Here is a 57,149-nt window from a genome sequence, read left to right on the forward strand (position 1 = left end):
ATCAGGGACTCGAACCCCGGACACGCGGATTAAGAGTCCGCTGCTCTAACCAACTGAGCTAATGGCGCCGGTTGACGTCGTAGACATTAGCACCAGGATCGGGGGCAGGAAAAATCGAAATGCGTACCGCGGCCTGCGCACTCGCGCGGGCCGCCCGGACGCATGCCCAGCGCATCACCTCGGGCCCCGGCAGCCATGGGTGGCGGGTGTCGGGGGCGACCACCCAGCGGGATTCCTGGCGCTGGTCGGGCCGGAGCGCGGCGCGGGTCGTGGGGGCCGGGCCCGTGACCGCGTCGCCGGCGCCGTGGTAGAGCAGCGGCGGCACCGCGGGGCCCCACTCCTCCCAGTGGAGGAGGGACGGCAGACGCTGGGCCGTGCCCGGCGCGGTGAACAGGAGCATGCGGCCCCGGTGCGTGGCGACGGGCCCCGAGCCGGGCCCCTCGGACCAGAGGCGGTCTAACATCCGCCGGCCGAAGATCGCGGGCACGTTCACCACGTCGAAGACGGATCCGCAGGGGAGGACGACGGGGGCCGTGGGCCGCGACTCCCAGTGGGCGAGCGTGGAGCGGGGGTACGCCCCGGCCGAGGCGAGCCAGGCGGCGCCCTCGGGGGTGACGTCGCAGATGTCGAAGTGGTCATGCGCGCCAGGGGCCGTAGCCGACGGGGCGTGGGGGGAGTACGGAGGCGTCGCGGTGCTCATGCCTCATACATCTACAGGGGGTGAGGGGGTGATCGCCAAGGGTTGCGGAAAATCGGGACAGGAGTGGGCGGGGTGGAGTATCTTGCCCACTGGCATATGCCAAACGATCATTACGGCCCCGCGGCCCGGCCCCGGCACGGCCCTCGCTACGTCGTCTGCTCCTGGGTCCCGCGCAGCAGATCGCGGCCGAACTCGACCATCTTCTTCGCGTAGTCCTCGGTCCAGTCCGCGCGCTCCGCGATGTCCGCCGTGGTGAGCCGGTCGAAGCGGCGCGGGTCGGCGAGCTGGGCCGCGGCGACGGCCTGGAACTCCATGGACCGGTCCGCCGCCGAGCGGAACGCGTGCGTCAGCTCCGTGGCCCGGGTGAGCAGCTCGCGGGGGTCCTCGATGGACTCCAGGTCGAAGAAGTGCTCCGGGTCGGCGGACGCGTCCGCGGGTTCGAAGATCAGCGGGGCGGGTCGCAGCCGGGGCTGGTGGGTTCGGTCGGGCTCCGCCATGGTGCGGCCTCCTGTTGCCGGGGTGGCCCGCGGTTCGGTGCCGGGCCACCTTCCATTGTCCGTCGGCCCGCAAGAGGGCGGGGGGCTCCGCCCGGGGCCGGGTGCAAACGATCGGGGCTCTGCCCCGGACCCCGCTCCTCAAACTCCGGAGGGGCTTGAAGGGCGGACCGGCTGCTCAAGGTGGACCCGGTGATCCGCCAGGCGGGCCAGCACCGAGTGGTTCGCTTCCCAGCCGTCCGGGAATTTCACCGTCACGCCGAGTTGTACGGGATCCGCCGACGGGTGTTCGTCCAGGAGGTCCGCGACCCCGGCCCGGCACACCACCACGCACGCGTGCCGATGCCGCGACGCGAGGACGCAGAGCCGGCCCGTCTCCAAGTGGAACGCCGTCGCGTCCGGGCGTCCGGACAGCGGGTGCAGGACGACGGTGACGTCGAACTCCCGGCCCTGAAGCCGGTTCGCCGTGTCCACGGTGACGTCGTGCACATCCAGCTCGGCCAGCGCCGCCCGTACCGCCGCCGCCTGGTCGCGGTGCGCGGTGCCGACGCAGATCCGCTCGGCCGTCAGCGAGCCCTCGCCGGACTCGGAGCGCGTGACGCCCTCCCGGTCGAGCAGCCGCCGTACGACCAGGGCCACGGCCCGTACCGCCTCCGGGTCCGTACGTGGCGTGTGCGCGGCGGGCAGTTCGAGCAGGCCCCAGCCGGAGGCCGCGGCCTCGTCGATGACGCGGTCGGGGCCCGAACCGTCCGACGCCACCTTGAAGTCCAGCTCACGGTCGCCCTCGTCCGTGCCGCTGCGGAACGGCGTGTACGGGTAGAAGGCGTCGGAGACCAGGGGCGCCGCCGAGGCCGGGAGCCGCCAGGAGACCGGGAGCCGGTGCTGCGGCAGCTCCGGGTTGTGGGCCAGCAGCGTCGACACCGCCGAGGCCGACGGGTCGTAGGACAGGCCCGCCCACTGCTCCGCCCCGACGATCGAGAACGGGTCCAACTGCCCCGGGTCGCCCACGAACAGCGCCCGCTCGAACAGCCCCGCGACGGCCAGCAGGGAGTCGGAGCGCATCTGGTACGCCTCGTCGACGATCGCGTGCGGCCACGGCCCTCCCGCGTCGGAGGCCTTCACGTGCGCCCACTTCGCGGCCGTCGAGACGACGATCGGCAGTGGGGCCAGATCGCCGGCCTTCGTCGACAGGCGGACGTTCGGCAGGTCGTCGAGCGCCTTCTCGTACGCCTCCGGGTCGCTGCTGTGCAGCCGGCCGACGGCCAGCTCCGGGTTCTTCGCGTGGAGGCGCAGGACGAGGTCGTCCACCTGCGCGTTCGTCTGCGCCACGATCATCAACGAGCGTCCGGCGTCCGCGAGTTCGAGCGCTGCTCGCACCACGAGGGTCGACTTCCCGGCGCCCGGCGGCGAGTCGACGACGATGCCGCGCGCCGTGCCGTGCAAGGTGTCGCGGAGGATGGCGGCGGTGGCCTGCCCCGCCGCATCGGACGGGCTGAGGGCGGTGGTCGTCGTCGTGGTCACAGCACGTCCTCCGAAGTCACGGTGTCGGGCGACTCCGCGCCCGTCCCCGGCGGGCCGCCGTGCGTCCACGGTGTCTCCTCCGGATCGGGCAGCTTGGGGCCGCCGCGCTGCTCGTGCTCGAACAGCGTCCAGCACACCCGCTCGCCCTTCTCCGGCAGCGAACCCTCGGCGGGCTCCTTGCCGCGGCCCATCTTGTCCAGGATCCGCAGCACGACCGGGGCGTCCGCGCCCCCGGCGCCCTCGGCACCCCCGGTCTCGTATCCCACGAACTCGGCCGTCTGCGGCTTGCCTTCGAGGGAGCGGTACACCTTCACGCCCACGCCGAGGCGCGGCCCGTCCTCCGTGCGGAGCGTGACCAGCGGGCGGGGCCGCTTCTTCTCGTTGTACGCCGCCACCACCTCGGTCACCTCACCGGCGAACGCCTCGCCCGCGAGGCGGCGGCCCGCCATCACCAGCGGATCGTCCAGCGCCTCCTGCGCGTCCAGGCGGGCCTGCTCGCGCTCGCGCGTGGCCAGCTTGTTCGCCGCCGTCACCGCGTCGTCGCGGCGCGGCTGCGGGGGCTCGCCCGCGAGGACCCGGTCGCGGTGCCCGGTGAACGACCAGCGGTCGCGGGTCCAGCGCTCCGCCGCGTAACCGCCCTCGGGCAGCGTGCACAGCTGGTCGAGGCCGCGCCACACCGCGTCCCACGTGGGCCGCGTGCGGGACTCGACCAGGGCGTGGATCTCCCGCTCGGCGGCGGTCAGTTCGGCGAGCCGGCCCTCGGCCTCGATCGCGTCCTCGGCGGCCGCGTGGCGCGTACGGGCCTTGTCGTAGCGCTCGATCGCGGGCGCCAGCAGCTTGTTGTCGAAGGCGGGGTCCGTGGCGGGGCCCGCAGGCGGGCAGAGCAGCTGGCCGTGCCTGTCGCGGTCCAGCTCGGCGCCGAGCGCGGCCGCGGCTCCCGAGGTGCCCTCCGGTGCCTCGATCCAGGTGAGCAGCGCGCCCAGGTGCTGGTCCTCCAGGCTCGACTGGCCCGTCGCCCAGTGCCGCGACAGCAGGTCCGTCATCGCGAGCAGCAGGGCGGAGCCGGGGACCCGCGCGCGCTCCCCGAAGTGCGTGAGCCAGCGGCCGAGGAGCGGGACGTGCGGCGGCGCCGGATAGGGCGTCTCCGGGTCCTGCTCCGCGGTGCGGCGAAAGCGCATGGAGCGGCCGAGGAGGCGGATGAACTCGATGCCCGCGCGGCCCGGCACGATCAACTGCGGGGCGTCCGCGCACAGTTCGACCTCGACCTTGACCTTCTTGCCGGTCTCCGCGTCGACCTCGCTGCGCTCGGCGGCCTCGACTTCGGCGGCGTACGTGTCGATGTACGGCAGGACCTCGTCGGCCAGTTGTGTCAGGAACGCGAAGCGGAGGTCGCGGTCGCGGGGCTGCGGGACGACCAGCAGGCGCGGTGACGTGCGCTCGGTGCCGACGAGCGCGCCGAGCGGGGCGCCGGTCTCGCCGGCCGTCGTGAGCGGCACGAGCACCAATGGGCGCTGGGACAGGTGGCGATGGCGCACGGTGGCGCTGCGCTGGGCTCGGCCGGTCGCGGTGGCTTCCAGCCGGGCCAGATGGTTGATCAGGCTCACCGGTGCGCCTCCCATTCAAGCCCCTGCGGCGATTGAGCAGCGGGGTCCGGGGCGGAGCCCCGAGGCGTAAGGATCAGCACCGCGCACCGCCGAGTGCCTCGTCCCGCAGCTGCGCCGCGCGGCGCAGCGCCGCCACCGTCGGGTCCGCCGGGTCGCCCGTCTCGCCGTGGGCCGCGGCCAGGACCTCGTCGACCGTGGTCAGCGAGCCGAGTTCGGCGCGCAGGGGGCGGCCGAGCGCGGTCACCGCGCCCTCCTCGCGCGCGTGGTCGCGACAGTGGAAGGCCAGCTCGCACGCGGCCAGGCACTCCGGCGCGTACGTCGCCGGAACCGACTCGACCGCCGCCGTCAGCTCGGCCGGGGGCAGCTCCGGGTCGAAGACCGTGCCCGGCGGGAGCGCCGCCGCGATGTCCTCCACGCGGGTCAGGCGCTCCAACTGGCGGCGCGTCACCGAGCGTTGCTTGCGCACGTCGACCGCCGACGCCGCCGGCAGGTTCGAGAAGTTCTTGGGGCACACGAGCACGATCCGGTCGCGGACCCGTACCCCCGCGTCCGGCATCCGGGCCGCGACCTCCTCCAGGGCCAGCACGTACACCGCCGACTGGCGGGCCGCCGCGCCCACCTTCGACGCGTCCGCCGCGCCGTCGATCATCGGGAACGACTTGATCTCGACGACCGTCCAGCTGCCGTCCGGATGCACCACCACGGCGTCCGGTTCGAGGAACGCCGGGCTGCCCGCCACGTCGAGCGCCAGCATCGGGTGGTCGAGGAACGTCCAGGTCCCCGGCGACTCGACGGCCTCCCGGAGGGCGAGCGCGGTGCGCGCCGTGCGGCCCTCGGGGCCGATCGCGGAGAGGTCCGGGGCCCGTACGAGATCGGGGGTCGGCTCGGGCGCGACGCCGTCCACGCGCGCGTGGACGAGCCCCAGCAGCTCCGAGCCGCCGTCCGACTTCACCCGCGCCTCGAACACATTGCCGCGGGCCAGGGCGAACTGGGACTGGCCGAACGAGGACGGTGAGCCCAACGCATCCGCTATGCGCGCCTTGTCGACCCCCGCGCCGTCCAGGAGCGCCCGCCTTCGGCAGCCCGGGTTGGCCGCGAGTGCGGCCAGGGCCCGGGCGTCCAGCGGGCGCGGCGGATGGTCCGGGCCGCGCAGTTCAGCGAGCCGGTGCCGCAGCCCCGTCGCCGCTGTCCTGCGACGTGGCTGCCTTGCGCTGTCGGGGAATTCGCTCACCCGGGGAAGTCTGGCACTCTCCACTGACAATCGGGGCTTGCGTGGCGGAAGGGGCGGCCGACGCCCCCGCGAGCAGGCCGTACGCCCGGTCCTTCAGGCGTGCCGCGACGAGCCGCACCGGCTTCGTCAGGAGCAGGCCCGCGGCCATCACCGCGACCCCGGCGAGCGCGTCGAAGAAGTAGTGGTTGGCCGTGCCCATCACGATGACCGTGGTCATCAGCGGGTACCCGACGCCCACCGCCTTCACGTACGGGGACTTGGCGTGCCGCCACAGCAGGACGCCGCACCACAGCGCCCAGCCGACGTGCAGGCTGGGCATCGCCGCGTACTGGTTGGTCAGGTCGCCCATGCCCTTGGGGGCGCTGGCCGCGCCGCCCCACCAGCCGTACGAGCTGTAGTGGGCCATCGTGTCGATGAAGCCGTGGTGCGCGGCGAGCAGCCGGGGCGGGCTGGTCGGCAGCAGGACGAAGCCGATGAGGCCGATCATCGTCGAGGTCATCAGCCAGGTGCGGGCCGTCCGGTAGATCTCGGAGCGGCGGCGGAACAGCCAGACGAGGACGATCGGGGTGATCAGATAGTGGAGCGAGGCGTACCAGAAGTCGGCGGGGATGCCGATCCACGGTTCGCGGGTGAAGAGACGGTTCAGCGGGTGCTCGAGGTTGAGGTGGACGGCCTGCTCGGCCCGGAGGATCGCGAGACCGTGGTCGACGGCCTGCCGCACGTCACCGCCGGCGAGCAAGCGGCCTGCCGAGTACGCGCCGTACACCAGAAGGATCAGCGGCAGCTCCGTCCACCAGCGGAGCCCGGCGCCGGGTATCGCTTCCGTGCGCGGTGCCTCGTCGGTCTGCGACATGCGGGCCGCTCCCCCTCTTCGTTCGTGCGGCGGCCTCTGGCCACGGCCTCACTTTACGGCGTATATGGGGCTCGGCATGGGTGACCCCTGACCCTCCTAGACGCAGCGATCACGCTGCGGGTTGCCCGCCGGGCGGCCTCCCTGTGGGTTGCGCGATGATGGACGGGGCGATCCTTCCCGCTCGCTCTATGTTCACCCTTGAACCCTTGTAGTTGCTTGTAGTTTCGAAAGAGGCCCCGCTCATGGCACCGCGCATCCTGTTGGCCCGGCACGGACAGACCGAATGGTCGCTGTCCGGACGGCACACCGGGAGGACGGACATCCCACTCCTGGAAGAGGGCAGGCGCGGCGCGAAACTGCTCGGCGAGCGGCTCGGGCGTGCGCCTTTCGACGAGCAGCTCGGGCTCGACGGGGTCGAGGTGCGTACGTCTCCGCTGGTGCGCGCGAGCGAGACGTGCGAGCTCGCCGGATTCGGGGAGCGGGCGACCACCTGGGACGCGCTCATGGAGTGGGACTACGGGGCGTACGAGGGGCTGACACCCGCGCAGATCCAGGAGCTCAGGCCCGGCTGGTTCATCTGGCGGGACGGGGTGCCGGAGGGGGAGTCGCTCGCCGAGGTGACGGCGCGGGCCGACGAGGTCGTGGAGTGGGCGCGCTCCGCCGACCGGGACGTCCTGGTCTTCGCCCACGGCCACATCCTGCGGTCGATCGGGGCGCGTTGGCTCGGACTCCCGCTGGACTTCGCCGCGCGGATCCGCTTGAACCCGACGTCGCTGTCCGTACTGGGATGGGCGTACGGCGAGCCGGCACTGGAGTCGTGGAACGACACGGGCCACCTGACGGCGGGCTGAACCGGCCCGGGCCGGCAGCGGCCGGGGAGGGTTACGCCGAGCGGCGCGACAGCGCGTGGGTGTCCAGGAACGCGGAGACGCCTGACGCGCGGCGGTGGGGGAGAAGCACCCGCGCCGTCGTGGCCAGCATGCCCTCGATGCGTGAAGAGCGGACGTCCTGGAGGAGGTTGAGCGCGCGCAGGCCGGCGGAGGCCGATTCGTCGGGGTGGCCCGCGCGCGCCAGGTCGTCCGCCAACTCGGCCGTGTACAAGGCCATGTTGCGGGTGAAGTGCGGGTCCTGGAGGGCCACCGCGCGCCGCGCGTGCAGGGAGGCGCGGTCCCAGCCGCCCAGCGCCGACCAGCACTGCGCCTCAAGGCCCTCCAGCTCGGCCTCGCCGTAGAACGACATCCACTCCGGATCCGTGTCCGACGCCCCCCGCGCGAACAGTGCCTGCGCGCGGGCGAGCGAGCGTTCGCAGGACGGCTGGTCGCCCAACCCGGCCCAGCCGCCCGCCTCTCGCAGGGCGAGGAGGGAGAGCAGGCGGGGGGAGCCGAGGCGGGAGGCCACGCGGGTGGCCGCCTGCGCGGCGCGAACCGCCTCGCGGGGGCGGCCCGCGTCGCGCGCCAGGAACGCCGTGTTGCAGAACGCGTGCGCCTCCAACGCCTCGTCGCCCGCCATCCGTGCCGTCGCGAGCGCTTCCGCGTAGTGCGAGCGCGCGTCGTCGAAGCGGCCCGAGTCATGGGCCAACCAGCCGACGGAGATGGCCAGTTCGCCCGCTCCGGTCTGCAGGCGCTCGGTGACCTCGCGCTGGCCCGTGCCCGCGTCGAGCAGTTCGAAGGCCGTACGCAGGGGAGCCGAGGCCCGCCGGTACAGGCCGTCGGCGCCGTGCCGGTCGTCGAGCAGCCGGATCCGCCGGATCGCCTCCTCGACGGCACCGATCCCGGCCCTCGCCGGATGCCGGTCGAGGTCCGCGGGAAGCGTGGGGACGCCGAAGGGCGCCAGGGTGGCGACGGCCACGGTGGCCGTCGAGCCGGTCATGCCGGTCATGAATGCGCGACGTCGCACGTCGCTCTCCTTGTTTGCTGCGTGTTCTGCGTGGCACGTGTACTGCGCGTCGGCGGTGGCGGCGGGGCGCGCACCCCGGCCACGTACCGCAGAGCGGGGCGCGAACCCCAGGTCCGCGAGGGTCCGGCCCGGGAACATGTGCAGGAACACCCGCTCGTACGCGTAGTTGGGGCAGCGGATCTCGCCGGCCTCCACGCGTCCGATGTAGCGCGCGTCGCAGCTGACCCGCTCACCGATCTCCCGGGCCGCGCGCCGCACCGCGGCCGCGAACTCGCCCGGCGAGCGCTGACCACGCAGCTCCCGGAAGGCGAGATTCGGTCGTGGAGACTGCGGCGTCGAGATGTCCGAGGCGATCGGCGACGACGTCATGAGCGGGTCCTCCCGTGCGAACCGTGCCGGACGGCAGGGAAGTTGGGAGTGCCCGGGATCCCGAGAGGGAGGGGCGCCGCGACTTCCTTGTTCCGGCGAGGCTCGAAGGTACCGGCTGTGACGACCGCGACACGCTGGGTTTGGCTACAAACCGGATATCTCACCCACGATCCGCCATGAACTGCCATCCTTTGCGGCGGCGTGCCGCCGTAGCTGTTGACGGCACGTGCGCGTTGAACCATGCGGCGAAACCCCACGAGCGAGGAGGGGCCGACGTGTTGGACGCGGTCAAGACCACGGTGTCATTTCCCACGACCCCCACGACCCCCACGACGGTGCGGCATCGGCCGAGCGAGGAGTGCAGCGCACCGCCGCCCGGCGACTGCGACCTGGTCACGGTGCCGTCCCGGCAGGGCCTGGAGGCGGTCGACATCCTGCGCCGCGGCTGTACGGAAACGGTTGGCCCCGTGCTGCACGACGGGGGCGGCGACACCCTCGGCTTCCTCGTGCCGCCCGGCACCGCCGACGGCTGGGACCTGCCCGGCAGCGACTGCACGCACACGCAGGGCCGCGGCCTCGCGATCGGCGTGCGCCCCGACCCGCCGGTCGAGGGCACGGGCTGGCTGCTCCCGCCGGACCCCGTGGAACGCCCCACGGACCTGATCACCGACCCCGCGGTGCTGCGAGCCGCGCTCGGCGAGGCGGCCCGCATGATCGAGGCGGCGGACAACTGCCGTTGAGCCGTTTCGTGCGGGGCCGTCGATAATGGCCGAATGGCAAGGTCGCGAGGGCTGTGTCTGCCCGGGGGCCACCCCCGGACCCCCGGCCGGGCGGGCCGGTCGACCGTGGGTGCCGGAGGGTGCTTGTGGCGGGGCGGTGGTGTGATCGAGGCGGCGGGCGGCTGCCGTTGAGCTCGTACGTGCGGGGGCTTGGAGCCCGGAGTGGCTCGGGTGTGATGGGGCTGTCGATAATGGCTGAATGGCAAGGTCGCGAGGGAAGCAGGCGCAGGGGCGTGCGGGGCGGGAGGCCGTGGTCGAGGAGGTTGACGGCGGGCTCGCCGAGCTGGTGCCCGACCGGGACCGGCCGGCCGGCTGGACGTTGCTCGTGGACGGCGCGCCGCAGTCCCACGTGGACCTCGACGACCCGGGCCACCTCTCCTTCGAGTACCAGCGCCGCATCGGCCACGTCATCGATCTGGCCGCAGAGCCGGGCCGCCCCGTGCAGGCCGTGCACCTCGGTGGCGGGGCGTTCACGCTGGCCCGCTACGTCGCCGCGACCCGGCCCCGCTCCACGCAGCAGGTCGTGGAGCGGGACGGGGCGCTGGTCCAACTCGTGCGCGGCACGTTGCCGTTGGATCCGGGGCAGCGGATCCGGGTGCGGACCGCCGACGCGCGTGAGGCGCTCGCCAAGCTGCCCGACGACTGGGCCGACGTCCTCGTGGCCGACGTGTTCAGCGGGGCGCGTACGCCCGCCCATCTCACCAGTACGGAGTTCCTGACCGAGGTGCGGCGCGTGCTGCGGCCCACCGGGACGTACGTCGCCAATATCGCGGACGGGCCGCCGCTCGCGTATCTGCGCGGTCAGATCGCCACCGCCGCGGCCGTCTTCCCCGAGCTCGCGCTCGTCGCCGATCCGACGGTGCTGCGTGGCAAGAGGTTCGGGAACGCGGTGCTGGTCGCCTCCGCGGGGGTGTTGCCCGTGGCTGAGCTGACGCGGCGGGCGGCGGGGGATTCGCATCCGGGGCGGGTCGAGCACGGGAAGGAGCTCGCGCTCTTCACGGGTGGGGTGGGGGCGGTCACCGATGCGTCGGCGAAGGCGTCTCCGGCGCCGCCGCCCTCGGTGTTCCGCTAGTCGTTGCCCACGTCGCGGGGCTCTGCCCCGGACCCCGCGCCTCAAGCGCCGGCGGGGCTGGAAGGGGTCAGTATTTCGCGGTCTCGACCGTTGGTTCGTGGTCGTGCCATGTGCAGAACACTGAGACTTTTTTCTCGCCCGAGGTGAACTCGACGCGGATCCACGTCGGCTGTTTCCACACCTGGACCGACCAGCCCGCGGCGGGCGTCGCGGAGACGAGGGTCGCCGAGGTCTTCTGGAGGTCGAAGACCGCGCGGCCGCCGGTCGTCGCGTAACTCTTGACGGAGCCGGAGGACGGCGGCGCGGGGGACGTCGTACGAGGGCGGGGCGAGGGGGATGCCGACCTCGACGCGGGCGGCGACGTACGGCTCGGTGACGCCGACGGTTCGCGGGTCGACGTCGACGGTTCGGGCCTGTGCGTCGACGAGGCCACCGGCGGCTCCGCGTCCGGCTCGTCCTGCGTGGCCGCGACGGGCAGCGCCTGCGGCGGGTCGTACACCGTGCCCGACATCACCGTGTGCACGCCCCACCACGACAGCGTCACCGCGGCCCCGGTGGCGAGCAGCCACGCGACGCCGTGGGTGAGCCGGCGACGGCCGGGGTGGTCCTGGTTCCGGGAGGGCGGGGGCGGGCTCTCGTGCATCGCGGGCCATACTGCACCACACCGGCCCCGGCTGTCCCGCGAGGACCACAGTCACCCGGGAGAGGCCCAGGGTCTGGGTGGAGTGATGGCCCGGGCTCGCGGGGCGTGGCACGCACGCTCGCTGCGTTGCCGAAAAATCCTAGTAGCTCCGCTACGAGGACTTCCCGGCGCCTTGCGATCGCACGCCCCACGCCCCGCTCCCTTTCCGGACCATCACTCCACCCAGACCCTGAACGGCCGGATGGCGTACGGTGCCGTCCCATGGCAAGTGTGCTCGTGGTCGAGGACGACCAGTTCGTACGCTCAGCCCTCATCCGGCACCTGACCGACGCCGCGCACGCCGTGCGCAGCGTCGGCACGGCTCTGGAGGCGCTGCGCGAGGTCGCCCATCTCCGGTTCGACGTGGTGATCCTGGATCTTGGCCTGCCCGATCTCGACGGGGCCGAGGCGCTGAAGATGCTGCGCGGGATCACCGACGTGCCCGTGATCATCGCCACTGCGCGGGACGACGAGGCCGAGATAGTGCGGCTGCTGAACGACGGCGCCGACGACTATCTGACCAAGCCGTTCTCGCCCGAGCACCTGTCCGCCCGGATGGCCGCCGTGCTGCGCCGCTCGCGGGGGACCACGGGCGCGGAGCCGCCCTCGCGGGTGATCCGGGTCGGCGGGCTGTCGATCGATCCGTTGCGGCGGCAGGCGGAGCTCGATGGTGCGCCGCTGGATCTGACGCGGCGCGAGTTCGACCTGCTGACGTTCCTCGCCGGGCGGCCCGGCGTCGTCGTCGCCCGCAAGGAGCTGCTCGCCGAGGTGTGGCAGCAGTCCTACGGGGATGACCAGACCATTGATGTGCACTTGTCCTGGTTGCGGAGGAAGTTGGGGGAGACTGCCGCCCGGCCGCGGTATCTGCACACCCTGCGCGGCGTCGGCGTGAAGCTGGAGCCGCCGGCATGAGGTGGGCGCTGGTGAAGGTGTGCCTCGCCGTCACGACGATGGTGGTGGTCGCCTTCGCCGTACCGCTCGGCCTCGTGATCAAGGAGATGGCGCGGGACCGGGCCTTCTCGAACGCCGAGCGGACCGCCGCCGCCATCGGCCCCACCCTCTCCATCACTACCGACCGCGACCAGCTCGACCGCGCCCTCGCCACCGCGCAGACCGGCGGCGAGGACCGGATGTCGGTGTACGTCCCGGCCGGCGGCGGGCACGAGGCGATCCGGCTCGGCGAGCAGCGGGTCGGGCGGGACCGGCTCGACATCCGGCAGGCCACCGTCGTGGACGTGCCGGGCGGCTCGGTGTGGCTGCAGCCCATCGCGGTGAGCACCGGCAAGATCGCCGTCGTCGAGGTGTACGTGCCCGAGGCCGAGGTCACCAATGGTGTGACGACCGCGTGGGTCGTGCTCGGGGGTGTCGGCATCGCGTTGATCATCGGGTCGGTGGCGGTCGCGGACCGGCTCGGTGGCCGGATGGTGCAGCCGGCGCAGCGGCTCGTGGGTGCCGCGCACGACCTGGGGGACGGGAAGCTCGGGGCGCGGGTGCCCGAGGACGGTCCGACCGAGCTGCGGCTCGCCGCCGTGGCGTTCAATTCCATGGCTGATCAGGTTGTTCAACTGCTGGCGAACGAGCGGGAGTTGGCGGCCGACCTGTCGCACCGGCTGCGTACTCCGCTGACCGTGCTCCGGCTCAACGCGGCTTCGCTCGGGGACGGGCCCGCCGCCGAGCAGACCCGGGCCGCCGTGGAGCAGCTGGAGCACGAGGTCGACACCATCATCCGCACCGCGCGCGAAGCGAAACCGCAGACGGCGGCGGCAGGACCCGGCGCGGGCTGTGACGCCGCCGAGGTGATCCGCGAGCGCATGGACTTCTGGTCGGCGCTCGCCGAGGACGAGGGGCGCAAGGTGCGGGTCGCCGGGGTCGACCGCCCCGTACGCCTGCCGGTCGCCCGCGGTGAGCTGGCGGCCGCGCTCGACGCGCTGCTCGGCAACGTGTTCCGGCACACCCCGGAGGGCACGGCGTTCGCGGTCGACGTGCACCGGGCGGAGGGGGCCGTGATCGTGCTCGTCTCCGACGGGGGCCCCGGCATCGCCGACCCGGAGGCCGCGCTGGCCCGCGGCACGGAGGGTGTCGAGGTCGGCTCGACCGGGCTCGGCCTGGACATCGCGCGCCGGGTCGCCGAGTCCACGGGCGGCGACGTGCGCATCGGCTCGTCCATGCTCGGCGGCACCGAGGTGCGGATCTGGCTTCAGCTGGAGGGGTACCGGCCCGTCGAGGGGCGTCGCGGGCACGGGCGGCGCGGCCGGGAACGCAAAGGATTGGTCTCGACCTTTAACCGGTCCCGATCCCTCACTTAAGCCAACCCTAAGATCCTCAACGCCCTTCCCTGTTGCCCGAATTGCCGGGTTGCGGATCGCTAGCGTCTGCCGGAGCCAACCCCCCACGTAGACCTAAGGCAGGCACGCGATGAGCAGCAGCATGCACCGGCGCAGGATCAGCGGCAGGAAGAAGGCGGTGGGCGGTGTCGTGGCCGCCGCTCTCGTGGGCGGCGGCGCGTTCCTCTTCTCCTCCGGCGCGTCCGCCGAGGTGACGAGCTCGGGCGCCGCCTTCGCTCCGTACGTCGACACCTCGCTGCAGCCGAAGTTCGACCTGGTCGGCTCCTCCAAGGCCACCGGCGTCAAGGAGTTCAACCTCGCCTTCATCACCTCCGGCGGCGACTGCTCCCCGAAGTGGGGCGGGGTCACCGACGTCGGCAGCGACGAAGTCGCCGCGCAGATCGGCGACTTGAGGTCGGCGGGCGGCGACGTACGCGTCTCCTTCGGCGGCGCGAGCGGCACCGAGCTGGCGCAGGCCTGTTCCTCGGCGGGCGACCTTGCGGCGGCGTACCAGAAGGTCATCGACAAGTTCGACCTCACCAAGGTCGACTTCGACATCGAGGGCGGCGCGCTGCCCGACACGGCGAGCAACACCAAGCGCGCCGAGGCGATCGCGACGCTGCAGAAGGACAATCCCGACCTGAACGTCTCGGTGACGCTGCCGGTGATGCCCGAGGGGCTCACCCAGGACGGCGTGAACTTCCTCAAGAACGCCAAGGACAACGGCGCCTCGCCCGACCTCGTCAACGTCATGGCGATGGACTACGGGGCGTCCTACAGCGGAGACATGGGCGACTACGCCGAGCAGGCGGCGACCGCCACGCAGGCGCAGGTGAAGTCGGCCCTCGGCCTGTCGGACGCGGACGCCTGGAAGGCCGTCGCGATCACCCCCATGATCGGCGTCAACGACGTCTCGTCCGAGGTCTTCAAGGTCGAGGACGCCACGCAGCTCGTCTCCTTCGCGAAGGAGAAGGGCCTCGGCGGACTGTCCATGTGGTCGGCGACCCGCGACAAGGCGTGCGAGGGCGGGGCCTCCGACTCGGCGCAGCCGACGTGCAGTTCGATCGAGCAGGAGGCGGACGCGTTCCAGAAGGCGTTCGCGAAGTTCAACTAGCCACCACGTAGCCACCACGTAGCCATCAGAGGCAGCCATCACGCCCCACACAGGCGGGAGCCCCGACCGGCTCACCCCCCATCCGGCCGGGGCTCCCGTGGTGCGCAGGGGCCTACGCCTGCGAGGTCCGCCACTCCTCCGCGTAGTCGTTGAAGATGCCGCGCAGATGGTGGCCGATCTTCAGATAGTCCAGGTTGTCGAGGTTGGCGAGCGAGACGCGGACCGACCACTCGGGGCCCTCGAAGCCGCCGCCGTTGAGCAGGACCACGCCCGTCTGCTGGGCGAGCCGGAACAGGGCGTCGACCGGCTCGTAGTTCTTCTCCAGGAACCGGGCGAACGACGTGCCGTGGACGCGCTCGGCCTCGGCGAGGAGGTCCAGCTCGATGTAGTAGGCGGCCCGGTGGGGGTCTTCGTGGATCTTCATCTGGGCGCCTTCGAGGAGCAGGTCGAGGCGCTGCTGGACGATGGAGCGGATCTTCTCCTTGTACGCCTGGCCCTCCTCCAACATGTCGAACAGGGAGAAGAGCGCCATCATCACCTGCTGCGGCAGCGAAAGGCCCGCCGTGTGGTTGAGCGCCACCTGCCGGGAGTCCGCGACGAGCCGGTCGATGAACCTGATCTTCTCCGGCTCCAGGGTCAGCGAGCCGTACCGCTTGTTCAGCCGGTCCTTCTCCTCCTGCGGGAGCTGCGCGAGCCGCTCGTCGATGATGTTGTCGTCGTGCAGCCCGATCACGCCGAGCCGCCAGCCCGTGCACCCGTAGTGCTTCGAGTACGAGTAGACGAGCAGGGTGTTGCGCGGCAGGTCCGCGGCGATCGAGCGGAAGCCCTCCACGAACGTGCCGTACACGTCGTCGGTGACGAGCAGCAGGTTCGGGTTCTTCGCCGCGACGATCTCCTTGATCTGGTTCGCGACCCGGGTGCTCAGCGCCAGGGAGGGCGGGTTGGAGGGGTTCACCAGGCAGACCAGCTTGATCTCCGGGTCCTCCAGCTTGGCGACCTCCTCCTCCGGGTACCGCCACTCGCGCACGCCCGTCTCGGCGAACTTGCTGGCCGAGATGTACGTGACGTCGAACTCGTAGGTGTCGAGCTCGGGGATCTCGATGTACGGGGTGAAGACCGGGACCATCAGCGCGATCTTGTCGCCCTTCTTCAAGAGCCCGTTCTTCATGAGCGAGTCGAAGATGTAGCACATGGCCGCCGTGCCGCCCTCGGTGGCGAACAGCGACAGGTTGTCCGCGGGCGCCTTCTTGTCGAACATCTCGTCCGCGAGGTAGCCGCGCACCACCTGCTCGCCGTGGGTCAACATGCGGTCGGGTACCGGGTAGTTGTCGCCCGTGATGCCGTCCGTCAGCTCGTGCACCCACTCGTCCTTGTCGAACCCGAAGCGCTGGATTGCGTGCTGGACGCACTGCGCGAGGAGCTCGATGCCCGGCAGGTCCGGGTGGCGGCGTACGAACGTGTCGAAGCGCTCGTACGCGCCCTGCTTCTCCGGCATCCCGCCGAGGTTGTCGGCGGTCCACACGCGCCGCGACTCCTCCAGGGCGAAGTAGCCGAGCGCGTAGAACGCCTCGCGGGGTCCGGTGGCGATCCAGTTCGGGTTGCCGCGGCCCGCGTTGAGCATCTGGCGGCTGGACTTCTCCTTCTGGCCGGGCTGGTCGGCCTGCGCCTGCTCGGCGAGGTCGATGAAGATGTTCTTCAGCTCGAAGGGGGAGAGCTGGGCGTACTGCTGGATCTCTTCGCGCGTGAACGTCGTCTTGGTCATGAGAGGTCCTTAAGTGCGGTGCGGGGACTCAGTGTTGGAGGAGGACGATCACGGCGCCCCAGATGGTGAGGAGCACGTTGCCGACCGCGTACGGGATCGTGTAGCCGAGGGTCGGCACCTGGGAGCGGGCGGACTCGTTGATCGCGCCGATCGCCGCGGTGGTCGTCTGGCCGCCCGCGAGGACGCCCATCAGGATCGGGAAGCGGATCTTCTGCACGTAGTGGCCGAAGACGAAGCCGATGAGCAGCGGGATGACGGTGGCGACGGCGCCGAACACCAGCAGGCCCCAGCCGGCGTCGGAGAGCCCCGAGGTGAAGCTCGGGCCCGCGTTGATGCCGACGATGGCGACGAACATGCACAGGCCGAGCGTGTCCATGAACCACTGGGCGCCGGGCGGCACATTGCCGTACGTCGGGTACTTGCCGCGGATGTAGCCGAAGACCAGGCCCATGATGAGCGCGCCGCCCGACGTGGACAGCGAGATCGGGACGCCGGAGACGGTCAGCGCGGGGATGCCGATGCAGCCGCCGAGGAAGATGCCGAGCCCCACCCAGATCATGTCGGTGGCGAACGACGTCGGCACCGGCTTGCCGAGGGCCGCGCCCGCCGGGTCCACCAGGCGCTTGGGCCCGGTGAGAACGAAGGTGTCGCCGCGCTCGACCTTCGAGGAGAGGCGGTACGGGAACTCGGCGCCCGAGCGGTAGATCTTGTCGATATAGACGCCGACCATGAACGGTTCGCGCCGCAACTCCGAGACGGTCCTGCCCAGTTGGGCCTTCTCGGACGCCACCACGTGCAGCGTCTCCGTCTCGTAGCCGAGCAGTTCGACGTCGTCGGTCTCCCTGCCGATGTGGGTGCGGGCGTCGTAGTCGACGAGCGAGCCGCGCAGCGCGCTCACCGCCACGACGTCGCCCTCGCGGAGCACCGTCTGCTGGGTGTGGTCGAGGACCTTCCCTTCGCGGCGTACCCGTGTGAGGTAGATGCGGTGGCCGAGCTCCTTCTGCTGGCTCTCGAAGTCCTCGATGGTGCGGCCGACGATGTCGGGGCGTTCGATGGTGTACGCCCGCAGCACCACCTCGTAGTAGCCCTCGGCGAGGTCCGGGTCGTTGTCGGGGGCGTCCAACTCCTTCGCCATCAAGGCCGATTCGGCGGCGAGGTCCTTCTTGTAGAGCCTCGGCAGAATGTTGGCGAGCAGCATCGCGCAGAGGATGGTGCCGAGCGGATACGTCACCGCGTAGCCGATCGCGACGAGGTTCTCCTCGTGCTTGGCGGCGCCGGAGGACAGGCCCGGCAGGGTGCCGATGGCGTCCTGCGCGACGCCGATCACGGCGGACTGGGTGAGCGCGCCACCGAGCAGCCCGGCCGAGAGCCCGGGGCCGTAGCCGAGCATCGCGGCGAAGACCCAGCAGATCAGCAGGCCGGATACGCAGACCACGACGGCGTTGAGCACCTGCGGCAGGCCGTCGGTCTTGAGGCCGCGGAAGAACTGCGGGCCGACCTTGTAGCCGAGGGCGAACAGGAACATGATGAAGAACAGGCTCTTCACCGTGCCGTTGATCTCGACCTCGGTCCAGGCGCCGAGGAGCAGGCCCGCGATGAGGCAGCCGGTGACGGCGCCCAGCGCGATGGCCTTGTAGCGGACCTTCCCGAGCAGGAAGCCGAAGGCGACCGTGAGGAAGATCAGGAGTTCCGGATAGGGCTGGAAGATGTTCCGGTTGAGGAAGTCGATCACGTCGTGGGCCGTCCTCTCAGTTGCCGAGGATGCCGACGAGCACGGGGCCCGTCAGCGGGAGCAGGAAGTTGGAGAGGGCGTACGTGATCGTGTAGCCGAGCATCGGCACCGATGACTGCGCCACCTGGGTGACCGCGGTGATCGCGGGGGTCGAGCACTGCTGTCCCGCGATGGCACCGATCAGGAGCGGTTTCTCGATCTTCAGCAGCTTGCGGCCGACGAACAGCGAGACCGTCGCGGGGATCAGCACCATCGCGATCCCGGCGAACGGCAGCAGCGCCCCGTACTCCTTGATCAGCGGCCAGGCCTGCGGCCCGGAGACGAGCCCGGTGCAGGCGATGAAGACCGCGAGCCCCATGTCCTTGATGGTCGATGCGGCCTGCGGGGGGAACGCGCCGAACGTCTGCGAGCGCGAGCGGAACCAGCCGAAGAGCAGCCCGGAGATCAGGCAGCCGCCGCCGGTGCCGAGCGACATCGGGATGTCGCCGAACTTGACCACGACCTGCCCGAGCAGCGAACCGGCCGCGATGCCGAGCCCCAGATAGATGAAGTCGGTGGCGTCGTTCTTGACCACCGAGCCGATCCGCGCGACCAGCTTGTTCAGGCCCGAGCGGGCGCCCACCAGGGTCAGCACGTCGCCGCGGTGCAGCACCGTGTCCCCGTTGGCGGGCATGTCCTGGTCGCCGCGGGTGATGTCGGTGACGTAGACGCCGTCCCGGTAGAACTCGGGGAAGGCCTGCTGCGCCTCGTCGACGGTCTTCCCGTCCAGCGCCTTGTCGGTGACCGACACCTCGCGGGAGGCGAGCGGCGAGTCGAGGCCCGGCACGCCCGGCGTCTCCGGTCCGATGAGCCGGCCCGCCTCGATCACGTTCGCCCGGCGGCCGACCAGGAGCACCAGGTCGGAGAGGGTGAGCTCAAGGCCGGGCGCGACGTCGACGACCTTGCTGCCGCGCTTGACCGCCTCGACCGTGACCCGCTCGCCGAGCGAGGACTGCAGGTCGTCGACCGTACGTCCGTCAGCGCTCGTCACCAGGTACGTGCGGCCCACCATGCCCGGCAGGGCGGGGCGCTCGTCGGCCTCCAGGCTGCCGCGGCTGCGCGTGCGCTCCCACAGCTCGCGGGCGGCGTCGCGCAGGTTGATGCGCATCATCATCGGCATGATCTGGCTCGTGTAGAGCACGATCGTGATCAGGCCGAAGAGGTAGCAGACCGTGTAAGCGGTGGCGACATTGCCCTGGTACTCGGTGATCTGAGCGGCGGTGAGATTGCTGAGCTTGCCGATGGACTCGGTGGCGGTGCCGACCACGGCGGACTCGGTGGCGGCGCCCGCCAGGATGCCGGAGGCCGTGCCGACGTCCAGGTCGAACCAGCTCGCCAGGCCGAGCGCGATGCCGATGACACAGACCAGCTCGATGGCGCACAGCACGAAGAAGCGCAGGCTCTTCTTGTTGAGGTTGCGGAAGAACTGCGGCCCGGCCATATAGCCGAGCGCGAAGATGAACAGCGCGAAGAACACGGTCTTCACGTCGTCGGAGACCTGGGCCTTGGTCCAGGCACCGAGCAGCAGCGAGACGATCAGCGTCCCGCAGATGCCGCCCAGCGTCAGCGGCCCCACGCGCAGCTTCCCCACGAGGTAGCCGAGCGCGAGGCTCACGAACAGGACGAGTTCCGGATGGTCCTTGAGCACACCCATGGCGCTTCAGGACCGCTCGTATAGGCAGTTATCGGGCATATGCGAAAAATAAGGGCCGGTGCGCGCCGCTGCCACACGGCGCGCACCGGCCTGCTGCCCGCCGGGTCAGGATTCGGCGGGCAACCCCCCGCTGCGCGCCACCCGGGAGTACCAGGTGGCGCTGGACTTAGGGATGCGCTCCTGCGTCTCGTAGTCGACGTACACGGCGCCGAACCGCTTGCCGTATCCGTAGGCCCACTCGAAGTTGTCGAGCAGCGACCAGAGGAAGTAGCCCCGGACGTCGGCGCCCTGCTCGATCGCGTCGTGGACGGCGGCGAGGTGGGCGTGCAGATAGCGGATGCGGTCCGGGTCGTGCACACGGCCCTCGGCGTCGACCACGTCCTCGTACGCGGCCCCGTTCTCGGTCACGTAGAGCGGGATGCCCGGCGCCTGCGCGGTGTGGTCGAGGAGCAGGTCGGTGAGGCCGGTCGGGTCCACGGGCCAGTTCATGGCGGTGAGTTCGCCGGGCGCGTGGTGGAAGTCGACGTCGTCGGCGCCCGGCCACGGGGTGTGCTGACTGGCGCCGTGGCCGTCGAGGCGGGGGCCCTCCCGGTCGGGGCGGGCGGCCGAGACGACGGCCGGTGTGTAGTAGTTCAGGCCGATGAAGTCGAGCGGCTGGTGGATGGCCGCGGTGTCCCCGTCCCGCACGAACGACCAGTCGGTGATGGCCGCGGTGTCGGTGATCAGGTCGCGCGGGTAGGCGCCCTTGAGCAGCGGCCCGGTGAAGACGCGGTTGGCGAGGGCGTCGATGCGGCGGCGGGCGTCCAGGTCGGCGGGGGCCTCGGTGAGGGCCCTGACCACGCTCGGGTTCAGGCTGATGCCGACCTGGGCGCGGGCCGGCAGCACATCACGCAGGACCGAACTGGCGAGCCCGTGGCCCAGATTGAGGTGGTGCGCCGCGCGCAGCGCCGCCGCCGGATCCGTCCGGCCGGGGGCGTGCACCCCGGAGCCGTAGCCCAAAAAGGCGCTGCACCAGGGCTCGTTGAGGGTCACCCAGCTCTCGACGCGGTCGCCGAGCGCCTCGCCGACGAGCCCCGCGTACTCCGCGAACCGGTAGGCGGTGTCCCGCTCGGGCCAGCCGCCCGCGTTCTCCAGCTCCTGGGGCAGATCCCAGTGGTAGAGCGTCACCACGGGCTTGATCCCCTGCGCCAGCAGTTCGTCCACGAGCCCCCGGTAGAAGTCGAGCCCGCGCTGCACGGCGGGCCCGCGCCCGGTGGGCTGCACCCGCGGCCACGCCACGGAGAAGCGGTACGCGGTGAGCCCCAGGTCGGCCATCAGCCGCACGTCGTCCCGCCACCGGTGGTAGTGGTCCACGGCGACGTCCCCGGTGTCGCCGTTCAGCACCTTCCCCGGCGTATGACTGAACGTGTCCCAGATCGACGGCGTCCGCCCGTCCTCCCGCACGGCCCCCTCGACCTGATACGAGGCAGTGGCCGCCCCCCAAAGAAACCCAGCAGGAAACCGGGTCGCGACGGGGGCATTGGTGAGGGCGGTGCCGGTGTTGTCAGTGGTGGTCATATAGGAGCGCTCCCATGATGAAGTCGAAAGGCCGAGCCAAATCAAGCCCCTGCGGCGATTGAGCAGCGGGGTCCGGGGCAGAGCCCCGAGACGTAGGACCGGACGGGGCAGAACCAGACCGCCCCGCCCCGCCCCGTGTCACCCCTTAACGGCCCCTTGCATGATCCCGCCCACAATCTGCTTCCCGAACAGCAGAAACGCGATGAGCAACGGCAACGTCCCCAGAAGCGCCCCCGCCATGATCACCGAGTCATCGGGGATGTACCCCGTGCCCAATGCGTTCAGGGCCACCTGAACCGTGGGGTTCTCCTGGGTGAGGGCGATGATCGGCCACAGGAAGTCGTTCCAGGCCATGACGAAGGTCAGCAGCCCGAGCACGGCCATCGCGGGCCGCGCCGCGGGAAAGACGACGTGCCACACGACCCGGAGGCTGCTCGCCCCGTCGACCCGCGCCGCCTCGATGAGCTCGCCCGGCAGCGCCTGCACCAGGTACTGCCGCATGAAGAACGTGCCGAAGGCGGACACGAGCGTCGGCAGGATGACGGTCTGCAGATGGTTCGCCCAGCCCAGATCGGTCATCCACAAGTACAGCGGCACCACCGCGAGTTGCGGCGGGATCATCATCGTGCCGATGGTCATCAGGAGCAGCGTCGTCGAGAACCGGAACTTCAGCTTGGCGAAGGCGAACCCGGCCAGCGTGGAGAACAGCACCGTGCCGACGGTGATGGCCGACGCGACGAGGATGCTGTTCCACATCGCCGTGCCGAGGCCGGCCTGGTTCCAGGCGGTCTCCAGGTTCTTGAACAGATTCCCGCCGATCCAGAACGGCGGCGGCGTCTGCGCGAGCCGCGCGTTGGTGCGGGAGGCCGCGACCACCGTCCACAGCAGTGGGGCGAGGGAGATCACGGCGAACAGGGCCAGCACGACATACGTGACGGGTCCGGCGTGCAACTGTTTGCCCGCGCCCAGGATTCGCCGGCGCTTCGGCTGCGTCGCATCTTCGATGGTGGTCATTGGGACTTCCTCAGCCGACGGGAGATCAGCATGTTGATCGCGGCGACGATCAGCAGAATCAGGAACATCGACCAGGCGATCGCGGACGCCTTGCCGAGGTTGCCGACGATCCAGCCCTGGTCGTACATGTAGAGGCCGATCGTCTGGTACTGGTGCTCGGACCCGCCCTTGGTGCCGCTGACCCCGCCGAACAGCAGGGGCTCACCGAAGAGTTGCATCGCGCCGATGGTGGAGACGACGACCGTGAACAGGATCGTCGGACGCAGCATCGGAACGGTCACGTGCCGGAACTGCTGCCAGCGGTTGGCCCCGTCCAGCGCCGCCGACTCGTAGAGGTCGGCGGGGATGGCCTGCATGGCCGCCAGATAGATCAGCGCGTTGTACCCGGTCCACCGCCAGATCACGATCGACGACACCGCGAGCTGCGAACCCCAGTCGGACTCCTGCCAGTTGACCTTGTCGAGGCCGATGGAGTCGAGCGCCCAGTTGATCATTCCGCTGTCCGGGGCGAACAGCAGCACGAAGACGAGCGTCGCCGCGGCCACCGACGTGGCGTACGGGGTGAGCACGACGACCCGCCACACGATCGAGCCGCGCAGCCGGTAGTTGAGCATGTGCGCGAGCCAGATCGCCGCGACCAGCTGCGGCACCGTGGAGATCACACCGATGGTCAGGGTGTTCTTCAACGCGTTCCAGAAGAACTCCGACTGGAACAGGTTGGTGTAGTTCTCCAGGCCGGCCCAGGTCTGGCCGTCCAGGTTCGACAGCTGCACGTTGTGCAGCGAGTACCAGGCCGTATAGAGCAGCGGTACGAGCGAGAAGGCGCCGAAGATGATGAAGAAGGGGGAGATGAACGCGTACGGGGACGCCTTCATGTCCCAGCGGTACAGCCGGCTGCGCCAGGAGTCGGCGCTCTTCGGCGTACCGCGACCTTGAGCGCCCCGGGCCGCGCCCGACCCCTCGGTGGAGTCGGACGCGGCGTCGGCGCTCGACGCGGACTGCGCGAGAGCCTCGTTGGAGCTGGTCACTGGCCGAGCACGTCCTTGACCTCCGCGGTGGCGGCGTCCCAGCCCTGCGCGGGCGACTTGCCCTTCTGCTCGACCTGGAGGATGCCGGTGTCGGTGATCGCCGTGTTGATCGGCTGGTCCTTGACGCCGAAGATCTGCACCGGAATGGTCTTCGCCGAGTCGGAGAAGATCTGCGTGATCGGCGCGTTCGAGAAGTACGCCAGGGTGTCCGCCTTCGGCTTCAGGGTCGAGTACGCCGACGGGGTCGACGGGAAGCTGGCCTGCTTGCCGAAGACCTTCGCCTGCTGCTCGGGGGCGGTCAGCCACTTCGCCAGGGCGATGGCCTCCTTCTGGTGCTTGCCCGCCGTCGGCACGCCGATGAACGAGCCGCCCCAGTTGGCCGCGGTCGGCGCGGCCGCGATGTCCCACTTGCCCTTGCCGGCGTCACCGGACTTCTCCTGGATGTAGCCGACCATCCACGCCGGGCAGGCGACGGTGGCGAACTTGCCGTTCGCGTAGCCCTGGTCCCACGGCTTGTCGAACTGCTTCAGCTTCGCCGACATGTTGGAGGTCGCCACCTCCATCGCGGCGTCCCACGAGTCCTTGACGCCCTGGGACTTGTCCCAGATGACGTTGCCGCTCTTGTCGTAGTAGCGGTCCTTCGCGCCGCCCAGCGCCGCGTTGTAGACCGACGAGGCGGAGTCCACGAACTTGGTGCCGCCCGGCGCCTTCTTCATGTAGTCCTTGCCGACGTCGACGTACTTCGCCCAGTCGCCCTTCCACAGCTCGGCGAGCTTGGTGCGGTCGGTGGGCAGGCCGGCCTTCTTGAAGAGGTCCTTGCGGTAACAGATCGCCATCGGGCCGACATCGGTGCCGAGCCCGATCAGCTTGCCGTCCTTGGTGGTGGCCTGCTTGTTCTTCCAGTCCAGCCACTGCGACTTGTCGACCTCCTTGCCGAGGTCGACGAACTTGTTCGCCTGTGTCTGGACGGCCTCGGTGATGTTGCCGATCTCGATGGCCTGGACGTCGTCGGTGCCGGACCCGGCCTGCAGACGCGTGAGGGTCTTGGGCCAGTAGACGTCCGTCCTGGTGGTGACGTTCTCCTTGATGGTGATGTTCTTGTGCAGCTTCATGTACTCGTCGTAGAGCCCGGCCTGCTTGTATCCGAAGGTGCCGAAGGTGCCGACCGTCAGCGTGGTCGAGCCCTTCTTGTCACCGGAACCTCCGGCGCCCCCGGAGCCGCCGTCGTCGTCATCGCTCGCACAACCGGCAAGCAGCCCTGTGGCCAGGGCGGCGACGACCGCGAAGGTCATCGCGCGTCGGGACGTACGGGCAGTGCGCATTGCGTCCTCCAAGTGCTCATGTGCTCTTGATGCTGAGACGTGCAGATCCCGGCCTGCTGCCAACTGCTGTACTGGGCCCGTTCGTTCACGTGCGGCTCGGGCGGGGAACGTGCGGCTTCTGTATGCGTCCAGTAGGGTGGGAGCGCTCCCATCCGTGATGAGTTGAAGGTTCGTCGCTCGAACCCGGGGTGTCAAGACACTCGGCGGCGACAAGTTCGTGCGGTTATCGGGCTGTTAGATTCCGCTCAAGATCTGGGGAGGTAGGAGTCATGGTGGCTCACGGCACGCACAGCAGGCGCCCGACTCTTGAGGAGGTCGCGGCCAGGGCGGGCGTCGGCCGGGGCACGGTCTCCCGCGTCATCAACGGATCGCCGCGGGTCAGCGACCGCACCCGCGCCGCGGTCGAGGAGGCGGTCGCCGAGCTCGGCTACGTACCGAACACGGCGGCCCGCGCCCTCGCGGCCAACCGTTCGGACTCCATAGCCGTGGTGGTCCCGGAGGCCGAGTCCCGGTTCTTCTCCGAGCCGTACTTCTCCGGCATGGTCGGCGGTGTCGGCCTCGCCCTCGCCGAGACCAACCTCCAGCTCCTGCTCACCTTCGCCCGCGGCGAGCGCGAGCAGTCCCGCCTCGCCGCCTACCTCGCCGCCCACCGCGTGGACGGCGTCCTCCTGGTCTCGGTCCACTCCGACGACCCGCTCGCGGACCGCCTCATCCAGATGGACATCCCGACCGTGATCAGCGGCCCCCGCTCAGCGGACGAGCCGCTGCCCTCGGTCGACACCGACAACTACGCGGGCGCCCGCTCCGCCGTCGGGCACCTGGTCGCCCGCGGCCGCCGCGCCGTCGCGATCATCACGGGCCCGCTCGACGTGTACGGGGCCCAGCGCCGCCTCGCCGGCTACCAGGACGAGCTGGCCGCGAGCGGGATCAGTTACGACGAGAAGCTGGTGGTCTACGGCGACTTCACGGAGGAGGGCGGCCGCCGCTGCATGGAGGAGCTCCTGGAGCGCGGCACCGGCCTCGACGCGGTCTTCGCCTGCTCCGACCTGATGGCCTCGGGCGCCCGACAGGTGCTGCGGGAGGCGGGCCGCCGCATCCCCGACGACGTCTCCCTGGTCGGCTTCGACGACTCGGTGATCGCCCGCCACATGGAGCCGGGCCTCACCAGCGTGCGCCAGCCCACCCGGGACATGGGCCGCGCGATGACGGAGCTGCTGCTCGACGAGATAGCCCTGGCCGCGGAGGGGAAGCGCTCGTCGGTCCGCCGGGGCACGCAGCGGCATCTGGTGCTTCCGACGGAGCTGGTGGTCCGCGCCTCGTCGTAGATACGGCCCCGGGGGCCCGGATCTCCCCCGGGAACGCCGAAGGCCCCGGTTCTCTCGAACCGGGGCCTTCGGATCATTCAGGGTGAGTGACGGGACTTGAACCCGCGGCCACCTGGACCACAACCAGGTGCTCTACCAACTGAGCTACACCCACCATGTCCGGTCTTTTGTCTTTCTTCCGACCGGCCGAGAAAAAGTGTACAGGGTCCGAAGGGGTGCTCGCGCACACCTTTTCCCGAGGGGCTCCGGACCCCGTACACAGGGGCTTACGAGGGGTTATTCCGCGGGCAGGACGTACTTCGCCGCGATCGACTTCGCGGTGTCCGAGTCGGGCCCGGGCTGCGGGACGAAGACCGCCTCGCGGTAGTAGCGCAGCTCGGCGATGGACTCGCGGATGTCCGCGAGCGCCCGGTGGTTGCCGTTCTTGTCCGGACTGTTGAAGTACGCCCTCGGGTACCAGCGCCTGGCGAGCTCCTTGACCGAGGACACATCGACGATCCGGTAGTGGAGGTACTCCTCCAGCGTCGGCATGTCACGCAGCAGGAATCCGCGGTCGGTACCGACCGAGTTCCCGCACAGCGGGGCCTTGCCCGCGTCCTTGACGTGCTCACGTACGTAGGAGAGGACCTGTTCCTCGGCGTCCGCGAGCGTCGTGCCGCCCGCCAGCTCGTCGAGGAGACCCGAGGCGGTGTGCATATTGCGCACCACCTCGGGCATTGTCTCCAGGGCCTCGTCCGGCGGGCGGATCACGATGTCCACACCGTCGCCGAGTACGTTCAGCTCCGAGTCGGTGACCAGTGCGGCCACCTCGATGAGCGCGTCGTTCGCCAGCGAGAGTCCGGTCATCTCGCAGTCGATCCACACCATGCGATCGTTCATGCGCCCAACCCTACGGGTCCGACCTTCCCACTGGCAGACGACGGGGCTACGAAGCCGTGCGCGGGCCGGGTAGTCCCGAGTGGCCCGTCGGCATCGAGGCCGCGTGCGGGCCGAGCGCGGTGGCGGCCGCGGTGCGCCGGGACTGCGCGGGGACCGGCGGCCCCTCGGGGCCCGGCAGGCCCGCGAACTCGACCGACCTCTCGGGCTTCTCCGGCTTCCCCTGGCCCTCGCCCGGCTGCGGCCTGCGCGCCCGGTACGCCGCCCGGTACGCGGCCGGGGACGAGCCCAGCTGCCGCCGGAAGTGCCCGCGCAGCGCGACGGGGGAGCGGAAGCCGCAGCGGCCCGCCACCTCGTCGACCGAGTAGTCGGACGTCTCCAGGAGCCGCTGTGCCTGCAGGACCCGCTGTGTGATCAGCCACTGCAGCGGGGCGGACCCCGTGAGCGACCGGAAGCGGCGGTCGAAGGTACGGCGGCTCATATAGGCGCGGGCGGCGAGCGTCTCCACGTCGAACTGCTCGTGGAGGTGCTCCAGGGCCCAGGCGACGACCTCGGCCAGCGGGTCCGCCCCGATCTCCTCGGGTAAAGACCTGTCGAGGTAGCGCTCCTGGCCGCCGCTGCGGCGCGGTGGCACCACCAGGCGTCGGGCGAGCGCTCCGGCCGCCTCGTTGCCGTGGTCCGTGCGCACGATGTGCAGACACAGATCTATACCGGCCGCCGTGCCGGCGCTCGTCAGTACGTCGCCGTCGTCCACGAAGAGCTCGCGCGGGTCCACGTGGACCGACGGATAGCGCTTCGCGAGCGTCGGCGCGTACATCCAGTGCGTGGTCGCCGGACGGCCGTCCAGCAGGCCCGCGGCGGCCAGCACGAAGGCTCCCGTGCACAGGCCGACGATGCGCGCGCCCTCCTCGTGGGCGCGGCGCAGCGCGTCCAGCGCCTCCTCCGGTGGCGGAGAAGTGATGGACCGCCAGGCGGGCACGACGACCGTGCCCGCTCGCGATATCGCCTCTAGCCCGTGCGGCGCGGTGAGTTCGAGTCCCCCCGTGGTCCTCAGGGGCCCCTCTTCGCCGGAGCACACGAGCAATCGATAGCGCGGAACTCCCGCGTCCTGTCGGTCGATGCCGAACACGGAGAGTGGAATGGAACTCTCGAAGATGGGTCCGCCGCTGAACAGCAGCACCGCGACGATCTCTCGTCGACGGCGCCCCGACAGCTTGCGAGCCGCCGCCTCCGGCGCGGTGGTGGCGTCGTGGCTCATGCTGCTAAGCCCCCCTCGGTGATCCCGGCTCCCTCAATATTTTGACGGGTTGTTCGCTCCTGCACGTTTCCCCTCGGTGATGCACGAAGTCCCCCGCCGCCTTCAGACCAGACAGTCATGATCGAATCTACTGCGTCCCATGGTGCCGTCGTGACCAGTTAAGAACCTGACAGATTGTCGACAAGGCAACTTGGCGTGAAGCATTCGATCACGAAGCGTCGCACTCAGGGCCGTTGCTGGGAAGTGGGCCTCAACTCCGTGGCCGGTCCCCGTAGGGCGGAAGGGCTTTTCATCGCGCTTTCCGCCCTGCTGGCACGGGGGTTGGAGGAGGCGAAACGCAAGGGGAGGCCCGCTGAACCAAGTTGGCTGAAAATTATCGGAGCGTCGCGTTGAAAACGGTCAGCCAACCGGCGTATCCCACCCGGCCCGACGCTCGCCGGACGGTGCGTCAGGTCCGGTCCCGCCGTGCCGACCACGATGCGCTCTGCATTGTTCACTGTGCAACTGTGCAGCCCCGCGCTCCGACTGTCGAAGGAGCATCCGGCACGCCGCGGTGATCGCGGCGAGGCCCAGGGCGGCGCCGCCGGCGCCCGCGGCGGAGGAGCCGTACCAGACGAGTACGAGCGGCACCAGGACACAGCTGAACGCGGCCCAGCGCGCGGGCAGGCGCGCGTCGTGGTGTGCCGCGGCGCGGGGTCGCTGGGCGATGGTCGGTCCGGGCACTGAGCGCTCCCTGTGTCTCTCGGTACGCGAGTTCAACGCCGCCGACCGGCCCGGGTCACTTCGTCGGAGGACGGCAGACGCCCAGTTGAGTGCGCAATCCGCCTGTACGGGCCAGCAACCATTGCCATACCGTCGCCCCTCGTGCATGCTCCCCTGAACGCGGCGGAGCGAGACCATCGACGAACGAAGGCGTAGCTCTGGGGCCCGGAAGCAGACTCTGGGCAGAGGAGGAGTGTCGCCGTACCCTTGGGGGTATGGGGTTGGGAAGATGATTCCCGGACACAGCTCCGCCGATCAGTTGTCGTCCCCTCTCTTTAGAGGCCCACGAGGTACACGCCGAGACACTCATGGCCGGTCACGAAATCCCCGAACCCGCGGACCGCAAGCGGCAGGTCGCCGACCCCACGGCGACGCCCCGAGCGGCGGAAGAGACACGTCAAGCCTGTGACCCCGCGTTCAAGCACGGTGTCGTCGTCGGTTTCGACGGCTCGACATCGAGCGAGCGGGCACTCGCGTACGCGATCGGCATGGCCCACCGTTCGGGCTCGGGTCTGATCATCGTCCATGTGGCCAACCGGCTGCCCACCACGGTGTGGGCGGGCTGTGAGCCGCCCGTGTTCGTGGACGTACCGGATCACCGGACGGAAGTCCTGGGGCTCGAGCTCGCCTGTGCGGAGTATCTGTCCGAGGTGCCCTGGATCCTCGTCGAGCGCGGTGGCGACATCTGCCACGAGCTGGAGGAGGTCGGGCACGAGTACTCGGCCGACGCCATCGTGGTGGGCTCGACCCATGGGCTGGTCGGGCGGATCTTCGGCTCGGTCGCGGGGCGGCTCGCGCGGCGGGCGCAGCGGCCCGTCATCGTCATCCCGTAAGTCCCCGTAGGGGCGCGGGAGTTGAACCGGTAGTTGAATTCGCGCCGTTGGATAAATCTACTCCCGCGTAGAGGTGCTTTGTGCCCTTGTGAAGGGTAAATACGGGGCGCTGGAAGAAGATGGGCGGGCTGATCGCCGGTGAGTGACGGCTGCCGGTGGACGGCCAAGGGCCGGGGCAATGGGCGGCCCCGACCCTCACGAAACGGGTCCCGTGCGCTTGGTGGCGCGTACGGGACCCGTTTGTGCGATGTGCTGTGTGCCTACTCGACCGTGACCGACTTCGCCAGGTTGCGGGGCTTGTCGATGTCGCGGCCGAGGGTCAAGGCCGTGTGGTAGGCGAGGAGTTGGAGGGGGATGCCCATCAGGATCGGGTCCAGCTCGTCCTCGTTCTTCGGGACGACGATCGTGTGGTCGGCCTTCTCCTGCTCCTGGTGGGCGACCGCCAGGATGCGCCCGGAGCGGGCCTTGATCTCCTCCATCGCGGCGCGGTTCTTCTCCAGCAGGTCGTCGTCGGGGACGATCGCGACCGTGGGGAGCGCCGGCTCGATGAGGGCCAGCGGGCCGTGCTTCAGCTCGGAGGCCGGGTAGGCCTCGGCGTGGATGTACGAGACCTCCTTGAGCTTCAGGGACGCCTCGCGGGCCACCGGGTAGCCACGGACGCGGCCGATGAACATCATCGAGCGGGCGTCCGCGTACTCCTCGGCGATCTTCTTGATCTCCGCCTCCTGGGCGAGGATCTCGGTGATCTGGGCGGGCAGCTTGCGCAGGCCCTCGATGATGCGCTTGCCGTCGGCGACCGAGAGGTCGCGGATGCGGCCGAGGTGCAGGGCGAGCAGGGCGAAGGCGACCGTGGTGTTGGTGAAGCACTTGGTCGAGACGACGCAGACCTCCGGGCCCGCGTGGACGTACACGCCCGCGTCCGACTCACGGGCGATCGCCGAGCCGACGACGTTCACGACGCCGAAGACGCGGGCGCCCTTGCGCTTCAGCTCCTGGACCGCCGCGAGGACGTCGTAGGTCTCGCCGGACTGGGAGACCGCGATGTACAGGGTGTCGGGGTCCACGACCGCGTTGCGGTAGCGGAACTCGGAGGCCGGCTCGGCGTCCGCGGGGATGCGGGCCAGCTCCTCGATCAACTGGGCGCCGATCAGGCCCGCGTGGTACGAGGTGCCGCAGCCGAGGATCTTCACGCGGCGGACCGTGCGGGCGTCGCGGGCGTCCAGGTTGAGGCCGCCCAGGTGCACCGTGGAGAACCGGTCGTCGATGCGGCCGCGCAGCACGCGGTCCACGGCGTCGGCCTGCTCGGAGATCTCCTTGTGCATGTACGTGTCGTGGTCGCCCATGTCGAAGGAGGCGGCCTCGAGGTCCACGGTGGTCGGCTCGTTGGCGGTGCGGGTGCCGGCCGTGGTGTACGTGCGGAAGTCGTCGGCCTTGAGCGTGGCCATCTCGCCGTCGTCGAGCGTGACGATCTGGCGGGTGTGGGTGATCAGCGCGGCGATGTCGGACGCGACGAACATCTCCTTGTCGCCGATGCCGAGGACGACCGGCGAGCCGTTGCGCGCGACCACGATGCGGTCGGGGAAGTCGGCGTGCACGACCGCGATGCCGTACGTGCCCTCGACCAGGTGCAGCGCCTCGCGGACCTTGTCCTCGAGCTCGGTCAGCTGGGAGCGGGCGATGAGGTGGGTGAGGACCTCGGTGTCCGTCTCGGAGCGGAACTCGATGCCCTCGGCGGTCAGCTTCGCGCGCAGCTCGGAGGCGTTGTCGATGATGCCGTTGTGAACGACCGCGACCAAGCCGTCGCCCGACATGTGCGGGTGCGCGTTCTCGTCGGACGGGGCGCCGTGCGTGGCCCAGCGGGTGTGGGCGATGCCGGTGGTGCCCTTGAAGCGGGCCGGAACCTTCGCTTCCAGGTCGCGTACCCGGCCCTTGGCCTTGACCATCTTCAGGCCGGTGGCCTTGGGGCTGGTGATGACGACGCCCGCGGAGTCGTAACCGCGGTACTCCAGGCGCTGCAGCCCTTCGAGAAGGAGCGGCGCTACGTCACGCTTGCCGATGTATCCGACGATTCCGCACATATGTGGTGTTGATCCCCTCGGGTAGTGGGTCCGCGGTCAGCCGTAGACGATGCGGCGCAACTGCCGGAGCGAGAGCTCCGGCGGCGCCACCGCCCGGTACCGCAGGTCCGCCGTGATCTGTTCGAAGATCTCCGCGTTCACCAGGCCCTGACCCTGGAGTTCGCGGTGTCGGCGGCGGACGTAGTCCTCCGTCGACTCATCGAAGTAGGCGAGCACGTCCTGGATCACCCGCAGCGCCTCGCCCCGGCTCAGGGCGCTGCTGCGCGTCAGGTGATCGACGAGTTCCTCGTGCACGAAGCCGATCCTCGGGGTTCCGGGTTGGTTTCGCAAGAATCCTGCCCGATATCGGGCAGGAGGTTCGCTCGGGTGGGCGTGGTTGCGGTTGCGGGGCTCCGCCCCGGACCCCGCTGCTCAATCGCCGCAGGGGCTTGATTTGGGGCGCTGCCCCGGGCCCCGCTGGCTCTCGTCCGAGGGCGGGGCTGAAGGCCGCCTCAATCGCCGGCGGGGCTTGAGAGGCGTTTCAGGACCGCCGCCTTCGCCAGGGTGAATTCCTCTTCTGTCAGGACGCCCTGGTGGTGGAGGTCGCCCAGTTCGCGGAGGCGGCGGAGGAGGGCGTCGTGTTCGTCTTCCGCCGGGGCGGCGGGCGGGGTCTGCTCCAGGGCGGGGGCCGCCGCCCCGGCGGGCTCACCCGATGGTTCTGGGTGGGGGAGGCGGGCTTGGACCGCCGCCGCCACGAGGGCCATCAGCGGGTCCTTCTTGAAGCCCCACAGCTCGATGGAGTTGGGGTCGTACTTCGGCGGCGCCTTCGTCGGCGACGAGCGGACGGTGAAGCGGAGGCAGCCGTTCTCCAGGCCGAGCGCCGGCTGCCACTCGACCGCCGTGATGTCGCCGAGCGCGAGCACCCGCGTGCCCGCCGAGGACTTCGCCTCCTCGGTCTTCCAGTTCCACTCCAGGCGCACGCGCTCCCCGTCGAAGCTCGCCGTGCCGTCCCCGGCGGAGACGGACAGCGGCACGGCGGGACCCGGCAGGAGGTACGTGTCGCACGCCGTCGTGGGGACCTCGTCCAGGAGCAGCGCGTTGCGCACCTCGTCCACGAAGTACTCGGCGACGCCGTAGCGGTCCGACTCGACGGTGAGCTGGTACGGGTCCGTGGCGTCGGACAGTTTGCCGCCCGTCGCCTGGAGCAGGGGGTCGGCGCCGTCGCGCAGCCGCAGGCGCAGGCGGCCCGTCTTCCTGCCCTGCTCGAAGGACGCGCCGGCGAGTGCCGTCAGCGGGACGGTCAGCTCGCCCAGAGCCTTGCGGAGCGGGCTCACGCCCTTGTCGCGCCCCGGCACGAGCCGCAGCGTGTCCCCGAGATACGTCCAGGTGCCCTCGCGCTGGATGATTTCCGCCATGCCGTCATTCTCGTACGGGAAAGGGGCTCGGGAGGACCGTCTCCCGAGCCCCTGGTCCGTGAGACCGCTTACGCGATCGGGTTCTCCAGGTCACCCACCAACTGCAGGGCGCCCGACGGGTCCGCCAGGTCGACCATCTGCTCGTTGTTGCGCAGCTGGAGGCGGTTGAGGGCGGAGAGCGAGAACCGCGGGGCGAACATGTCGAACCGCTCGAACTTCTCCGCCAGTTGGGGCATCGCCCCCTGGTAGTCGCGCACGCAGTCCGCGACCGCCGACCAGAACGTCTCCTCGTCCACGACGCCGTCCTCGACGAGGTTCGCCGCGAGGAAGCGGAAGAAGCAGTCGAAGACGTCCGTGAAGATCGACAGGAGCTTCATGTCGTCCGGGACCTCGGCCTTGATCCGCTCCACGGCGGGCGGCAGGACCGCGTCCGTGTCCATCACCGCGATCTCCTCGGCGATGTCCTTGAAGATCGACCGCTTGACGACGCCCTGCTCGTCCAGGACCAGGATGACGTTCTCGCCGTGCGGCATGAACACCAGGTCGTAGGCGTAGAAGCTGTGCAGGAGCGGCGTGAGGTACGACTTCAGGTACGGCTTCAGCCACTCGCGCGGGGGCAGGCCCGAGCGCTCGATCAGGGCGCCCGCGAAGGACTTGCCCTCGCGGTCCACGTGCAGGAGGGACGCCATCGTCGCCAGGCGCTCGCCCTCGCCGAGCGAGTCCACGGGCGACTCGCGCCACAGCGCCGCCAGCATCTTGCGGTACGGCGAGTAGCGGTCGGTGGCGGCCTCGTACTCCAGGTGCCGGTAGCCGACGGCCGCGCGCTCGCGGATGATCGTCAGGCCGGTGTCCTTGAGCACCTCGTCGTTGTCGATGAGCCCGGCCAGCCAGTCGTTGATCGCCGGCGTCGCCTCCATGTACGCAGCCGAAAGGCCGCGCATGAAGCCCATGTTGATGACCGAGAGGGCCGTCTTCACGTAGTGCTTCGAGGGGGCGCTCTTGTTGAAGAACGTGCGGATCGACTGCTGTGCCAGGTACTCGTCGTCGCCCTCGCCCAGGCACACCAGGTTCTGCTGCGCGATCTCGGCGGCGAAGGTGACGGAGAGCTTGTTCCACCACTGCCACGGGTGGGCGGGGATGAGGAGGTAGTCGGCCGGGTCGAGGCCCTTCTCGCGCAGGACCGCGTCGAAGCGGTCCAGGGTGGCCTGGCCCAACTCGGCGCGCAGGAAAGACTCGTAGTCGAGGCCAAGGCCCGCCGTGAAGGCCGCGCGCTCGCGGCTCGCCGCCAGCCAGATCAGCCGGACGGGGCTCGCGGTCTCGGGGGCGTACGAGAGGTACTCGTGGACGCCGAAGCCGAGTCGGCCGTTGTTCGCGACGAAGCAGGGGTGGCCCTCGGTCATGCCCGTCTCGATCGCCTGGAAGTCGCCGGAGGCGGCGAGTTCGGCGGAGGACAGGTACGGCTTCGTCAGTTTGAAGCAGGTGCCGGAGAGCGTGGAGGAGATCTCCTCCAGGTAGACCGGCAGGATCGACTCGCTCAGGCCCAGGCTGTCCTTCAGCTCGATGAAGAACTCCAGGGCGTTCAGCGGGAGTTCGGCGCCGTCGCGGTGGCGGGTGACCGAGTCGGCGGACACCTGCCAGTGGTCGAGGCGCAGCCGGCGCGCGGTGAACTCGTAGCGGGTCAGGCCGTCGTCACTGAGGACGGCGAACCGGTCGGGGCCCTCGGCGGCCTCGGGTATGAGGAGCCGCTCGTGGCTGAACTCGGCCAGGGCCTTGCGGATGAGGAGGCGGTTGGCCTCGGCCCAGCGCTCGGGGGAGAGGTGGGCGGCGGCGTCGGCGATGCTCATGCTCCGGTGGTCCTTCCCGTGGCCGCTTCGAACTGGGCGCGCGTGCAGAAGCTCAGCAGCGCCTTCTTCTCCGGCTTGTCGATCTCACGCTCGGCGACGAAACCGACGGCCTCGTTCAGGGCGTGAACCGCCTTGTTCTGTACGTCGGGTTCGACCACGACGCGCTTCACCGAGGGGTCGGCGAAGAGGGAATCCATCACCGTCGTGATCACGGCGCGTGTGAAGCCCGGGACGCGGACGTCGGAGGGCGCGGTGAGGAAGTGCATGCCGATGTCGCCGGGCTCGGGCTCGTACAGGCCGACGAGCTCGACGTGCGCCGGGTCGTAGCGCTCCATCAGGAACGCCGGTTCGCCGTCGTGCAGGCCGAGGAAGGCGTCGTGGTGCTCGTGCGCCGCTATGGACATGTACTCGCGCTCGACGTCCTGCAGTTTCGCGTCCTGCATCAGCCAGAAGGCGGCCTTGGGGTCGGTGACCCAGCGGTGCAGCAGCTCGGCGTCACCCTGGGGGTCGACGGGCCTGAGGGTCAGTTTTCCTACGGTGGTGGTGCTCATGCTGCGAACTCCTGGAACGCGATGGTCTTCTCGACGGGGTAGTACTCGGTGCCGAGCAGCTCGCCGATGATGTAACTGTTGCGGTAGGCGCCCATGCCCAGGTCGGGGCTGGTGATCGAGTGCGTGTGCACGGAAGCGTTCTGTACGAAGATGCCGCGCCCGGTGGTGTCGATCGAGTAGTTGCGGGCGACGTCGTAGCGGCCCCGGCCGTCCCACCGGATGCGGTCCTTGACCGGCTCCAGGAAGGCGGGCGTCGCGTACTTGTAGCCGGTGGCGAGGATCAGGCCCTCGGTCTCCAGCTCGAACTCCTTGTCCTGCTCCTCCTGGTGCAGGCCGAGGGTGTACGTGCCGTTGTCGTAACCGGCCGTGCGCAGCGCCGAGTTGGTGAGCAGGCGCGTCGGCACGGGTCCTTCGAGGCCCTTCTGGTAGAGCAGGTCGAAGATGGCGTCGATCAGCTCGCCGTCGATGCCCTTGAACAGGCCCTTCTGCCGCTCCTCCAGGGAGTAGCGGGTCTGCTCCGGCAGCTGGTGGAAGTAGTCGATGTAGTCCGGGGACGTCATCTCCAGCGTGAGCTTGGTGTACTCCAGCGGGAAGAAGCGCGGCGAGCGCGTCACCCAGTTCAGCCGGTAGCCGTGCACGTCGATCTCGCTGAGGAGGTCGTAGTAGATCTCGGCGGCGGACTGCCCGGAGCCGACCAGCGTGATCGACTTCTTCTTCTGGAGCTGCTGCTTGTGCTGCACGTAGCGGGAGTTGTGGACGACCCCGTCGCCGCCGAGCCCCTGGCACGCCTCGGGGACGTACGGCGGGGTGCCGGTGCCGAGGACGAGGCGGCGGGCCCGGTGCGTCTCGCCCTTGTCGGTGTGCACGACGTACAGCTCGGCCGCCTCGTCGTAGTGCACCTCGGTGACGGTCGTCGAGAAGCGGATGGACGACAGCTTGGCGGCCGTCCAGCGGCAGTAGGCGTTGTACTCGACGCGCAGCGGGTAGAAGTTCTCGCGGATGTAGAACGAGTACAACCGCCCCGATTCCTTCAGGTAGTTGAGGAAGGAGTACGGCGAGGTGGGGTCGGCGAGCGTCACCAGGTCCGACATGAACGGGGTCTGGAGGTGCGCGCCGTCGAGGAACATCCCCGAGTGCCACTCGAAGTCCGGCTTGGACTCGATGAACAGGCCGTTCAGCTCGTCGATCGGCTCGGTGAGCGCGGCCAGACCCAGGTTGAAGGGGCCGAGGCCGATCCCGATGAAGTCGTACGTGTCAGGATGCGCGGTCAAGGGTGTCTCCCAGGTACTGCTCGGCGTGGCCGGCGATGAGGTCGAGGACGGCCGAGATGTCGTCGAGGGTCGTCTCGGGGTTGAGCAGGGTGAACTTCAGGTACTGGCGGTCGCCCACCTTGGTGCCCGCGACGACGGCGTCACCGGAGGCGAACAGGGCCTTGCGGGCGTGCAGGTTGGCGCGGTCGATCTCCGTGGGGTCGGTGGCATCGGCCGGGATGTAGCGGTAGACGAGCGTGGAGAGGTTCGGCTCCACGACCACGTCGAAGCGCGGGTCGGCGGCGAGCAGCTGCCAGCCCTCGTACGCCAGGTCGCACACCTCGTCGAAGAGGCTGCCGATGCCCTTCGCGCCCATCACGCGCAGCGTCAGCCACAGCTTGAGCGCGTCGAAGCGGCGCGTGGTCTGCAGGGACTTGTCGACCTGGTTGGGGATCCGCTCGGCGACCGTGCGGCGCGGGTTGAGGTACTCCGCGTGGTACGTGGCGTGCCGCAGCGTCGCCCCGTCGCGGACCAGGATCGCGCTCGAACTCACCGGCTGGAAGAACGACTTGTGGTAGTCGACGGTGACCGAGTCGGCGCGCTCGATGCCGGTGAGCCGGTCGCGGTTCTTGTTCGACACGAGCAGCCCGCAGCCGTACGCGGCGTCGACGTGCATCCACGTGTCGTACTGGGCGCACAGTTCGGCGATCTCGGGGAGCGGGTCGATGGAGCCGAAGTCGGTCGTGCCCGCGGTCGCGACGACGGCCATGGGGACGAGGCCGTTCTCGCGGCAGCGCCGCAGCTCTTCGGCGAGGGTCACGGTCTGCATGCGCTTCTCGCGGTCGACCGGGACGGAGACGACCGACTGCGGGTCGAGGCCGAGCAGCGTCGCGGACTTCTTGACGCTGAAGTGGCTCACCTCGGAGGCGAAGATGCGGAGTTTGGACAGGTCCCGCGACTTGGCCTCCTCCCGGGCGAGCAGCAGCGCCTGCAGGTTGGACTGCGAGCCGCCGGAGGTGAACACGCCGTCGGCCGCGGGGCCGAGGCCGATCCGCCCGGTGGTCCAGTCGATGAGCTTGCGCTCGATGAGCGTGCCGCCCGCGGACTGGTCCCAGGTGTCGAGCGAGGAGTTGACCGCGGCGAGGATCGCCTCGCCGAGCACGGCCGGGATGACGACCGGGCAGTTGAGGTGGGCGAGATAGCGGGGGTGGTGGAAGTAGACGGCGTCGCGGAGGTAGACGTCCTCCAGCTCGTCCAGGGCGGCGATGGTGTCCTGGAGCGGCTCGTCCAGGTCGACGGCGTCGACGGTGGGGGAGAGTGCGTCGGGTGTGACGCCGGTGAACGGCCTTGTGGTGGTGGCGAGTTTGGCCGCCACCCGCTCGACTCCTTCGGTCACGGAGCTGCGGTATAGCTCCGCGGTGGTGTCATTGAGCAGGTGCGAGCGCATGAACGGTTCCTCCGGGTGGGGTGGGGTGGTTCCCGGGTGGGGCAGGAAAAAGGGCGAGGTCGCGAACCCTTTGATTAGGTTAGCCTAACCTAATCTCGGCTTGCGACCCCGCCCCCTGTTCTGTTGTCACTCAAGCCCGGCCGGAGCTACCCGGCGCGCAGCGCGTCCTCGCTCATGCCGCGCCGCCAGTAACCGACGAACGTCACCGCCCGCTTGTCGTACCCGCGCTCGCGCACCAGGTGCCGCCGCAGCTCCTTCATGGTTCCGGACTCGCCGGCGAGCCAGGCGTACGGGCTTACGGCGTCGGGGAGTTGGGCCGCGCGCACGGCGTCGACGGCCGAGGGCGCGCCCTCGTCGCGGACCAACCAGGTCACCTGGACATCCGCGAGCGTGATGATCGGCTGGATGTCCGCGCGGTGCGGGACCTCCAAGTACACGTGCGCCGAGACGTGTTCGGGCAGCCAGGCCAGCACGCCGAGCGCGGCCGGAAGCGCCGTCTCGTCGCCCCACATGAGGATGTGGTCGAAGTCGTCCTGGGGCTGACAGCGCACCGCGGCGTTGTCAGCGATCGCCGGGCCGAGCACGACGGCACGGTCGCCGGGGGCCGCGGCGCGGGCCCAGCGGCAGGCGGGGCCCGAGGTGGACGGGTCGTCGTCGTGCAGCACGAAGTCGATGTCGACTTCCTCCGCGGGGAAGCGGCGCTGGCCGCTCAGTGTGTACGAGCGCATGATCGCGCGCTCGCCGTCCGGGATCGCCCGGTACGCCGCGTGCCAGACGCGGCCGTCGTCCCCGGCGTTGATCGGCGGGAGCACGGGGGCGTCCTGGCCCGGGTGCGGCAGGAAGAGGGAGAGGGACTGGTCCCGGCCGCCGCCGTGGAAGTCGGCGAGCTCGGGTCCGGTGAAGGTGACCCTGAGGAGCGACGGGCCGAGCCGCCGCGTGCGGACCACTTGCAGATCGAAGAATCGGAAAGGGGCAACAGCGGGGGCTTCGGCCGTCGTCGTCATGGGATCAGGACACCTTCTTCGCCGTCTCGATGGCCTTCACGAGGTCTTCCAGGAGCGGGGCGCACTTGTCGTAGGAGAGGATCGGCTCGGGGGAGCGGGAGATGACCTGGCCCGCCTTGACCGCCGGGAGCTTCTTCCAGGTCGGCTCGTCGATGTCGGCGGGCTGAATCGCCTGGGCGCGGTCGTCCATCATGATGATGTCGGCCTTGTGCTTGTTGACGTTCTCCCAGCTCAGGTTCTCGAACCAGCCGCCGGACGCCTTCTTCGCGGCCTCCGAGGGCTCCACGAAGTTCACGCCGAGCGCCTTGAAGTACTCCAGGTCGATGGAGAGGTTCGTGCCCGAGACATAGAAGATGTCGGGGCTCGCGCTGCCCGCCAGCACCTTGATGTCGGGGTGGGCCTTCGCCGCCTTGCGCAGCCGGGCGGCGGCGTCCTCGAAGCGCTTCTTGGCCTTGACGACCTTGTCGGCCTTCAGGTCGGCGCCGAGCGACTCGGCCAGCTTGTAGACGTGCTCCAGCGGCGTCGTCAGCTGGCGGTCGTAGACGGAGACGCCGACGCTCGGGGCGAGCTTGGCGATCTTCTTGGCGGACTCCTCGGGGACGTACCAGAGGGTGCCCGCGTCGTCGAACAGCGTGGTGATCAGCACCTCGGGGGTGAGCCCCGCGTACTTCTCGATGTTGAACTGGCCCCACTCGTTGCCGATGACCGTGACCTTGTCGACGGGCATGTCGCCGGCCTGGACGTCGGCCTTGCCGCCCTTCGTGGTGGTCGGGCCGAAGACGCCCTTGACCTGGATGCCGTAGTCGTAGAGGGCGGCGCCCATGCCGGTGAAGGCGACGATGTTCGTCGGGACCTTGTCCAGCTTCACGGTCTTGCCGCGGTCGTCCTTGTACGACCAGGGGCCGGACTTCTTCGCGGCGCCCGCCGAGCTCGAACCGCCGTCTTTGGAGCCGCCGTCGCCGCAGGCGGCGAGCGCGGCTCCGAGGCCGATGGCGCCGGTCGCGGCGAGGATGCCGCGGCGGGTGGGGCGGGACAGTCGGGCGTTGGGCATGACGGGCAACCTTTGGACGTGCCGTAGCGGCGACCGGGCGGGACGTAAACTCAGGGTAGGTTAACCTAAGTTCCCCGGTTTTAATCAAGCCCCTGCGGCGATTGAGCAGGCGGCTCCGTGGCTGAGGCCGCGGGGCTCCGCCCCGGACCCCGCTGCTCAATCGCCGCAGGGGCTTGATTTGCTCAACCGGCGCCGGGGGCTCTAACTCGTCAGGCCCAGCTCCCGCGCAATCAGCATCCGCTGCACCTCACTCGTGCCCTCGCCGATCTCCAGGATCTTGGAGTCGCGCCACATCCGGGCCACCGGGTACTCGTTCATGAACCCGTAGCCACCGTGGATCTGCGTGGCCTCCCGCGCGTTGTCCACCGCGACCGTCGACGAGTACAGCTTCGCGAGTGCCGCCTCCTTCTTGAACGGCTCCCCGCAGACAAGGCGGGACGCCGCGTCCCGCCAGGCGAGCCGCGCCGTGTGCGCCTTCATCTCCATGTCGGCGATCTTGAACTGGATCGCCTGGTAACCGCCGATGGTGCGCCCGAAGGCGCGGCGCTCCTTGGCGTACTTCACCGACTCGTCGACGCAGCCCTGCGCGAGCCCGGTGGCGAGCGCCGAGATCGCGACGCGCCCCTCGTCGAGGATCCGCAGGAACTGGGCGAAGCCCCGGCCCTCCGTGCCGAGCAGGTTCGCGGCCGGCACCCGCACATCGTCGAAGTGCAGCTCACGCGTGTCCGACGCGTTCCACCCCACCTTCGAGTACGGGGCCGCCACCGTGAAACCGGGCGTCCCGGACGGCACGATGATCGAGGAGATCGCCGGGCGGCCGTCCGCCGTGCGGTCGGTCACCGCCGTCACCGTCACCAGACCCGTGATGTCCGTGCCCGAGTTGGTGATGAAGCACTTCGTGCCGTTGATGATCCAGTCGCCGGTCTCCTCGTCCCGCACGGCCGTCGTGCGGGTGCCGCCCGCGTCCGAGCCCGCCTCGGGTTCGGTGAGCCCGAACGCGCCCAGGCTCTCGCCCGCGCACAGCTTCGGCAGCCACTCCCGCTTCTGCTCCTCCGTGCCGAACAGGTGGATCGGCATGGCGCCGAGCGAGACACCGGCCTCCAGCGTGATCGCTACCGAGGAGTCGACGCGCGCCAGCTCCTCCAGGGCGATGCCGAGCGCCAGGTAGTCGCCGCCCATGCCGCCGTACTCCTCGGGGAAAGGCAGCCCGAACAGGCCCATGCGGCCCATCTCGCGGACGATCTCGTAGGGGAACTCGTGCCGCTCGTAGAAGTCGCCGATCTTCGGGGCGACAACCTCGTGCGCGAACTCCTCGACGGTGCGGCGGAGTTCCTCGTGCTCGGGGGAGAGGTGGTGATCCATGGCTGCCTCACTGCTCCTGTGGGGGCTGTGCGAGTGCGGATACGGTGCGGGACGGGCTGGGTCGGCCCAGGTGCCCGGCCATCCACCTGCTGGTGTCGGTGAGACGGCCGAGGTCGACCCCGGTCTCGATGCCGAGTCCGCGCAGCATCCAGACGAGGTCCTCGGTGGCGAGATTGCCGGTGGCGCTCTTCGCGTACGGGCAGCCGCCGAGGCCGCCGGCGGAGGCGTCCACCGTCGTCACGCCGTGCTGCAGCGCCGCCAGGGTGTTGGCGAGCGCCTGGCCGTACGTGTCGTGGAAGTGCACGCCGATCACGTTCGTCGGCACGCCCTCCTCGTTCAGCTCCGACAGGAGCGTCTGTACGTGTCCGGGGGTGGCCACGCCGATCGTGTCGCCGAGGCTCAGTTCGTCGCAGCCCATGTCCAGCAGGGCCTTGGCGACGGAGACGACCTGGTGGACGGGGACCGGGCCCTCCCACGGGTCGCCGAAGCACATGGAGAGATAGCCGCGGACGTGCGCCCGGTGCTCCTTGGCCCTGGCCACGACCGGCTCGAACACGGCGAGGGACTCCGCCACCGTGCGGTTCAGGTTCGCCTTGGCGAAGGACTCGGTGGCGCTGGCGAACACGGCGACGCGGTGCGCGCCGAGGGCCAGGGCCCGGTCGAGGCCGCGCGCGTTCGGTACGAGGACGGGCAGGTGGACGCCTTCGATGTCCTGGACGAGCGGGAACAGGTCCTCCGCGTCCGCGAGTTGGGGCACCCACTTGGGGTGCACGAAGCTCGTGGCCTCGATCGTCGTGAGGCCGGAACGCGCCAGGCGGTGGATGAACTCCGCCTTCACCTCGGTGGGCACGGCCCGCTTCTCGTTCTGCAGCCCGTCGCGCGCCCCCACCTCGTGGATCCGGACGCGGGCCGGGAGGTCCTGGGTGGGGACGACCATGGGGAGCGGGGGCGGGGGTGTGGAGGTCATCGCGCGGCCTCCCCGCCGTCGCCCGTCTCCTCGGGGGCGACGACGGCCAGCACCTGGTCCATCGCCACCGTCGTCCCGGGCGACACGTCCAGCTCGGCCACCGTGCCCGCGTGCGGGGACGTGATCACGTGTTCCATCTTCATCGCCTCCACCACCAACAGGCTCTGGCCCGCCGCCACTTGGTCACCCACCGCCACCTTCACCACGGTCACCGTGCCGGGCATCGGCGCCGTCAGGGAGCCCGCGCCGCCGCCACCCGCCCCCGTCAGGTTCGCCGCCACCGGGTCGTGGTCCCGCACGTGCCAGGCGTCGCCGTCGCGCGCCAGCCAGTCCCCGGCGGTCGCGGTGAGGCGGGCGGGGGTGGCCGGGGCCCCGTCGACCAGGACCTCGGCGCCGCGCACCCGGACCTCCACCGGGTCGTGGCCCGCGACCTTCAAGGGGTGCACGGTCCACGCCGGTTCGCCGCCGAGCCGCCAGCCGGTGGGCCGGTCGAACGGGTCCGTCCAGCCCTCGGTCGCGGTCGGGGTCAGCCGCTCCTGGCGCAGTACGCCCGCCGCCGCGTAGACCCCCGCGGGGACCTCCGCGTCGACCAGCTCGTCCGTCGCGCGCTCCACCAGGCCCGTGTCCAACTCGCCCGCCACGACGTCCGGATGGGCGAGGAGGCGCCGCAGATACCCGGCGTTCGTCGGGACGCCGAGCGTCACCGTGCGGGCGAGCGCGGCCCGCAGCCTGCGCAGCGCCGTGTCCCGGTCGGGGCCGTACGCGATGATCTTCGCGAGCATGGGGTCGTAGAGGCTGGAGACCACGGTGCCCTCGGTGAGGCCGGAGTCGACCCGAACGCCTTCGCCCTCGGGTTCGCGCAGGGCCAGCACCGTGCCGCCGGAGGGGAGGAAGCCGCGGGACGGGTCTTCCGCGCAGAGACGGGCCTCCACCGCATGCCCGGTGAGCTCGATGTCCTCCTGGGCGAAGCCCAGTTGTTCACCCGCCGCCACCCGGACCTGCCACTCCACCAGGTCGACGCCCGTGACCAGCTCCGTCACCGGGTGCTCGACCTGGAGGCGGGTGTTCATCTCCATGAAGCAGTACGCCGCCGGGTCGTCGCCCGGCACGATGAACTCCACCGTGCCCGCGCCCCGGTAGCCGCAGGAGCGCGCCGCCTCCACGGCCGCCGCGCCCATCGCCGCGCGCGTGGCCTCGTCGAGGAGCACCGAGGGCGCCTCCTCGACGATCTTCTGGTGGCGGCGCTGGAGGGAGCACTCGCGCTCGCCCAGGTGCACCACGTTCCCGTGGCCGTCCGCCAGGACCTGGATCTCGATGTGGCGGGGCCGGTCGATCCAGCGCTCCACGAGGAGCGTGTCGTCCCCGAAGGAGGCGCGTGCCTCGCGCCGGGCGGCCGCGATCTCCTCCTCCAGGGTGGTCAGATCGCGGACGAGCCGCATGCCCTTGCCGCCGCCGCCCGCGCTCGGCTTGAGGAGGACGGGCGCGCCCAACGAGCGGGCCGCCTCGGCGAGTTCCGGGTCGCGGCCGCCGGGCACCACCGGAACCCCGGCCGCGCTCACCGTCTCCTTGGCGCGGATCTTGTCGCCCATCAGCGCGATCGCCTCGGCGGGCGGGCCGATGAAGACGAGGCCCGCCTCCTCGCAGGCCCGCGCGAACGCCGCGTTCTCCGCCAGGAACCCGTAGCCGGGGTGCACCGCCTGCGCCCCGGTCGCCGCCGCGGCCTCAAGGAGGCGCTCCTTCACCAGGTAACTCTCGGTGGCCTGCGGCGGCCCGATGCGCACCGCCTCGTCCGCCTCGCGCACATGCCGCGCGTCCGCGTCGGCGTCGCTGTACACCGCCACCGAGCGGATGCCGAGCGCCCGCAGCGTACGGATGACGCGCACCGCGATCTCGCCCCGGTTGGCCACAAGTACCGTCTCGAACACTTCTCGCTCCGCCCCTCACATCCGGAAGACGCCGAAGCCGGCGGACTTCTCCGGCAGCGGCGCGTTGGCACACGCGGTCAGGGCCAGGCCGAGTACCTGGCGGGTCTCCATCGGGTCGATCACACCGTCGTCCCAGAGCCGGGCCGTCGCGTAGTAGGCATTCCCCTGCGACTCGTACTGGTCGCGGATCGGCGCCTTGAACGCGTCCTCGTCCTCGGCGGGCCACTGTTCGCCGCGCGCCTCCAACTGGTCGCGCTTCACGGTCGCGAGCACCGACGCGGCCTGCTCGCCGCCCATGACGGAGATCTTCGCGCCGGGCCACATCCACAGGAAGCGGGGGCTGTAGGCCCGGCCGCACATCGAGTAGTTGCCCGCGCCGTACGAGCCGCCGATCACCACGGTCAGCTTCGGCACGCGCGTGCAGGCCACCGCCGTGACCATCTTGGCGCCGTGCTTGGCGATCCCGCCCGCCTCGTAGTCCCGGCCGACCATGAAGCCCGAGATGTTCTGGAGGAACAGCAGCGGGATGCCGCGCTGGTCGCACAGCTCGATGAAGTGGGCGCCCTTCTGGGCGGATTCGGAGAACAGGATCCCGTTGTTCGCGACGATGCCGACCGGGTGGCCGTGGATCCGCGCGAATCCCGTGATCAGCGTCTGCCCGTACTCGGCCTTGAACTCGGCGAACCGGGAGCCGTCCACCACGCGCGCGATCACCTCGCGCACGTCGTACGGAGTGCGCGAGTCGACCGGCACCGCTCCGTAGAGCCCCGCCGGGTCCACCTTCGGCTCGATCGCCGCCTTCACGGCCCACGGCAGCGGGCCGCGCTCCGGCAGCGTGGAGACGATCGTGCGGACGATCCGCAGCGCGTGCGCGTCGTCCTCCGCCAGATGGTCCGTCACGCCCGACACCCGCGAGTGGACCTCGCCGCCGCCCAGCTCCTCGGCCGTCACCACCTCGCCCGTGGCCGCCTTCACCAGCGGAGGGCCGCCCAGGAAGATCGTGCCCTGATTCCGGACGATCACGGCCTCGTCGCTCATCGCCGGGACGTACGCGCCGCCCGCCGTGCACGAGCCGAGGACCGCCGCGATCTGCGGGATGCCCGCGCCCGACATCCGCGCCTGGTTGTAGAAGATCCGCCCGAAGTGCTCGCGGTCCGGGAACACGTCGTCCTGCATCGGCAGGAACGCGCCGCCGGAGTCCACCAGGTAGACGCACGGCAGCCGGTTCTCCAGGGCCACCTCTTGGGCGCGCAGGTGCTTCTTCACCGTCATCGGGTAGTACGTGCCGCCCTTGACCGTCGCGTCATTGGCGACGATCACGCACTCGCGGCCGCTGACCCGGCCGATCCCGGCGATCACGCCCGCGGCCGGCGCCTGCCCCTCGTACATCCCGTCGGCCGCGAGCGGCGCCAGTTCCAGGAACGGGGAGCCGGGGTCGAGCAGCGCGTCCACCCGGTCCCGAGGCAGCAGCTTGCCGCGCGCCGTGTGCCGCGCCCGCGCCTTCTCGCCGCCGCCGAGCCGGGCCGCGGCGAGCTTGGCGCGCAGCTCGTCGCCGAGCGTCCGGTGCGCCGCCTCATTGGCCCGCCAGGCCTCCGACGCGGGCTCCGCGGCGCTTGTCAGCTCCGGTGCCTCCTGCATGGCCTCGAGCCCCCTTGCCCGTACGAGAAAGTCGATGAGCGGAAGTTAATGAGCGTTAACCCGTTTCCGTCAGGTTAACGCTCGCTAACGTCCCTGTCTAGAATTGCTTCATGGCCACGAGAACCGACGCCCCCACCCGCCGTGAGCAGATCCTCAGAGAGGCCGCGCGGCTCTTCGCCGAGCGCGGCTTCCACGGCGTGGGCGTGGACGAGATAGGGGCGGCGGTCGGCATCAGCGGCCCCGGCCTGTACCGGCACTTCGCCGGCAAGGACGCGATGCTCGCCGAGCTGCTCGTCGGGATCAGCGGGCAGCTGCTCACCGGCGGCAAGCGGCGGGTCGCCGAGGCGGAGCACGGGCCCGAGGCGCTGCTCGACTCGCTCATCGAGGGGCACATCGACTTCGCGCTCGACGACCGCGACCTGATCACGCTGCACGACCGGGAGCTGGACCGGCTGCGCGACAGCGACCGCAAGCTGGTGCGGCAGTTGCAGCGCCAGTACGTGGAGCTGTGGGTGGAGGCGGTGCGCAAGGTCTATCCCGAGCTGGTGGAGGCACACGCGCGCGTGGCCGTGCACGCGGTCTTCGGGCTGCTGAACTCGACCCCGCACCTGAGCCGTCCGAGCTCGCTGCCCGGCCGGACGGCGACCGCGCGGATGCTGCACAAGCTGGCGCGTGGCGCGTTCGCGGCGGCTGCCGCAGAGTGACCTGTATCTCTGGACGCCCCTTGCGACTCGCGGGTAACCTGTCCCTGAGCAAGCGCTTAGTCGCTTGGTCGCCGTCCGCACACTCGTTGTAGAGGGAGAGTTCTCCGTGCGCCGTACTGTTTTTGATGAGGACCACGAGGCGTTCCGGGAGACCCTGCGCGCCTTCATCGAGGCCGAGGTCGTCCCCCACTACGACGAGTGGTTCCAGCAGGGCATCGTGCCGCGCGAGCTCTACTCGAAGATGGCCGACCTGGGCCTGTTCGGCATCAACGTGCCGGAGGAGTTCGGTGGCGCCGGCCTGGACACCCACAAGTTCGAGGCCGTCCAGTACGAGGAGACCGCCCGCGCGGGCGTCTCCTTCGGTGGCTCCGGTGTGCACGTGCTGCTCGCCCTGCCGTACATCAAGCTGCTCGCCACCGACGAGCAGAAGAAGCGTTACCTGGAGAAGTTCGTCACCGGTGAGGAGATGTGGGCCCTCGCCATGACCGAGCCGGGCACCGGCTCCGACCTGGCCGGCATGAAGACCACGGCCAAGCTCTCCGACGACGGCACGCACTACGTGCTCAACGGCTCCAAGACGTTCATCACCGGTGGCGTGCACGCCGACCGCGTCATCGTCTGCGCCCGCACCGCCGCGCCGACCGCCGAGGACCGCCGCCACGGCATCTCCCTGTTCGCCGTCGACACGAAGTCCGACGGCTACTCGATCGGCCGCAAGCTCGACAAGCTCGGCCTGAAGACGTCCGACACCGCCGAGCTGGCGTTCGTCGACGTGAAGGTCCCCGTCGAGGACCTCCTCGGCGAGGAGAACAAGGGCTTCTACTACCTCGGCAAGAACCTCCCCTCCGAGCGCTGGGGCATCGCCTACGGCGCGTACGCGCAGGCCAAGGCCGCCGTGCAGTTCGCCAAGGAGTACGTCCAGGACCGCACCGTCTTCGGCAAGACCGTGTCGTCGTTCCAGAACACCAAGTTCGAACTGGCCGCCTGCCAGGCCGAGGTGGACGCCGCCGAGGCCGTCGCCGACCGCGCCCTTGAGGCCCTCGACGCCGGTGAGCTGAGCGCCGCGGAGGCCGCCTCCGCGAAGCTGTTCTGCACCGAGGTCGCGCACCGCGTCATCGACCGCTGCCTCCAGCTGCACGGCGGCTACGGGTTCATGAACGAGTACCCGATCGCCCGCCTGTACGCGGACAACCGCGTGAACCGCATCTACGGCGGCACCAGCGAGATCATGAAGTCGATCATCGCCAAGAACATGGGCCTGTAACCAGCAGAGAATCTTTGCTCGGTACAACTGATCCCATGCATCAGGCACTCGAATCCCTCCTCGATCTGCTCGACCTCGAGCAGATCGAGGAGGACATCTTCCGCGGCCAGTCCCGGTCCTCCGTCGTCCCGCGCGTCTTCGGCGGGCAGGTGGCGGCCCAGGCGCTGGTCGCGGCCGGGCGCACCGTCCCGGCCGACCGGCACGCCCACTCCCTGCACGCGTACTTCCTCGTCGCGGGGGACCCGGGCGCGCCCATCGTCTACACCGTCGACCGGATCCGCGACGGCCGCTCCTTCACGACGCGCCGCGTCGTCGCCGTCCAGCACGGGCAGCCGATCTTCCACCTCTCCGCGTCCTTCCAGACGTACGAGGAAGGCCTCGACCACCAGGCGGACATGCCGCCCGCGCCCGACCCGGAGTCGCTGCCGACCGCGGAGGAGATGCTCCCGCGCTACGTCGACGGCGTGCTGAAGCCCGACGTCGTCCAGCGTCTGCTGGAGGCGCGGGAGGCCGTCGACCTGCGGTACGTGGACGCGCCGCCGTTCGCCTTCGTCGGCGATCCGCAGCCCCCGCGCTCCCAGGTCTGGTTCCGCGCGCGGGGCAAGCTCGCGGACGACCCGCTGCTGCACGTGTGCCTCGCGACGTACGTCTCCGACATGACGCTCCTCGACTCCGTGCTGCTCGCCCACGGGCGGGGCGGCTGGGCCGTCGGCGATGTCGTGGGCGCGTCCCTGGACCACGCGATGTGGTTCCACCGGCCGTTCCGGGCCGACGAATGGCTGCTGTACGACCAGGAGTCGCCCTCCACGTCCGGCGGGCGCGGGCTCGGGCAGGCCCGGATCTACACGCAGGACGGGCGGCTCGCGATCACCGTCATCCAGGAGGGTGTCGTTCGCGTTCCGCGGTGATCGGACATACCGTCACGTACATGGATGCACGGGTGGACGATGACGCGCGCGACAAGGAAGAAGCGGGCGGGGAGAGCGTCTTCACGGTGGTCGTCGCCGCGGTGGCCAACCTGGGCATCGCCCTCGCGAAGGCCGTCGCCGGCGTCCTCAGCGGCTCCAGCGCGATGCTCTCCGAGGCCGCCCACTCCTTCGCCGACACCGTCACGGAGCTGCTGCTGCTCACTTCCCTGAAGCGCAGCGACAAGCCCGCCGACGAGGAGCATCCGCTCGGCTACGGAGGCGAGCGGTACGTGTGGGCGCTGCTCGCGGCCGTCGCCACGTTCGTGGGCGGCGCCGTCTTCTCCCTGTACGACGGGATCCACACGCTCGTCACGGGCGAGGAGCTGGGCGACCCGCTCGTCTCGTACGTGGTGCTGGCCGTGGCGTTCGTCCTGGAAGGGTTCTCGCTGCGCACCGCGGTCAAGCAGGCGCGGGGCGAGGCGGCCCGGGTGCGGGTGCCCTTCGGTACGTATCTGCGGCACACGCCCGACACGGCGGTGAAGGCCGTCGTACTGGAGGACAGTGCGGCGCTGGCGGGTCTGTTGCTCGCGGCGGGCGGGCTGCTCGGCTCGCAGCTCACCGGGTCGGGGGCGTGGGACGGGGCGGCGTCGCTGTGCATCGGCGTGCTGCTGCTGTGGGTGGCGTGGGTGCTCGGGCGGTCCAACGCGGAGCTGCTGGTGGGGCGGCCGTTGCCGAAGCCCTTCCGGGACGAGATCCGGCAGATCGTGCTCGGGGTCGAGCATGTCGAGGCCGTGCTTGAGCTGACGACGTTGGTGCAGGGGCCGCGGGAGGCGCTGGTCGCGGCGAAGGTCGACTTTCGGGATGCGTCCACCGCGGCGCAGATCGAGTGGGCCTGTGAGGATGCGGCGCGGCGGATCCGGGAGAGGTTCCCCGCGGTGCGGAGGGTGTTTCTCGACCCGACCCCGGGGTTCGCGGCGCGCCGCATGGAGGGGCTCAATCCGTGGTGATTCACCCCTGCGGGGCCCGAGCAATTCAAGCCCCTCCGGCGATTGAGGAGCGGGGTATGGGGCAGAGCCCCAATCTTTGGAGCCCCTGCGGCGATTGAGCAGGCGGCGCCGGGGTTGACGACTCGGGGCTCTGCCCCGGACCCCGCTGCTCAATCGCCGCAGGGGCTTAAATGGCTCAACCGGCACCGGGGCTTGATCGGCTCAGCCGGGGACAGGGCTTGAAAACAGGGGGCTACTGGTTGAGGCCCGCCGCGTCCAGGAGGTAGGCCGTCATCGGGTCGTAGTGGCGGGGGCTCGTGACGTGGTCGTCCAAGGGGATCGTCACCTGCATCGTGCCCTCGGACTCGCCGACGAACAGGGCCGGGTCGTTGCAGTCCGCGTAGCCGACGGAGTCCAGGCCGCGCTGGGCCGCGCAGCCCGCCCAGCCGTGGTCGGCGACGACGAGGTCGGGCTGCGGGCGGCCCTCGCGGGCGAGGCCGTCGAGGATCGCGGCCATGGGGTCGGGGGAGTGGGTGTGCCACAGCGTGGCGCCGCGCTCCAGCATCGCCACGTCCGCGAACTGGAAGACCATGCCCTCGTCCGTGGCCAGGCCCTCCGGGATGACCATGATTTCGCAGCCCGCCGCGCGCAGCGCCGTCGCCGTCGCCCGGTGGACGTCGAGGAGGCCGCCCGGGTGGCCCGTGGCGAACAGCACGCGCTGGCGGTCCTCCGCGGCCTTGCGCAGGCGCGCCGCCATGCGGTCCAGGGCGTCGACCGTCAGTTCGGGGTCAATGGTGTCCTGGCCGGAGCGGTGCCCGGCGTCGGGGACGACACCGCAGCGTTCGGCCATGACGGCGAGCACGTCCTGCTCGTCGGTCCAGCGGTCGCCGAGTTCCAGGCCCAGCCAGTAGTGGCGGTCGCCGTTCGCGAGCCTTCGGTAGTGCGAAAGGTTGTTCTCGCGCGGAGTGGCCACGTCGCCCGCGATACGGGTGCGGACGAGGTGGTCGATGAGGGCGGCACGGGTCGGAGTATCGCTGGGCAGTCCGGGTATCGGCATACGCCCATTGTGCCGGGGGCCGTGGCGGGCCGTTGATCGGTTCCGGGGAGTGGACCCAGTAGCGGACCCGGCGGCGTCACGACATGTGCCGCAGCGCGAACCAGAGTTCCATGCGGGTGTCCGGGTCGTCGAGGTCCGCCTCCAGGAGCGTGGCGCAGCGGGCGATGCGCTGGCGGACCGTGTTGCGGTGGACGGTCAGGGCGAGGGCCGTGCTCTCCCAACTGCCGTGCAGGGAGAGCCAGGTGCGCAGGGTCTCCAGGAGGGCCGGCTTGCCGGACAGCGCGGCCAGGGTCGGCGCGGGGGTGCCGTCCGGGCGGTGGTGGGCCAGCGGGCTGCGGGTGGATCGTGCGCGGGTGAGGGCGTGGGCCGCCTGGACGTCGGCGAGCGGCAGGTCACGGGCGAGCGCCGGGGCGCTGACGCCGAGCACGTGGCCCGCGTACGCCGTGACGTCCTGGTCGGACGGGACCAGGGCGCGGGTGACCGAGTCGTCCGTGGCTGTGGAGGTCAGGGGCGTCGCCAGGTCCGGGGCCGGACGGGGCGTGAGGGGGCGGGCGTGGATCACCCGCCAGGTGGTGTCCGCGCCCAGCAGGTCCGTCGCCGCCTGCGCGCGGTCCGCGCCGAGGAGGAGGTCGACCAGGGTCGCGGCGCGGCGCGTGTCGCCCGTCGAGCGGTGTTCGCCGGTGAGGAGGGACAGGAGCACCACCGCCGCTCCCGCGATCGTGTGGTCGCCCGGCGAGCGGGCCTGCGTCGCGAGGCCGAGCGCGCCGCCCGGCTGGAGCGCGTACGCCGACAGGTGCGTGCCGCCCACCGTGTCCGCCGCCGACGACGGGGTGGGGAAGAGGTGCGTGGCGTGCGGGCGGACCACCGCCGTCAGTTCGGCGAGCGCCTCGCTCACGGCGCGCGGGGGGCGCTTGCCCGCGTGGTGCGGCTCGTCGCCCTCCGGGGTGACGGCCACCGCGAACCCGCCGGTGCGCTGGGCGAGTTGGCGCAGCACGGACGGCAGTGGATCGGGCCTCGCCGCCGCCGAGGCCAAGGCCTGCTGCGCCTCCGTGACCCGGCGCAGCTCCGCGTTCCTGGCCTGCGCCATCAGCTCCCACACGGCCCGCGCGACCCCGCTGAACGTGGTCCGTGGAGGGACCTCAAGGAGCGGGATTCCGCGGCGCTCGCAGGCCGTGACCAGTTCCGGCGGCACCGTGTCGAAGACCGGCGTCACACCGAAGCCGAGCGCCACGGCCCCGCCCCGCGCGACCCGCTCCGCGTACTCCTCGAAGTAGCTGTCGCCGGGCGCGGCGGGCGCGTGCACGCCCGCCGTCAGCAGCAGCTCGCCGCCCAGCAGGTACGGCTCCGGGTCCGTCAGCTCCGACGTGTGCGCCCCGTGCACGAGGACGTCCGCCGCCGCGGGCCCCGCGATCTGGCGAAGGCCCAGGTCGGCGCGGGAGAGCACGGCGGCGAGCGGAACACCCTGTGTGGGCGGTGCGGTCACGGTCACCTGTGGATGATTCCTCTGCTTTGATCCTGTCCGGTGGATGGAACGTACACTTCAGTGCTGCTTTTCGGCCACCTAGATTTCTTCCGACCGGTGGGTGCGGGTACGGGCGGATGTCCCCGACACCCCCCAAGGGGCCCAGCAGGGGCTCCGCAGCCGGACACTCCCTTGCACGACACGCCACCGAGGTGGACGAAGGAGGACAGCCCTTATGGCCGTCGACTACATCGTTATCGTCGTCTACCTGGCAGGCATGCTGGCGATGGGCTGGTGGGGCATGCGCCGCGCCAAGTCCAAGAGCGACTTCCTGGTCGCGGGGCGGCGCCTCGGCCCCGCCATGTACTCCGGGACCATGGCCGCTGTCGTGCTCGGTGGCGCCTCCACCATCGGTGGCGTCGGCCTCGGCTACCAATACGGCCTGTCGGGCGCCTGGATGGTGTTCACCATCGGCCTCGGCATCCTGGCCCTGTCGATCTTCTTCTCGGGGCGCATCGCCCGCCTGAAGGTCTACACGGTCTCCGAGATGCTCGACCTGCGCTACGGCGGCGGCAAGGCCGGGATGATCTCGGGCATCGTGATGTGGGTGTACACGCTGATGCTCGTGGTCACGTCCACCATCGCGTACGCGACGATCTTCGACGTCCTCTTCGACGTGCCGCGCACCCTCGCGATCATCGTCGGCGGCACCATCGTCGTCGCCTACTCGACGCTCGGCGGCATGTGGTCGATCACCATCACCGACATGGTGCAGTTCGTCGTGAAGACCATCGGCGTGCTGCTGATCCTGCTGCCGGTCGCCATCGTCAAGGCCGGCGGCTTCAGCGAGATGAAGGCCCAGCTCCCGACCTCGTACTTCGACCCGCTGGGCATCGGCGGCGAGACGATCTTCACGTACGTGCTGATCTACACGTTCGGCATTCTCATCGGCCAGGACATCTGGCAGCGCGTCTTCACCGCCCGCAACGACAAGGTGGCCCGCCTGGGCGGCACCGTCGCCGGCGTCTACTGCCTGCTCTACGCGATCGGCGGCGCGGTCATCGGCACGGCGGCCAAGGTCCTCTACCCGAAGGGGCTCGGCCAGGCCGACGAGGCGTTCGCGCAGATCGTCAAGGACCAGCTGCCCGTCGGCGTGCGCGGGCTCGTCCTCGCCGCCGCCCTCGCGGCCGTCATGTCGACATCCTCCGGAGCGCTCATCGCCTGCGCCACCGTCGCCAACAACGACATCTGGAAGCGGCTGCGCGGCACCAAGGACCAGGTGTCCGTGGAGGACGAGCACGACGAGGTCAAGGGCAACCGGATGTTCATCCTCGGCCTCGGCATCGTCGCGATCGTCATCTCGATCATCCTCAACAATGTCGTCGAGGCGCTGACCGTCGCCTACAACCTGCTCGTCGGCGGGCTGCTCGTGCCCATCCTCGGCGGGCTCCTCTGGAAGCGCGGCACCGGCACCGGCGCCCTCGCCTCCATCGTCGTCGGTGGCATCACCGTCATCGGCGGCATGTGGCGCTACGGCATCCTCGCCAACCAGCCCGTGTACTACGGCCTGATCGCGTCACTCGTCGTCTACGTCGCCGTGTCCCTGGCCACCCGGCCCACCGACGCCGCCGTCCTCGCCGCCTGGCGCGAGCGGCTCGCCGGGCGCGGCGCCGAGGAGCCCGAGCCGGCTCCCGCCGCCGCGGCGCAGTAACAGCGGTACCGCAGTAACCCTCGTAGGAAAGAAGGCATGCGCGCAATGAACAGCAACGAGACGCCCCGCGTTCCCAACGGCCCCACGGGCGCCGTCGGACCGGTCGACTCCTCCCGCGTCCCGCGCTACGCGGGCCCCGCGACGTTCGCCCGCCTGCCCCGGCTCGACGAGGTGGACGCCGCCGACGTGGCGGTCGTCGGCGTCCCCTTCGACACCGGAGTCTCCTACCGGCCCGGCGCCCGCTTCGGCGGCAACGCGATCCGCGAGGCCTCCCGCCTGCTGCGCCCCTACAACCCGGCGCAGGACGCCTCCCCGTTCGCGCTCGCGCAGGTCGCGGACGCCGGTGACATCGCCGCCAACCCGTTCAACATCAACGAGGCCGTCGACACGATCGAGGCCGCCGCCGACGACCTGCTCGGCTCGGGCGCCCGCATGATGACGCTCGGCGGCGACCACACCATCGCGCTGCCGCTGCTGCGGTCGGTGGCGAAGAAGCACGGCCCCGTCGCCCTGCTCCACTTCGACGCGCACCTCGACACCTGGGACACGTACTTCGGCGCCGAGTACACGCACGGCACGCCGTTCCGCCGCGCCGTGGAGGAGGGCATCCTCGACACCTCCGCCCTCTCCCACGTCGGCACGCGCGGCCCGCTGTACGGCCGCTCCGACCTCACGGAGGACGAGAAGCTCGGCTTCGGCATCGTCACCTCGGCCGACGTCTACCGGCGCGGCGCCGACGAGGTCGCCGACCAGCTCCGCCAGCGCATCGGCGACCGCCCGCTGTACATCTCCATCGACATCGACTGCCTCGACCCGGCCCACGCGCCCGGCACCGGCACCCCGGAGGCGGGCGGCATGACCTCCCGCGAGCTCCTGGAGATCCTCCGCGGCCTTTCTTCGTGCAACCTGGTGTCCGCGGACGTCGTCGAGGTGGCGCCCGCGTACGACCACGCGGAGATCACGTCCGTCGCCGCCTCGCACACCGCGTACGAGCTGACGACGATCATGTCCCGCCAGATCGCGGACGCACGCGCCTAGGGTCCGTCAGAAGGTCCCTGCATACGCGCTGAAGGAGACGGAGCACCAGTGACGCACGACCACGACCTTGAGCTGACGCCCACCCCCGAGCAGATCGAGGCGGCGCTCAACCCGCCCGCCGGTCGCAACGGCGGCGACCTCGTCGTCGAGACCCTGCACGGCCTCGGCGCGGCCACCGTCTTCGGCCTTCCGGGGCAGCACGCGCTCGGCATGTTCGACGCGCTGCGCCGGTCGTCACTGCGGTACGTGGGGCTGCGCGTCGAGAACAACGCCGGATTCGCGGCGGACGCGTACGGCCGGGTCACGGGAGAGGTGGCGCCGCTGCTCCTCTCCACCGGCCCCGGTTCGCTGATGTCGCTCGCCGCGCTCCAGGAGGCGGCCGCCGCGTCGGCTCCCGTGCTCGCGATCGGCAGCCAGATCCCGGTCGCGGGGCTCGGCGGCGGCCGCCACGGCTACCTGCACGAACTCCGCGACCAGCAGGCCTCGTTCCGGGACGTGGTCAAGTCCGTCCACACCGTCCGTACGCAGTCCCAGATCCCGTCGGCGATCGCCGCGGCCTGGGAGTCGGCGCTGAGCGCCCCGCACGGCCCCGTGTGGGTGGAGATCCCGCAGGACGTGCTCCTCGCCGAGACGACCCTGCCGGTCGTCACCGCGGTCGACGCGACCCCGCACGATCTCGTCCCCCGGCCCGAACTCACCGCCGTGGCGGCCGACTTGCTGGCCAAGGCCGAGCGTCCGGCGATCATCGCGGGCGGCGGCGTCGTCCGCGCGGACGCGACGGGCAAGCTGCGCGCGCTCGCCGAGCGGATCAACGCCCCCGTCGTCTCCACCTTCGGCGGCAAGGGCGCCTTCCCCTGGGAGCACCCGCTGTCGCTGCAGTCCTGGATGGAGGACCAGCACACGACGGACTTCCTGGAGGACGCCGACGTCCTGCTGGTGGTCGGCTCGGGTCTGGGTGAACTCTCCTCGAACTACCACACGTTCAAGCCGCGCGGCCGCGTCATCCAGATCGAGGCGGACGCCGGAAAGCTGGAGTCCAACCACCCGGCCCTCGGCATCCACGCGGACGCACGCCTCGCGCTCCAGGCGCTGGCCGAGACGGTCGCCGAGCGCCCGGACGACGGGGTACCCGCGCGCGTCGCGGCGGTCCTGAAGGCCGTACGAGAACGTATCGACGCGCAGGAACTCACCCTGGAGCAAGAGGTGTTGGCGTCGGTGCGCGAGGCGCTGCCGGCGGCGTCCCCGTCCTTCTGGGACATGACGATCCTCGCGTACTGGGCCTGGTCCGCGTGGCCGGGAGCCATGCACTCGGCGCAGGGCGCGGGCGGCCTCGGCTACGGGTTCCCCGCGGCCATCGGCGCGGCCGCCGCCGACCCGGCGACGCCCGTCCTCGCGGTCTCCGGCGATGGCGGCGCCATGTACTCCATCGCCGAGCTGGCCACGGCGAAGCAGTACGACCTGAACGTCACCTGGCTGATCGTCGACGACGGCGGCTACGGCATCCTCCGCGAGTACATGACGGACGCCTTCGGCGAGGCCACCGCGACCGAGCTGGCCCGCCCCGACTTCGTGGCACTCGCCGAGTCGTTCGGCGTCCCCGGGGTGCGGACGACCCCGGAGACGCTCAAGGACGACCTGGCGGAGGCCCTCGCGGCGCCGGGGCCACGCGTGGTGGTGCTCCCGGCGCTGCTGAGGATGTTCGCGCCG

General features: G+C 70.6%; 46 protein-coding genes, 1 tRNA gene and 1 pseudogene (1 of these 48 running past the window's edge). 15 read left to right on the plus strand and 33 right to left on the minus strand.

Annotation, left to right across the window (positions count from 1 at the left end; translation table 11 throughout):
- Window positions 1-58: 58 nt before the first annotated feature.
- The 6 genes from OKJ99_RS07185 to OKJ99_RS07210 all read right to left on the minus strand — a co-directional run bounded on the left by OKJ99_RS07185 (window position 59) and on the right by OKJ99_RS07210 (window position 6,403).
- Window positions 59-700: a bifunctional DNA primase/polymerase gene (locus OKJ99_RS07185; protein ID WP_326014950.1), complete on the minus strand. Its 642-nt coding sequence runs from the start codon at window positions 698-700 to the stop codon at window positions 59-61.
- Window positions 701-846: 146 nt separating this feature from the next.
- A complete protein-coding gene (locus tag OKJ99_RS07190) occupies window positions 847-1,197 on the minus strand; it encodes a hypothetical protein (RefSeq protein WP_326014952.1) in 351 nt (116 codons plus the stop codon).
- 138 nt (window positions 1,198-1,335) lie between these two features.
- Complete coding sequence (locus OKJ99_RS07195) at window positions 1,336-2,715, minus strand: AAA domain-containing protein (RefSeq protein WP_326014953.1); 1,380 nt, start codon at window positions 2,713-2,715, stop codon at window positions 1,336-1,338.
- Window positions 2,712-4,319, minus strand: coding sequence for a hypothetical protein (locus tag OKJ99_RS07200; protein ID WP_326015076.1), 1,608 nt, complete (start codon window positions 4,317-4,319; stop codon window positions 2,712-2,714). Before OKJ99_RS07200 ends, OKJ99_RS07195 begins: the two co-directional genes overlap by 4 nt.
- Window positions 4,320-4,392: 73 nt before the next feature.
- Complete coding sequence (locus tag OKJ99_RS07205; protein WP_326014954.1) at window positions 4,393-5,550, minus strand: hypothetical protein; 1,158 nt, start codon at window positions 5,548-5,550, stop codon at window positions 4,393-4,395.
- On the minus strand, window positions 5,474-6,403 hold the full coding sequence (locus OKJ99_RS07210) for a phosphatase PAP2 family protein (RefSeq protein WP_326014955.1): 930 nt from the start codon (window positions 6,401-6,403) through the stop codon (window positions 5,474-5,476). The genes OKJ99_RS07205 and OKJ99_RS07210 overlap by 77 nt, the downstream gene beginning before the upstream one ends.
- A gap of 242 nt (window positions 6,404-6,645) precedes the next feature.
- On the opposite strand from OKJ99_RS07210, the gene OKJ99_RS07215 reads away from it, so the two are divergent.
- The gene (locus OKJ99_RS07215; protein WP_326014956.1) at window positions 6,646-7,254 is read left to right on the plus strand and encodes a histidine phosphatase family protein; all 609 of its coding nucleotides are present in this window, start codon (window positions 6,646-6,648) and stop codon (window positions 7,252-7,254) included.
- Window positions 7,255-7,285: 31 nt separating this feature from the next.
- Here the strand turns inward: OKJ99_RS07215 and OKJ99_RS07220 are convergent, their stop codons facing one another.
- Window positions 7,286-8,668, minus strand: a complete 1,383-nt coding sequence (locus OKJ99_RS07220; RefSeq protein WP_326014957.1) for a tetratricopeptide repeat protein — start codon at window positions 8,666-8,668, stop codon at window positions 7,286-7,288.
- Between the two features lie 335 nt (window positions 8,669-9,003).
- Between OKJ99_RS07220 and OKJ99_RS07225 the strand changes: the two genes are divergently transcribed.
- Both OKJ99_RS07225 and OKJ99_RS07230 read left to right on the plus strand, forming a co-directional pair.
- Window positions 9,004-9,408, plus strand: a complete 405-nt coding sequence (locus OKJ99_RS07225; RefSeq protein WP_326015077.1) for a hypothetical protein — start codon at window positions 9,004-9,006, stop codon at window positions 9,406-9,408.
- A gap of 238 nt (window positions 9,409-9,646) precedes the next feature.
- Window positions 9,647-10,519 (plus strand): spermidine synthase, encoded by an 873-nt coding sequence (locus OKJ99_RS07230; RefSeq protein ID WP_326014958.1) that lies wholly within the window; start codon window positions 9,647-9,649, stop codon window positions 10,517-10,519.
- 67 nt (window positions 10,520-10,586) lie between these two features.
- Here OKJ99_RS07230 and OKJ99_RS07235 read toward each other — a convergent pair whose 3' ends face one another.
- On the minus strand, window positions 10,587-11,162 hold the full coding sequence (locus OKJ99_RS07235; protein ID WP_326014959.1) for a superantigen-like protein SSL4: 576 nt from the start codon (window positions 11,160-11,162) through the stop codon (window positions 10,587-10,589).
- A gap of 261 nt (window positions 11,163-11,423) precedes the next feature.
- Here OKJ99_RS07235 and OKJ99_RS07240 point away from each other — a divergent pair, with 261 nt between their 5' ends.
- The 3 genes and pseudogenes from OKJ99_RS07240 to OKJ99_RS07250 all read left to right on the plus strand — a co-directional run.
- Entirely contained in the window at window positions 11,424-12,113 is a 690-nt protein-coding gene (locus OKJ99_RS07240; protein WP_326014960.1) for a response regulator transcription factor, read from the plus strand.
- Window positions 12,110-13,507 (plus strand): sensor histidine kinase, encoded by a 1,398-nt coding sequence (locus tag OKJ99_RS07245; RefSeq protein ID WP_326014961.1) that lies wholly within the window; start codon window positions 12,110-12,112, stop codon window positions 13,505-13,507. Before OKJ99_RS07240 ends, OKJ99_RS07245 begins: the two co-directional genes overlap by 4 nt.
- Before the next feature lie 232 nt (window positions 13,508-13,739).
- Window positions 13,740-14,639, plus strand: a pseudogene (locus tag OKJ99_RS07250) (chitinase); the annotation flags it as partial.
- Between the two features lie 112 nt (window positions 14,640-14,751).
- Here OKJ99_RS07250 and OKJ99_RS07255 read toward each other — a convergent pair.
- The 7 genes from OKJ99_RS07255 to OKJ99_RS07285 form a co-directional block, all read right to left on the minus strand.
- On the minus strand, window positions 14,752-16,401 hold the full coding sequence (locus OKJ99_RS07255; protein WP_326014962.1) for a bifunctional aspartate transaminase/aspartate 4-decarboxylase: 1,650 nt from the start codon (window positions 16,399-16,401) through the stop codon (window positions 14,752-14,754).
- A 28-nt stretch (window positions 16,402-16,429) separates the two neighbouring features.
- On the minus strand, window positions 16,430-18,133 hold the full coding sequence (gene aspT, locus OKJ99_RS07260; RefSeq protein ID WP_326014964.1) for an aspartate-alanine antiporter: 1,704 nt from the start codon (window positions 18,131-18,133) through the stop codon (window positions 16,430-16,432).
- Between the two features lie 16 nt (window positions 18,134-18,149).
- Window positions 18,150-19,826, minus strand: coding sequence for an aspartate-alanine antiporter (aspT, locus tag OKJ99_RS07265; protein WP_326014965.1), 1,677 nt, complete (start codon window positions 19,824-19,826; stop codon window positions 18,150-18,152).
- Between the two features lie 105 nt (window positions 19,827-19,931).
- A complete protein-coding gene (locus tag OKJ99_RS07270; RefSeq protein ID WP_326014966.1) occupies window positions 19,932-21,383 on the minus strand; it encodes a GH1 family beta-glucosidase in 1,452 nt (483 codons plus the stop codon).
- Between the two features lie 138 nt (window positions 21,384-21,521).
- Entirely contained in the window at window positions 21,522-22,397 is an 876-nt protein-coding gene (locus OKJ99_RS07275; RefSeq protein WP_326014968.1) for a carbohydrate ABC transporter permease, read from the minus strand.
- Window positions 22,394-23,425: a carbohydrate ABC transporter permease gene (locus OKJ99_RS07280; protein ID WP_326014969.1), complete on the minus strand. Its 1,032-nt coding sequence runs from the start codon at window positions 23,423-23,425 to the stop codon at window positions 22,394-22,396. The genes OKJ99_RS07275 and OKJ99_RS07280 overlap by 4 nt, the downstream gene beginning before the upstream one ends.
- The gene (locus OKJ99_RS07285) at window positions 23,422-24,747 is read right to left on the minus strand and encodes an ABC transporter substrate-binding protein (protein WP_326014970.1); all 1,326 of its coding nucleotides are present in this window, start codon (window positions 24,745-24,747) and stop codon (window positions 23,422-23,424) included. The genes OKJ99_RS07280 and OKJ99_RS07285 overlap by 4 nt, the downstream gene beginning before the upstream one ends.
- 269 nt (window positions 24,748-25,016) lie before the next feature.
- Between OKJ99_RS07285 and OKJ99_RS07290 the strand changes: the two genes are divergently transcribed.
- Window positions 25,017-26,072, plus strand: a complete 1,056-nt coding sequence (locus OKJ99_RS07290; protein ID WP_326014971.1) for a LacI family DNA-binding transcriptional regulator — start codon at window positions 25,017-25,019, stop codon at window positions 26,070-26,072.
- 81 nt (window positions 26,073-26,153) lie between these two features.
- Here OKJ99_RS07290 and OKJ99_RS07295 read toward each other — a convergent pair.
- The 3 genes from OKJ99_RS07295 to OKJ99_RS07305 form a co-directional block, all read right to left on the minus strand.
- A tRNA-His gene (locus OKJ99_RS07295) sits at window positions 26,154-26,226 on the minus strand.
- A 122-nt stretch (window positions 26,227-26,348) separates the two neighbouring features.
- Window positions 26,349-26,951, minus strand: coding sequence for an oligoribonuclease (orn, locus tag OKJ99_RS07300; RefSeq protein ID WP_326014972.1), 603 nt, complete (start codon window positions 26,949-26,951; stop codon window positions 26,349-26,351).
- A 46-nt stretch (window positions 26,952-26,997) separates the two neighbouring features.
- Complete coding sequence (locus tag OKJ99_RS07305; RefSeq protein WP_326014973.1) at window positions 26,998-28,206, minus strand: GlxA family transcriptional regulator; 1,209 nt, start codon at window positions 28,204-28,206, stop codon at window positions 26,998-27,000.
- A gap of 1,070 nt (window positions 28,207-29,276) precedes the next feature.
- On the opposite strand from OKJ99_RS07305, the gene OKJ99_RS07315 reads away from it, so the two are divergent.
- Window positions 29,277-29,801 carry a universal stress protein gene (locus OKJ99_RS07315; RefSeq protein WP_326014974.1) on the plus strand — a complete coding sequence of 175 codons (525 nt, stop codon included), beginning with the start codon at window positions 29,277-29,279 and terminating at the stop codon, window positions 29,799-29,801.
- Between the two features lie 260 nt (window positions 29,802-30,061).
- Here the strand turns inward: OKJ99_RS07315 and glmS are convergent, their stop codons facing one another.
- The 13 genes from glmS to OKJ99_RS07380 form a co-directional block, all read right to left on the minus strand.
- Complete coding sequence (glmS, locus tag OKJ99_RS07320) at window positions 30,062-31,879, minus strand: glutamine--fructose-6-phosphate transaminase (isomerizing) (protein ID WP_326014975.1); 1,818 nt, start codon at window positions 31,877-31,879, stop codon at window positions 30,062-30,064.
- A 36-nt stretch (window positions 31,880-31,915) separates the two neighbouring features.
- Window positions 31,916-32,173, minus strand: coding sequence for a hypothetical protein (locus OKJ99_RS07325; protein ID WP_266719308.1), 258 nt, complete (start codon window positions 32,171-32,173; stop codon window positions 31,916-31,918).
- A 197-nt stretch (window positions 32,174-32,370) separates the two neighbouring features.
- A complete protein-coding gene (locus tag OKJ99_RS07330) occupies window positions 32,371-33,273 on the minus strand; it encodes a DUF4429 domain-containing protein (RefSeq protein ID WP_326014976.1) in 903 nt (300 codons plus the stop codon).
- A 68-nt stretch (window positions 33,274-33,341) separates the two neighbouring features.
- The gene (locus tag OKJ99_RS07335; RefSeq protein WP_326014977.1) at window positions 33,342-35,117 is read right to left on the minus strand and encodes an IucA/IucC family protein; all 1,776 of its coding nucleotides are present in this window, start codon (window positions 35,115-35,117) and stop codon (window positions 33,342-33,344) included.
- Window positions 35,114-35,668 (minus strand): GNAT family N-acetyltransferase, encoded by a 555-nt coding sequence (locus tag OKJ99_RS07340; protein WP_326014978.1) that lies wholly within the window; start codon window positions 35,666-35,668, stop codon window positions 35,114-35,116. Before OKJ99_RS07340 ends, OKJ99_RS07335 begins: the two co-directional genes overlap by 4 nt.
- Window positions 35,665-36,939 (minus strand): lysine N(6)-hydroxylase/L-ornithine N(5)-oxygenase family protein, encoded by a 1,275-nt coding sequence (locus tag OKJ99_RS07345; RefSeq protein WP_326014979.1) that lies wholly within the window; start codon window positions 36,937-36,939, stop codon window positions 35,665-35,667. Before OKJ99_RS07345 ends, OKJ99_RS07340 begins: the two co-directional genes overlap by 4 nt.
- Window positions 36,923-38,365 carry a lysine decarboxylase DesA gene (gene desA / locus OKJ99_RS07350; RefSeq protein ID WP_326014980.1) on the minus strand — a complete coding sequence of 481 codons (1,443 nt, stop codon included), beginning with the start codon at window positions 38,363-38,365 and terminating at the stop codon, window positions 36,923-36,925. Before desA ends, OKJ99_RS07345 begins: the two co-directional genes overlap by 17 nt.
- A 146-nt stretch (window positions 38,366-38,511) precedes the next feature.
- Window positions 38,512-39,369 (minus strand): siderophore-interacting protein, encoded by an 858-nt coding sequence (locus tag OKJ99_RS07355; RefSeq protein WP_326014981.1) that lies wholly within the window; start codon window positions 39,367-39,369, stop codon window positions 38,512-38,514.
- 4 nt (window positions 39,370-39,373) lie between these two features.
- Complete coding sequence (locus OKJ99_RS07360; RefSeq protein ID WP_326014982.1) at window positions 39,374-40,420, minus strand: ABC transporter substrate-binding protein; 1,047 nt, start codon at window positions 40,418-40,420, stop codon at window positions 39,374-39,376.
- A 201-nt stretch (window positions 40,421-40,621) separates the two neighbouring features.
- On the minus strand, window positions 40,622-41,782 hold the full coding sequence (locus tag OKJ99_RS07365; protein ID WP_326014983.1) for an acyl-CoA dehydrogenase family protein: 1,161 nt from the start codon (window positions 41,780-41,782) through the stop codon (window positions 40,622-40,624).
- A 7-nt stretch (window positions 41,783-41,789) separates the two neighbouring features.
- Window positions 41,790-42,749 carry a hydroxymethylglutaryl-CoA lyase gene (locus OKJ99_RS07370; protein WP_326014984.1) on the minus strand — a complete coding sequence of 320 codons (960 nt, stop codon included), beginning with the start codon at window positions 42,747-42,749 and terminating at the stop codon, window positions 41,790-41,792.
- Window positions 42,746-44,674 (minus strand): acetyl/propionyl/methylcrotonyl-CoA carboxylase subunit alpha, encoded by a 1,929-nt coding sequence (locus OKJ99_RS07375; protein ID WP_326014985.1) that lies wholly within the window; start codon window positions 44,672-44,674, stop codon window positions 42,746-42,748. Before OKJ99_RS07375 ends, OKJ99_RS07370 begins: the two co-directional genes overlap by 4 nt.
- A 15-nt stretch (window positions 44,675-44,689) precedes the next feature.
- The gene (locus OKJ99_RS07380) at window positions 44,690-46,312 is read right to left on the minus strand and encodes a carboxyl transferase domain-containing protein (protein ID WP_326014986.1); all 1,623 of its coding nucleotides are present in this window, start codon (window positions 46,310-46,312) and stop codon (window positions 44,690-44,692) included.
- A 110-nt stretch (window positions 46,313-46,422) separates the two neighbouring features.
- Here OKJ99_RS07380 and OKJ99_RS07385 point away from each other — a divergent pair, with 110 nt between their 5' ends.
- From OKJ99_RS07385 to OKJ99_RS07400, 4 genes are all read left to right on the plus strand, one after another.
- Window positions 46,423-47,016, plus strand: a complete 594-nt coding sequence (locus tag OKJ99_RS07385; RefSeq protein WP_326014987.1) for an SACE_7040 family transcriptional regulator — start codon at window positions 46,423-46,425, stop codon at window positions 47,014-47,016.
- Window positions 47,017-47,122: 106 nt separating this feature from the next.
- Window positions 47,123-48,280 (plus strand): acyl-CoA dehydrogenase family protein, encoded by a 1,158-nt coding sequence (locus tag OKJ99_RS07390; protein WP_326014988.1) that lies wholly within the window; start codon window positions 47,123-47,125, stop codon window positions 48,278-48,280.
- 35 nt (window positions 48,281-48,315) lie between these two features.
- The gene (locus tag OKJ99_RS07395; protein WP_326014989.1) at window positions 48,316-49,188 is read left to right on the plus strand and encodes an acyl-CoA thioesterase; all 873 of its coding nucleotides are present in this window, start codon (window positions 48,316-48,318) and stop codon (window positions 49,186-49,188) included.
- A gap of 20 nt (window positions 49,189-49,208) precedes the next feature.
- A complete protein-coding gene (locus OKJ99_RS07400; protein WP_326014990.1) occupies window positions 49,209-50,195 on the plus strand; it encodes a cation diffusion facilitator family transporter in 987 nt (328 codons plus the stop codon).
- Between the two features lie 232 nt (window positions 50,196-50,427).
- On the opposite strand, the gene OKJ99_RS07405 is transcribed toward OKJ99_RS07400, so the two are convergent.
- The gene (locus OKJ99_RS07405; RefSeq protein WP_326014991.1) at window positions 50,428-51,231 is read right to left on the minus strand and encodes a phosphatase; all 804 of its coding nucleotides are present in this window, start codon (window positions 51,229-51,231) and stop codon (window positions 50,428-50,430) included.
- 76 nt (window positions 51,232-51,307) lie between these two features.
- Complete coding sequence (locus OKJ99_RS07410; RefSeq protein WP_326014992.1) at window positions 51,308-52,720, minus strand: PucR family transcriptional regulator; 1,413 nt, start codon at window positions 52,718-52,720, stop codon at window positions 51,308-51,310.
- A 208-nt stretch (window positions 52,721-52,928) separates the two neighbouring features.
- On the opposite strand from OKJ99_RS07410, the gene OKJ99_RS07415 reads away from it, so the two are divergent.
- The 3 genes in view from OKJ99_RS07415 to OKJ99_RS07425 are tightly spaced (at most 48 nt apart) and all read left to right on the plus strand, a layout consistent with a single transcriptional unit that may run on beyond the window.
- Window positions 52,929-54,404 (plus strand): sodium:solute symporter, encoded by a 1,476-nt coding sequence (locus tag OKJ99_RS07415; RefSeq protein ID WP_326014993.1) that lies wholly within the window; start codon window positions 52,929-52,931, stop codon window positions 54,402-54,404.
- 45 nt (window positions 54,405-54,449) lie between these two features.
- Entirely contained in the window at window positions 54,450-55,442 is a 993-nt protein-coding gene (gene speB, locus OKJ99_RS07420; RefSeq protein WP_326015080.1) for an agmatinase, read from the plus strand.
- 48 nt (window positions 55,443-55,490) lie between these two features.
- Window positions 55,491-57,149: the 5' portion of a thiamine pyrophosphate-binding protein gene (locus OKJ99_RS07425; RefSeq protein WP_326014994.1), read on the plus strand. It continues 15 nt past the right edge of the window; 1,659 of the gene's 1,674 nt are visible here — the first part of the coding sequence; it begins with the start codon at window positions 55,491-55,493; its stop codon lies beyond the right edge, outside the window.

Origin of the sequence: Streptomyces endophyticus (genome assembly GCF_035798155.1) — a bacterium.
Taxonomy (GTDB): Bacteria; Actinomycetota; Actinomycetes; order Streptomycetales; family Streptomycetaceae; genus Streptomyces; species Streptomyces endophyticus.

What these genes read in the sequence shown, in the direction of transcription:
- OKJ99_RS07185 (WP_326014950.1), bottom strand. Translation starts at nt 700, where the DNA reads ATGAGCACCGCGACGCCTCCGTACTCCCCCCACGCCCCGTCGGCTACG.
- OKJ99_RS07190 (WP_326014952.1), bottom strand. Translation starts at nt 1,197, where the DNA reads ATGGCGGAGCCCGACCGAACCCACCAGCCCCGGCTGCGACCCGCCCCG.
- OKJ99_RS07210 (WP_326014955.1), bottom strand. Translation starts at nt 6,403, where the DNA reads ATGTCGCAGACCGACGAGGCACCGCGCACGGAAGCGATACCCGGCGCC.
- OKJ99_RS07215 (WP_326014956.1), top strand. Translation starts at nt 6,646, where the DNA reads ATGGCACCGCGCATCCTGTTGGCCCGGCACGGACAGACCGAATGGTCG.
- OKJ99_RS07220 (WP_326014957.1), bottom strand. Translation starts at nt 8,668, where the DNA reads ATGACGTCGTCGCCGATCGCCTCGGACATCTCGACGCCGCAGTCTCCA.
- OKJ99_RS07230 (WP_326014958.1), top strand. Translation starts at nt 9,647, where the DNA reads ATGGCAAGGTCGCGAGGGAAGCAGGCGCAGGGGCGTGCGGGGCGGGAG.
- OKJ99_RS07235 (WP_326014959.1), bottom strand. Translation starts at nt 11,162, where the DNA reads ATGCACGAGAGCCCGCCCCCGCCCTCCCGGAACCAGGACCACCCCGGC.
- OKJ99_RS07240 (WP_326014960.1), top strand. Translation starts at nt 11,424, where the DNA reads ATGGCAAGTGTGCTCGTGGTCGAGGACGACCAGTTCGTACGCTCAGCC.
- OKJ99_RS07245 (WP_326014961.1), top strand. Translation starts at nt 12,110, where the DNA reads ATGAGGTGGGCGCTGGTGAAGGTGTGCCTCGCCGTCACGACGATGGTG.
- OKJ99_RS07255 (WP_326014962.1), bottom strand. Translation starts at nt 16,401, where the DNA reads ATGACCAAGACGACGTTCACGCGCGAAGAGATCCAGCAGTACGCCCAG.
- aspT (WP_326014965.1), bottom strand. Translation starts at nt 19,826, where the DNA reads ATGGGTGTGCTCAAGGACCATCCGGAACTCGTCCTGTTCGTGAGCCTC.
- OKJ99_RS07270 (WP_326014966.1), bottom strand. Translation starts at nt 21,383, where the DNA reads ATGACCACCACTGACAACACCGGCACCGCCCTCACCAATGCCCCCGTC.
- OKJ99_RS07275 (WP_326014968.1), bottom strand. Translation starts at nt 22,397, where the DNA reads ATGACCACCATCGAAGATGCGACGCAGCCGAAGCGCCGGCGAATCCTG.
- OKJ99_RS07285 (WP_326014970.1), bottom strand. Translation starts at nt 24,747, where the DNA reads ATGCGCACTGCCCGTACGTCCCGACGCGCGATGACCTTCGCGGTCGTC.
- OKJ99_RS07290 (WP_326014971.1), top strand. Translation starts at nt 25,017, where the DNA reads ATGGTGGCTCACGGCACGCACAGCAGGCGCCCGACTCTTGAGGAGGTC.
- orn (WP_326014972.1), bottom strand. Translation starts at nt 26,951, where the DNA reads ATGAACGATCGCATGGTGTGGATCGACTGCGAGATGACCGGACTCTCG.
- OKJ99_RS07305 (WP_326014973.1), bottom strand. Translation starts at nt 28,206, where the DNA reads ATGAGCCACGACGCCACCACCGCGCCGGAGGCGGCGGCTCGCAAGCTG.
- OKJ99_RS07315 (WP_326014974.1), top strand. Translation starts at nt 29,277, where the DNA reads ATGGCCGGTCACGAAATCCCCGAACCCGCGGACCGCAAGCGGCAGGTC.
- glmS (WP_326014975.1), bottom strand. Translation starts at nt 31,879, where the DNA reads ATGTGCGGAATCGTCGGATACATCGGCAAGCGTGACGTAGCGCCGCTC.
- OKJ99_RS07330 (WP_326014976.1), bottom strand. Translation starts at nt 33,273, where the DNA reads ATGGCGGAAATCATCCAGCGCGAGGGCACCTGGACGTATCTCGGGGAC.
- OKJ99_RS07335 (WP_326014977.1), bottom strand. Translation starts at nt 35,117, where the DNA reads ATGAGCATCGCCGACGCCGCCGCCCACCTCTCCCCCGAGCGCTGGGCC.
- OKJ99_RS07340 (WP_326014978.1), bottom strand. Translation starts at nt 35,668, where the DNA reads ATGAGCACCACCACCGTAGGAAAACTGACCCTCAGGCCCGTCGACCCC.
- desA (WP_326014980.1), bottom strand. Translation starts at nt 38,365, where the DNA reads ATGCGCTCGCACCTGCTCAATGACACCACCGCGGAGCTATACCGCAGC.
- OKJ99_RS07355 (WP_326014981.1), bottom strand. Translation starts at nt 39,369, where the DNA reads ATGACGACGACGGCCGAAGCCCCCGCTGTTGCCCCTTTCCGATTCTTC.
- OKJ99_RS07360 (WP_326014982.1), bottom strand. Translation starts at nt 40,420, where the DNA reads ATGCCCAACGCCCGACTGTCCCGCCCCACCCGCCGCGGCATCCTCGCC.
- OKJ99_RS07365 (WP_326014983.1), bottom strand. Translation starts at nt 41,782, where the DNA reads ATGGATCACCACCTCTCCCCCGAGCACGAGGAACTCCGCCGCACCGTC.
- OKJ99_RS07370 (WP_326014984.1), bottom strand. Translation starts at nt 42,749, where the DNA reads ATGACCTCCACACCCCCGCCCCCGCTCCCCATGGTCGTCCCCACCCAG.
- OKJ99_RS07380 (WP_326014986.1), bottom strand. Translation starts at nt 46,312, where the DNA reads ATGCAGGAGGCACCGGAGCTGACAAGCGCCGCGGAGCCCGCGTCGGAG.
- OKJ99_RS07385 (WP_326014987.1), top strand. Translation starts at nt 46,423, where the DNA reads ATGGCCACGAGAACCGACGCCCCCACCCGCCGTGAGCAGATCCTCAGA.
- OKJ99_RS07395 (WP_326014989.1), top strand. Translation starts at nt 48,316, where the DNA reads ATGCATCAGGCACTCGAATCCCTCCTCGATCTGCTCGACCTCGAGCAG.
- OKJ99_RS07400 (WP_326014990.1), top strand. Translation starts at nt 49,209, where the DNA reads ATGGATGCACGGGTGGACGATGACGCGCGCGACAAGGAAGAAGCGGGC.
- OKJ99_RS07405 (WP_326014991.1), bottom strand. Translation starts at nt 51,231, where the DNA reads ATGCCGATACCCGGACTGCCCAGCGATACTCCGACCCGTGCCGCCCTC.
- OKJ99_RS07415 (WP_326014993.1), top strand. Translation starts at nt 52,929, where the DNA reads ATGGCCGTCGACTACATCGTTATCGTCGTCTACCTGGCAGGCATGCTG.
- speB (WP_326015080.1), top strand. Translation starts at nt 54,450, where the DNA reads ATGAACAGCAACGAGACGCCCCGCGTTCCCAACGGCCCCACGGGCGCC.